The sequence below is a fragment of the Rhizobium sp. BK602 genome, assembly GCF_014195095.1.
In the GTDB taxonomy this organism is placed as follows: Bacteria; Pseudomonadota; Alphaproteobacteria; order Rhizobiales; family Rhizobiaceae; genus Rhizobium.
Genome location: NZ_JACIBC010000008.1, coordinates 111,126 through 168,103, shown reverse-complemented (window position 1 = coordinate 168,103; position 56,978 = coordinate 111,126). Strand labels below are relative to the sequence as shown.

The following is a 56,978-nucleotide window of genomic DNA, read 5'->3' as shown; positions in this document are numbered from 1 at the left end:
ATGGCTTCGCGCTCGATGGCGAATTGGCCGGGCGCTATATCGCCGGCTTCTTCCTGATGAGCCAATGGCATTGGCGCAGCTTCTTCCCCGTCGAGGGCGATGGGCCGCTCTGGTCGATCCCGTTCGAGACGACCTGCTATGTGCTGTTGCCGATCGGCTTTCTCCTGCTGTTCGGCCGGCCGATGCGGCGCCTCGGGCGTCTGCCCGGCCGCCTCCTCTGGATCGGCTTGATCGCCATAGCGCTTCTCGGCCATTGGCTGATCGTCACCTATATCCCCCTCGACAGTGCCGGGCGCGGCTGGATCTATGGTTTCCAGGGCGGCGCCAAGGAGTGGATGCCGCGCTACAATCCGATCGGCTTCTTCGCGATCTTCGCCATCGGCGGCCTGGCGGCGGGTATCCAGACCATGCTTCCCGAACGGCGCTCGCCGCTGTTCGACATCGCTGCAATCCTTGCGATGATCGTCGCCGCGATCGATATCCGCATGGCGGTGGGCGGAAGCGGGGAAGGCTACGCCTGGCTCGGCATTCCCTACGGCTTTCCGGTCTTTCCGATGGCGATCGCGGCAGCCCTCTGCCTGCTGCCGCAATCGGTCCTGCTGGGTCAAATACTCGACAACCGCCTGAGCCGCTATGTCGCCACCGTCTCCTTCGGCGTCTACATCTGGCAGGACATCGTGCTGGTGCTGATGAAGACACTGTTTCCCTGGAGCTTCGGCACAGGCTCCGCGGATGTGCTCGGCGGATGGATCGTCTCAAGCCTTGCCGCAACCGCCATCATCTTCGCCATCGGCACGATCAGCTATTTTTTCCTGGAATACCCCGTCATGCGCTGGGCCCGCGCCAAGGAGGAGGCGACACGGCGAACCACCCGCGTCGCCTGAAGGCAGATAGCCTGCGGCCAGACAACGAAAAAGCGGCCCGCAAAGGCCGCTCTCATTCGAAATCACAGTCTGAACCGACAGATCAATCCTTCTGGATCGTGCCGCTCAGATGGGTGAGTTCCATGATGAAATGCTCGAGGCGGGACTTGTGTTCGTGATGCTCGGCATCCTCAAGCTCGGCCTTGGCCGCATTGATGCGGCGCGTCAGTTCATCCTGGTTGAGATCTTCGACCGGGATCGCCGATTCGGCCAGCAGCGTGCAGCCGGTGGGCAGGATATCGGCGAAGCCGCCGAACACGACATAATCCTGCTTCTTGCCGGAAGCCGAATGCACCTTCACGACGCCCGGCTTGATCGTGGTCATGGTCGGCGCATGATTGGCCATGACGGTCATTTCGCCTTCGGTCGCGGGAATGACGACATCGATGACCTGCTCCGACAGGAGCAGACGCTCCGGAGACACCAGTTCGAAATTGAAATTGTCAGCCATGACCGGTCACTTCTCGATTGTCTTATTTCAAGGCAACGGCGCGCAGAGAACCGCACGCCGTTGGATTGGCCTTATCAGGCAGCCAGCTTCTTGGCCTTTTCGATCGCTTCTTCGATCGAGCCGACCATGTAGAAAGCAGCTTCCGGCAGATGATCGTATTCGCCGTTGACCAGGCCCTTGAAGCCCTTGATCGTGTCTTCGAGGGCGACGAGCTTGCCCGGCGAACCGGTGAAGACTTCGGCGACGAAGAACGGCTGCGACAGGAAGCGCTCGATCTTACGGGCGCGGGCAACGGCCAGCTTGTCCTCTTCGGACAGTTCGTCCATGCCCAGGATGGCGATGATGTCCTGGAGAGCCTTGTAGCGCTGCAGGGTCGACTGGACCTTACGAGCGACTTCATAGTGCTCTTCGCCGACGACCATCGGGTCGAGCATGCGCGAGGTGGAGTCGAGCGGATCGACGGCCGGATAGATGCCCTTTTCGGCGATCGAGCGCGACAGAACCGTCGTTGCGTCCAGGTGGGCGAACGAGGTGGCCGGCGCCGGGTCGGTCAAGTCGTCGGCCGGAACGTAAATGGCCTGAACCGAGGTGATCGAACCCTTGGTCGTCGTGGTAATGCGTTCCTGCATCTGGCCCATGTCGGTGGCGAGCGTCGGCTGATAGCCCACGGCCGAAGGAATACGGCCGAGCAGAGCTGACACTTCCGAACCAGCCTGGGTGAAGCGGAAGATGTTGTCGACGAAGAACAGAACGTCCTGGCCTTCATCGCGGAAGTTTTCGGCAACGGTCAGACCGGTCAGGGCGACGCGGGCGCGGGCGCCCGGCGGCTCGTTCATCTGGCCGTAAACGAGCGCAGCCTTGGAGCCTTCGCCGCCGCCATGCTTGTTGACGCCGGATTCGATCATTTCGTGGTAGAGGTCGTTGCCTTCGCGGGTACGTTCACCCACGCCGGCGAAGACCGAGTAACCACCGTGCGCCTTGGCGACGTTGTTGATCAGTTCCATGATGAGAACGGTCTTGCCAACGCCAGCGCCGCCGAACAGGCCGATCTTGCCGCCCTTTGCGTAAGGCGCCAGCAGGTCGACGACCTTGATGCCGGTGACCAGGATCTGGCCTTCGGTGGACTGCTCGACGTAAGACGGAGCGTCCTGGTGGATAGCGCGCTTGGTCGCGGTGACCAGCGGACCGGCTTCGTCGACGGGCTCGCCGATGACGTTCATGATGCGGCCGAGCGTTTCGGGACCGACCGGAACCGAGATCGGTGCGCCCGTGTCCTTGACCGGCTGTCCACGAACCAGACCTTCGGTCGAGTCCATGGCGATCGTACGGACGGAATTTTCGCCGAGGTGCTGTGCGACTTCGAGAACCAGACGATTGCCGTTGTTGTCGGTTTCAAGCGCGTTCAGGATCGCCGGGAGCTCGCCTTCGAAAGCAACGTCCACAACGGCGCCGATAACCTGCGTGACCTTACCGACAGAACCTGCGGGGGTAGCTGCGTCAGCCATATTCTTACCCTCTTTCCTAACCTCAGAGCGCTTCCGCGCCCGAAATGATTTCAATCAATTCCTTGGTGATCTGTGCCTGACGCTGACGGTTGTAGTTCAGCGTCAGCTTGTTGATCATCTCACCGGCGTTGCGCGTCGCATTGTCCATCGCGCTCATCTTCGCACCCATCTCGCCGGCGACGTTTTCGAGCAACGCGCGGAAGATCTGAACGGAAATGTTGCGCGGGATCAGGTCCGCGAGGATCGAAGCCGCATCCGGCTCGTATTCATAAACTGCGCCCTTGTGAGCCGCGTCTTCCTCGACAGCGGCCGGAGCCGAAGCCGGGACGAGCTGCAGCGCGGTGGGCACCTGGCTGATCACCGACTTGAATTCGGAATAGAACAGCGTGCAGACGTCGAATTCACCAGCCTCGAACATCTCGATGATGCGCTTGCCGATGGTATCCGCATTGTCGAAGCCGATGCGCTTGACGTCGCGCAGTTCCTTGCGCTCGACGATCAGCGACGCATACTCGCGACGCAGGATGTCGTAGCCCTTCTTGCCGACGGTGAAGATCTTCACGGTCTTGCCTTCGGCGATGAGCTTGCGAACGTGGTCGCGGGCGAAACGCGCGATCTGCGAATTGAAGCCGCCGCAAAGGCCGCGTTCGGCCGTGCAGACGACGAGCAGGTGCACGTCGCTCTTGCCGGTGCCGGTCATCAGCGGCGGAGCGCCGTCAGCGTCGCTGACGGCAGCCGTGATATTGGCAAGAACGGCGCCCATGCGCTGCGAATAAGGCCGCGCGGCCTCGGCCGCCTCCTGCGCACGCCGAAGCTTCGCCGCAGCGACCATCTTCATCGCCTTGGTGATCTTCTGCGTCGCCTTGACGGAGGCGATCCGGTTTTTCAGATCCTTAAGTGAAGGCATCCGGTATCCGTCCTAGAAGTGAGGTCCGATCAGGCGAAAGACTTGGCGTAGCTGTCGAGAGCAGCGATGAGCTTGCCCTTGGTCGCGTCGCTGATAGCCTTTTCGGTGCGGATCGCATCGAGGATATCCTTGCCTTCCGAGCGGAGGTAGGACAGCAGGCCCTGCTCGAACTTGCCGATCTGCGGAACCGCGATCTTGTCGAGGTAGCCGTTGACGCCGGCGAAGATCACCGCAACCTGCTCTTCCGTCTTCAGCGGCGAGAACTGCGGCTGCTTCAGGAGTTCGGTCAGACGGGCACCGCGGTTCAGGAGGCGCTGCGTTGCGGCATCGAGGTCGGAGCCGAACTGGGCGAAGGCGGCCATTTCGCGATACTGGGCGAGTTCGCCCTTGATCGAGCCGGCAACCTGCTTCATCGCCTTGATCTGCGCGGACGAACCGACGCGCGAAACCGACAGACCGACGTTAACAGCCGGGCGGATACCCTGATAGAACAGGTCGGTTTCGAGGAAGATCTGGCCGTCGGTGATCGAGATCACGTTGGTCGGAATGAAGGCCGAAACGTCGTTGCCCTGCGTTTCGATGACCGGCAGTGCGGTGAGCGAGCCGGCACCCAGTTCGTCGTTCATCTTGGCGGCCCGCTCGAGCAGGCGCGAATGCAGGTAGAAAACGTCGCCCGGATAGGCTTCGCGGCCCGGCGGGCGGCGCAGCAGCAGGGACATCTGGCGGTAAGCAACGGCCTGTTTGGACAGATCGTCATAGCCGATCAGCGCGTGCATGCCGTTGTCGCGGAAATATTCGCCCATGGCGCAGCCGGCAAACGGAGCCAGGAACTGCATCGGAGCCGGATCGGAAGCGGTTGCCGCAACGACGATCGAGTACTTCAGCGCGCCGCGCTCTTCGAGCACCTTGACGAACTGGGCAACAGTCGAACGCTTCTGGCCGACGGCGACGTAGACGCAGTAGAGCTTTTCGCTGTCCGGACCGTTATCCTGAATGGACTTCTGGTTCAGGATCGTGTCGAGGATGATGGCGGTCTTGCCGGTCTGGCGGTCGCCGATGACCAGCTCGCGCTGGCCGCGGCCGACGGGGATCAGCGCGTCGATGGCCTTGAGGCCGGTCGACATCGGCTCGTGAACCGACTTGCGCGGAATGATGCCAGGAGCCTTGACGTCGACGCGCGAACGGCGGGTCGCGTTGATCGGGCCCTTGCCGTCGATCGGATTGCCGAGCGCGTCGACAACGCGGCCGAGCAGCTCCGGACCGACCGGAACGTCAACGATCGCGCCGGTGCGCTTGACGGTGTCGCCTTCCTTGATGTCGCGGTCGGAACCAAAGATAACCACGCCGACATTGTCGGATTCGAGGTTCAGCGCCATGCCGCGGATACCGCCGGGGAATTCGACCATTTCGCCGGCCTGAACATTGTCCAGACCGTAGACGCGGGCGATACCGTCACCGACGGAAAGAACCTGGCCGACTTCGGAGACTTCGGCTTCCTTGCCGAAATTTTTGATCTGATCTTTCAGAATTGCGGAAATTTCCGCGGCGCGGATATCCATCAGCCGACCTCTTTCAATGCAAGCTTAAGGGTGGAGAGTTTGGTGCGAAGGGACGTATCGATCTGACGCGAGCCGACCTTGACGATCAGGCCGCCGAGGATCGACGGATCGACGGTGACGTTAATCGCCACGTCCTTGCCGGTGACGCCCTTCAGCGCCGCCTTCAGTTCATCTTCCTGCGCCTTGGTCAGCGCATGCGCCGAGGTAACCTCGGCGGAAACTTCGCCGCGATGGCGCGCGGCGATGATCCGGAAAGCCTTGATCATGCCCGGCAGCGCAAAAAGGCGCCGATTGCCCGCCACGACCTTGAGGAAATTGCCGACGAGGACGCCAAAGCCGGCCTTGGCCGCCAGCGCCTGAACGGCACCGACTTGTTCTTCCGCCGAAAAGACCGGGCTGGAGACGAAGCGCTTGAGATCGGCGCTTTCGTCCAACATGGCTTGAAACCGATCGAGATCGGCGGTCACTGCCGGGACGGCGCCCTCTTCAAGGGCCAGTTCGAACAATGACGAGGCATATCGCTCTGCAACACCAGAAGTATGCTGGGATGTGTCTGCCACGGGCACAAAATTCCCTGATTACAACCCAAGAATTCGGCTTCCGGGGCGCGGAAGCCATATGCTCTTGAATTCGTTTTGATTTCCCCCAGAAATCAGCAGGAGCGCGCTCCCGCCTCATCCGAAATTCGGGGTTCGTCTAACATAGGATATTCAGACTCGCAACACGCGTATTCGCCGAATACGCCATTCGAGTGAATTTATGATGGCAAAAATTCAGAAGCATGGGGATAGCCGGGGCATTTGGAGCCCCGAACCGCCCATTTTCGTCTCAAATGTAACCAGATCCATATAGAAGTGGTAGAGCCGCAAGGACCAGTTGCACAACCAGAAGAAGCAGATTCAACCAGACACTTCCACGGTCGGACATGAGGGAGAGAATCCGGCCGAAAGCGGCGATCGCGAAGGAGGCGCCGAGCGCCAGATAAATCATCGGCTGCGCAAGCAATATGGAGGCGAGCCCGAAACCGACCATGAAGCCACCGGCTGAACGCGCCTCCGCGTAAGCTTCCGAGCGTCCCTCCCGGACCTGCAGTCGCAGGAGGCGATAGGTGTAGCCGGGCGCGAACATCACGATCAGACCGATGAGCGCCGTGAAAGCCGCCGAGCAAAAAGCAAGCCGCTCGCCGAATTCGGTCGGAAAATAGAACTCCATCGATCGTCCCCAAATCAACCCAAATCAGTCACGCGAGCCGACTTATGGCACGATCCGGCGGAACAGGGGAAGACAGACCCGCGACCACCAGCCCCGAATTACAAAAAGCTCTGTGGATCGATATCGAGCTGGACATGCACGGAGCCACGCTCCTTCGGCGCCTGCGCCAGCATGGCCCGCAGGAACCCCTGCATGTCGGAATTGCGCCGCCCATGCACCAGCAGGCGGAAGCGATGGCGGCCGCGCACCAGGGCAAGCGGCGCCTCCGCCGGCCCGAGGATGGAGATGCCCTGCACCTGCGGCGCGGCGTTGCGCATGCCGCGCGCATGGGTCTCGGCGTCCTGGCGCGTCTCCGCCGAAACGATGATCGAGGCCAGCCGGCCGAACGGCGGCAGCACCGCCCTCTCCCGCTCGGTGATCTCGCGTTCGTAAAAGGCGCCGGCATCGCCGGAGACGATCGCCTGCATCACCGGATGCTGCGGCTGGTAGGTCTGCAGCAACCCGTGGCTCTTGAGACCGGTTCGCCCGGCGCGTCCCGTCACCTGCGACAGCAGCTGGAAGGTACGCTCGGCGGCGCGCGGATCGCCATTGGCAAGGCCGAGATCGGCATCGATGATGCCGACCAGCGTCATCAGCGGGAAATTATGGCCCTTGGCGACGAGCTGCGTGCCGATGACGATATCCGCCTCGCCCTTGGCGATGGCCTCGAGCTCCAGGCGCAGCCGCTTGACGCCGCCCATGATGTCGGAGGAGAGCACGATCGTCCGCGCCTCGGGAAAATGCCGCTCGACCTCTTCGGCGATGCGCTCGACGCCCGGCCCGCAGGCGACGAGATGGTCGAGCGTGCCGCATTCCGGGCATGCCTCGGGCGTGCGCTCGGCATAGCCGCATTGATGGCACTGGAGCTGGCCGCGAAACCGGTGCTCCACCAGCCAGCTCGAACATTGCGGGCATTGGAAGCGGTGGCCGCAGACCCGGCAGAGCGTCAACGGCGCATAGCCGCGCCGGTTGAGGAACAGCAGCGACTGCTGGCCCTTCTCCACCGTCTTGCCGATGGCGCGGATGAGCAGCGGCGACAGGAAACCGCCGCGTTCTGGCGCATGCCGGCGCATGTCGATCAGATGCAGATCCGGCAGGGCGGCGTCGCCGAAGCGCGTCGGCAGATGGATGGTGGTGTAGCGCCCACTCTGGCCGTTGACCTGGCTTTCGACGGAAGGCGTCGCCGACACCAGCACGACCGGGAACTCGCCGATACGGCCGCGCACCACGGCCATGTCGCGCGCATTATAATAGACGCGATCCTCCTGCTTGTAAGCGGGATCGTGTTCCTCGTCGACGATGATGAGGCCGAGATCCTCGAAGGGCAGGAACAGGGCCGAACGCGCGCCTGCAACCACGCGCACCTCGCCGGTCACCGCCTGCCGCCAGACCTTTTCGCGCGTGCGCGGCGCGAGATCGGAATGCCATTCGGCTGGCTTGGCGCCGAAGCGGTCCTGAAACCGCTCGAGAAAGCTTGCCGTCAGCGCGATTTCCGGCAGCAGGATCAGCACCTGCTTGCCACGCCGCAGCGTTTCGGCAATGGCCTCGAAATAGACTTCCGTCTTGCCGGAGCCGGTGACGCCGTCGATCAGCGATACCGAAAAGCCGCCCTTGCGCATCTCGGACAGGATCTCGTCGGCCGCCTCGCGCTGCGGGCCCTCCAGCCGTGAGACGGCATAATCGGGGTCCGGCCTGGCGACGATCGGTGGCGGCGGCAGGAATATGGTCTCGAAAATGCCCTGCGTGACCAGCCCGTCGATGACGCTCGTGGAAACGCCCGCCGCATGCGCCAGGCCGCTGCGGGTCCAGGAAAGACCGTCCTTTGCGGTTTCCATCACCCGCGTACGCGCCGGCGTCAGCCGCTCCGGCGTGCCGCCGATGAAACGCAGCCCCTCGACCATCGGCTCGGGATCGAAAGCGGCCGGTGCCCTCAGCGCCATGCGGGCGACGAGACCGGGGGGCGACAGCGTGTAGGCCGCGACCCAATCGACGAAATCGCGCATGTCCTTGGAAAGCGGCGGGCAATCGAAGACATGGCTGATCGGCCGCAACTTCTTCGGATCGACACCGCCCTCGTCGCCGCCGTCCCAGACGACACCGATCACCTGCCTCGGCCCGAGCGGCACCTGCACGACCGAACCCGGCTCCACCGCCATGCCTTCCGGCACCGCATAGGAATAGGGCCCCGGCGCCGGCAAGGGCACGAGAACCGGAACCGTGCGGCTCATCACGGGCTTGGCGGGCGCGGCCTCGAAAAGCGCACCAAACAGATCGGACGAATCTTTGCTCATTGCGCCAGACCATGCCCCGAGCGGGCGCAAAAGAAAACCCGGCTTTGCCGAACCACGCACCAAGGCCTCAAGCGGGCTGTTCCGCAACGCTGTCGGCGCTATCCCGCACGGCAACAGCGGCGCCCATCGGCGCAAACGTCGCATCACCATCACGAGCCAGATCGAACACCGTATGCCGCTCCAGCGCCTTCGTGACCTCATTGACATCCCCGTCCAGATGCTCGACCGGGATGAGGTTGCCGACGAGGAAGTCGAAGCGGTCGCCGCGCTTGTTCAGAAGCTCGTGGAACACCGTCATGTCGCGCAGCTCCGTCGACCATTTGGCGAACCAGTAGAACAGGCCGGAATTACGCGCCGTCAGGTGCACGGGCAGGATCGGCAGATTGTATTTGCGCGCAAGCCCGACGGCCGAAGTCTTCCAGGGGCGCTCGTTCAGCTTGCCGTTGGCCCAATAGGCGATGCGGCCGGACGGGAAGAGCACCGTCACCTTGCCCTCCGCCACGGCGCGGTTGGTCAGCTGCAGGGTCTCGCGCGTCTTCGGCTTGCTCTTGTACTCCTCGCGCCACTCGACCGGGATGATCATCTCGGCGAATCGCGGATTGACACGCACCGCATCGCGGTTGGCGAAAATCATCATGTCAGGCCGGCGCGACTTCAGAAGGTCGAAGACGGCCACACCGTCGGCAATGCCCGTCGGATGATTGCTGACGAGAATGAAACCGCCGGAGGCCGGAATGCGCTCGGCATGCGTCACCCCGATATCGAGCTTCAGCAGGTCGCTCATATATTCGAAGCACTGGAAACCCGAGAGCTTGGCAATATCATCGGCGAATTCGATCGCCTTGTTGTAGCGCAGCAGCGTGTAGAGAAAGGGGCGCATCAGCGGCCAAAGCGGATTGCGAACGATCTTCTGGCCACGCTCGGCGATCAACGTATCGACGATGTGGCCGGGCTGGCCCTGCGACACCAAAGCGATCGTCTCTGCAAGCTGACCCAGTGCAGTTATCGAACCGCGGCGTGCCATGAAATATCCTGGATGGTTGAGGTATAGTCTATCGCAATCGAATATGATCGAAGCATGACACGCGCCTCGCATATGACCGCTTAAATCGTGCACGATTCGAGGTACGGCCCATGCGCAAATGAAAAAAGACCGCGCCGCTCATGCACCGACAAGGCAAACGCGACGCCACCGGAATGTTAGTGATTCCATAACCTTCCTTCCTTCAAAGTGGCAGAATGATTTTGGAATTCAAGGGGTTTTCCACTGAACGAGTTGCTGATCATCGCCGATCCCAGGCTGCTGGAGGAGCGCAGCCGCTGGTTGGACGCGCTTGGCCAGGAGCGGCGGCTTTCCGCCCATACGCTCGACGCCTATGAGCGCGACACCCGACAATTCCTCGCCTTTCTGACCGGACATCTCGGCGGCCCGGCCACCGTCGAGGATATCCATGCGCTGCGGCCGGCCGATTTCCGCGCCTTTCTCGCCGCCCGCCGCAAGGATGGCGCCGGCGCACGCTCGCTCGGCCGCAATCTCGCCGGCCTTCGCTCGCTGCTGCGCTATCTCGAAAAGAAAGGTCTGGTGAATGCCGCCGGCGTCGGCGCGGTGCGTTCGCCGAAACAGCCGAAGTCGCTGCCCAAGCCGCTCTCGGACACCCAGGCGATCACCGTCGTCAGCGACGAGGCGCAACTGCACGAAGAGCCCTGGATCGCGGCGCGCGACGCGGCCGTGCTGACGCTGCTCTATGGCTGCGGCCTGCGCATCTCCGAGGCGCTGGACCTGACGCCGGAAGACATCCGCCCCGGCGCCACGGCGCTACGCATCACCGGCAAAGGCAACAAGACCCGGCTGGTGCCGCTTTTGCCCATCGTCATCGAGGCGGTCGAACGATACCGCGCCCTCTGCCCCTATCATCTGGAAGCCGGCTCTCCCCTCTTTCGCGGCGCGCGCGGCGGCAAGCTGCAGCCGGGCATCATCCAGCGCGGCATGCAGAAGCTGCGCGGCGCCTTCGGCCTGCCGGACACGGCGACGCCGCATGCGCTGCGCCATTCTTTCGCCACGCATCTGCTGGCAGGTGGGGGCGATCTGCGCACGATCCAGGAATTGCTCGGCCATGCCAGCCTTTCGACGACGCAGGTCTATACCGGCGTCGATTCGTCGCGGCTGCTCGAAGTCTACGATCGCGCCCATCCGCGGGCATAAGAAAGCGTTAACCCCGCGCGTTAAGGGAAAATCCGCTTCGGACGGATAGAGCAGGAACTATTCGGCACGATCCCGTCCGCGTGTCGCGGGACGGTTGCTCGGGATCGTGCCCTCTGCTTTCGGAAGGTTGGGATGACATCTGCTCTGGGATTGAAGACGACGCGGCTGACGGCGCCGAAATTCGGCGGCCTTCTCCTCTGGCTGGCGACGGCCTTTCCGCTGCTGCTCGTCATCGCGCTGATCGTCACGGTTCTCGCCTCCTCGCCGGCTCGTGCCGAGGACGCCGCCGACAGCTGCGGCGGCAAGAACCTCATGGCCGAGCTGCAGAAGACCGATGCCGCCAAATATGCCGCCGTCATGGCCGAAGGCGACAAGGTGGCCAATGGCAAGGGTATTTTCTGGAAGATCGAAAAGCCCGGCCTGCAACCCTCCTGGCTGCTCGGCACCATGCATGTCAGCGACACCCGCGTCACGACCATGCCGAAAGGTGCTGCCGAGGCCAGTGCCGCCGCCGATACGATCGTCGTCGAATCCGATGAAATCCTCGACGACAAGAAAGCGGCGGCCGCCCTCTTCGTCAATCCGTCCCTGACCATGCTGAGCGATGGCTCGACCATCAGCCAGCATCTGTCGCCGCAAGACAATGCGCGGCTGGAAGCGGCGTTGGCGGCGCGCGGCATACCGCTCGCCGCCGTCTCGCGCATGCAGCCCTGGCTGATCTCGAGCTCCTTCCAGATGACCGGCTGCGAGGTTCGCCGCAAGACGGCCGGCGTCAAGTTCCTCGACCAGAAGCTCGCCGCCGATGCCGCAGCCGCCGGCAAGCAGGTCAAGGGCCTGGAAACGCTTGCCGAACAGGCCAAGGCGATGAGCGGTCTGCCGATCGAACTGCATCTGAAATCGCTGATGCAGACGCTGGAACTCGGCGACGGGATCAACGATATCAACGAGACCATGACCGACCTCTATCTCGCCGGCAATATCGGCGCGATCATGCCGATGCTGAAGAACAACGAGCCGGACCAGAAACTGTCGGACGCGGATACCGCCGCCTTCGAACAGCGCATCATTCTCGACCGCAACAAGATTATGGCCGAGCGCTCCCTACCGATCCTCGCAAAAGGCAACGCCTTCATCGCCGTCGGCGCGCTGCATCTGGTCGGCGACGAGGGACTGGTGGCGCTGCTGCGCAAACAGGGCTTTACCGTGACGGCGGTGAACTGAGGCGCCTGCCGAAATTCGCAAGCATCGTCGCGACGATCAGCCGGTGAAACGGCGTTATCACGGCGATATAGATCTTGCCGAGCAAGATGTTCCGCTTCACCAGCGTCGTCGCATCGACGAACCGGCGTCCCTCATCGTCATCCCGCACATCGATCACCACGCGAAAATCGAGATGCTTGTCGTCAAAGCCGAGGACGACCTGATTGTCCGATCTGCTGACGACCGGGAAGAAACCGATCATTTCGGCCGCATCGGGGATACGATATTCGGTGGACCTCAGGCCGAAAATACCGGTCACGGCGTTGCGCAACCTCAAGAGCGACCGCACCCAGAATGGAAAATGGTCGAGCATCGCACGGGCGGCCGTGATCGCCGTGAAATCCGATGCCGGGACTTGCAACTCGTAGCAGTCGGCCCAGTCCGCACCCGGCAATGCGGGGTGCGGCATATGTGGTTCAACCATTATCGGCTTTGCCGGCATCGTCTCATCCGCATGTCTCGATTGCCGCAAGCTAGCACAATCGACAGCGAACGAGGTATGCAAATGATGGCTGCGGCAATTTGCCGGACGCAACCGGTGCCCTCCTTCCCGGAATGGCTCTAGCGCACTGCCGATCCATCGGCCGGCAGGATCTTCATCCGCCAGAAGGTCTCCGGCTTCAGATATGCCGTCGCGATGGCCCGGATATCTCCGGCCGCTATCGACTGGTAGCCGTCGATACTGCCGCGAATCCGATCTAGACGCCGGGGGTCGGTCTGGGCGCCGCGCAGGCTCTCGAGCCAATAGCCATTGGTCTGTTGTGAACGCTTGATCTCCTCGATGATCGGCGCCTTGGCCCGCGTCAGCTCGTCCGGCGAGACGTCGCTGTCGCGCAAATCGGCGGCGATCTTATTCACCAGATCGAAGAAATGGTCGACCTTGGCTGGCGTCGTTTCGACATAGACATAGGCAAAGCCATAACCCGGAATCGATCTGGACAGGTCGACATCGCCCTGCGGGCTGTAGGTCGCCCCCTCGGCGACGCGGAACTGATCGACCAGGCGATTCTGGAGGATCGCGCCCGTAACATTGGCGGCGGCGGCGCGCGGCAAATTCGAGAGGAAATCACCGATCGGCGCAGCAACGACCGCGGCGGCATTGTCGCTGCGCCCATCCTGGAAGCGCACGACCGGCTCCGCGGTCGGCGCCGGAAACCGCACATCGGAGCCATCGGCCGGCTCGCTCGCATCGGCGCGGACCGGCAGGGCGCCGAAGGTCTGCGCGGTCGCGCGGATCACATCATCCGCCTTGATATCGCCGACGACGGTGATTTCGATCTGCCCATTGGACAATAGCGGCCGCAGCAATGCCTCGAAATCCTCCGGCTTGGCGTCGAGCAATTGCGTCCGTTCGGGGAAAGTCCAGCGTGGGTCGCCGGAATGCAGAAGGCCGGAAAGATCGCGGCTGACGACCGCGCCGGGCGTCGCCTGCAATTGCGGGAGGCTGTTCAGATAGGCCTGCTGCACCCGCTTGAAGACATCGGGACGATAGGCCGGGTCCGAGACATAGGCCGTCAGGAGCTGCAACTGCGTCGTCAGATCAGCCGGACGCGTCGTTCCCTCCAAACGGAAGGCGTCGTCCTGGATGGAAAAATCATTGCCGACGATATTGCCCGCCAGGGCTTTCTGCATGTCGTCGTAGCCGATCGCCTTCAGGCCGGACAGCGCGAAGGCGGGCGCCGCCCAGACCGGCAGCGGGCGGTCATGCGGCAGATCCAGCCGACCGCGGCCGATATTGGCACGGACCAGCACCTCGTCGGTGCGGAACGTGGTCGGCTTGACGGTGAGACGGACGCCATTGGCAAAGCGCACCATGGTGACGCCAAGGTCGTCGATCGCATGCTGCTCGACGACGGTCCCCGGCGGCCCGAAATTCGTATAGGGCCAGACGGCCGACGCCGCATGTTCCGGCGCGGCGACAGGCACGGCGCGCGAGGAGGCATAGGCCTTTTCGATGGTCGCGATGCCGCCGTCGGGCATTTGCGGAATTTGCAGCACCAATTGCGGGCCATTGCCGGCAAACACGCTCTGCAAAGCCCGGTTGACCTCATCCGCGGTCAGGCCCTTCACCGCGGCGTCGAACAGCGACAGATCTTCCGCCGGCGAGGTGAACACCAGGTTTTCGCCCGTGCTCCAGGCCAGCGTCGTGGCGATGTCGGGGCTCGTGCGCGTCGCCGCACCGCCGGCGGCGGCCTGCAGCATCGACCGATATTCGGTAATTTCACGATCAAGTTCGCTTTGCTCGACGCCGAACCGGGCGATGCGGCGCTGCTCCTGATCGATGGCGGCGAGTGCCGCCTGCCACTTGTCCGGATCGGTATCGGCGGCGACCATCGCCACATGAGCGGACTTCAACAGGTTCTGCGAGCCGGCCTGCGCACTGACGAAAGGCGGGTTCGGCTGTTGCGCCAAGACGGACATGCGCCGGTTGAGGACGGCAAGACCGAGATCCTCGATTATATCCGCCCGACGCTTGGCAACGCTGTCCGGGGAGGCATCGTAGGGACGCGTCCAGGCGATCTGCACGCGGGTGGCGCCGCCCGGCACGACGACGGCTCCCACGCGTTCGCCATGTTTTTCAAGGACGCCGAGATCGGTCTCCGGCCGCGCGGGAGCATTCGACGTCCAATTGCCGAAGCGGCTGCGAATATCGGCTTCGATCGCCGCCGCATCGATATCGCCAACCACGATCAGGGTGGCGCGATCCGGGCGGTAATTGGCGCGGTAATAATCCCGGACCAGATCGACGGGCGCAGTGCGGATGATATCGGTCTTGCCGATCGGCGGCCGCTGAGGCACGCGCTGGCCGGGCAGCAGCAGGTTCATGAGGCCGATGCCGCCGCGATATTGCGGCGTGTCGCGCAGCTTCTCCTCCGAGAGGATGACACCGCGCTCGCGGTCGAAGGCGCCGGCATCCAGCGTCAGCTCGCTCGCTGTCTCGCGCATCAGCATCAGGCCGGTGGACACAGTATCGGCCTTGGCCTCGGGGAGATCGAGCGCGTAGACGGTCTCGTTATAGCTGGTGGACGCATTGGTATCCGGACCGAAGGCCAGGCCGAGGCGCTGGAGGATGCGGATCATCTCGCCCTCGGGCACATGGGTCGAGCCCTTGAAGGCCATATGCTCAAGAAAATGCGCCAGCCCCTGCTGATCGTCGTTTTCCTGAAGGGAACCGGTGCCGATGCGAAACCGGATCGCCACCTGCCCCGCAGGCGTCGCATTGTGCATGATGGCGAAGCGCATGCCGTTGGGCATTGTGCCGAAGCGAATACCGGATTCGGCCGGCAGGTCGCTGACGGCCTGTGGCCAGCCGGGAGCGGAGGATTCGGCGCGAACCGGGAGCGCACCGGTCGCAAGGACCGTGAGCGCCGTAGCCATCAGGAATTTCAGGAATGCGGCAACGACTGGGGTTTGGCGTGACATGCTTGCTTCGGTTGTGAGGGGAGCTGCGATGATGCGATGCACGAGAATATCCCGTTCATCGCATCATCATGTCTGCATTGCAATCCCAGCTCCCGACCGAGAGAGGAAGTCGATTCTTACATATGAATCGGCTTGAAGAAGGTCGCGAGTGCTGCTTCCTTCACGGCTTCCGACATTGTCGGATGCGCATGGCAGGTGCGGCCGAGGTCTTCCGACGAACCGCCGAATTCCATCAGCACCGCAATCTCGTGGATCATCTCGCCGGCGCCGAAACCGACGATATGGCCGCCGAGAACCCGGTCGGTCTCCTTGTCGGCCAGGATCTTGACGAAGCCGTCCGTCGCCAGCATGGCGCGAGCGCGGCCATTGGCGGTGAACGGGAACTTGCCGACCTTGTAGGCGATGCCCGCGGCCTTCAGCTCTTCCTCGGTCTTGCCGACGGAGGCGACTTCCGGCTGCGTGTAGACCACGCCCGGAATGACGTCGTAATTCACATGGCCTGCCTGGCCGGCGAGGATTTCGGCGAGCGCCACGCCCTCGTCTTCCGCCTTGTGCGCCAGCATCGGGCCCTTCACCACGTCGCCGATGGCATAGATGCCGGCGACGTTGGTCTTGAAATGACCATCGATCTCGACGCGGCCGCGATTGTCGAGCGCCACACCGGCTTCTTCCAGGCCAAGGCCGGCCGTGTAGGGCTTGCGGCCGGTGGCGACGAGGACGACATCGGCATCGAGCACGACCTTGTCGCCGCCCTTGACCGGCTCGAAGGTGACCTTGGCGCCATTGCCGGTTTTTTCCACGCCGACAACCTTGGCGCCGAGATGGAATTCGATGCCCTGCTTGGCAAGCATGCGCTGGAACTGCTTGGAGACTTCGCCGTCCATGCCGCCGAGGATGGTGTCGAGATATTCGACGACCGTGACCTTGGCGCCGAGGCGCGACCAGACCGAACCGAGCTCGAGGCCGATGACGCCGCCGCCGACCACGATCAGCTTGCCCGGCACCTTGTCGAGCGCGATGCCGCCGGTCGAGGAGATGATGACCTTCTCGTCGATCTCGAGCGGCACGCCCGGAATGCCGGCAACGTCGGAGCCGGTGGCAATGACGATGTTCTTGGCCTCGATCTCGGTCACCTTGCCGTCGTCGGCGGTAACGGAGACCTTGCCGGCGGAGACGATCTTGCCGGTGCCCTGGAACGTGTCGATCTTGTTCTTCTTGAACAGGAAGGAAACGCCATCGACGTTCGACTTCACCGTCGCATCCTTGTGCGCCATCATCTTTTCAAGATTGAGCTTCGGCGCGGCGACTTCGACGCCGAGCGTATCGATGCCATGGCCGGTGTGATGGAACACCTCGGATGCATGCAGCAGCGCCTTGGAGGGGATGCAGCCGACATTGAGGCAGGTGCCGCCGAAGGTGGTGCGCTTCTCGACGACCGCGACCTTCAGGCCGAGCTGTGCTGCCTTGATGGCGCAGACATAACCGCCGGGGCCGGTTCCGATAATGATCACATCGTAGGACATGGTATGATTTCCTTGTTTATATCCCTAGAGCGTCATGACGCTCTAATTATTTGATTAAGCATGATCTTATCCGAAAACCGCAGCGCACTTTTCGGGATCATGCTCCAGTTAGTCGGCCGCCCGCGCAAGCGCGAGGCGGATGCCGAAGCCGACGAGCGCCGCTCCGGTGATGCGGTTGAACCATTTGCCTGACGCGATGAAACGATCGCGGATCGGCTTGACGGTGAAGAAGGTGGAGACGCCGGCAAACCAGGCGACCAGCGCCGTCGCCATGCCGATGCCGTAGCAAAACTGGATCAGCGCCGGCGTGTCGTGATGGACGAGCGTCGAAAACAGCGACAGGAAGAACAATACCGGCTTCGGATTGAGCGCATTGGTAATGAAGCCCGTCGACAGGCAGCGCCAGATGGAAACCGGCTTGCGGTCCTCCTCGGTGATCTCGATTTCGTTGACCTTGAAACCCGGCTCGCGGAACGACTTGATGCCGAGATAGACGAGATAGAGCACGCCGGCCCACTTGATGATGCTGAACAGCATCAAGGATTGCGAGATGATCAGCCCGAGGCCGAGGATGGTGTAGCTGATGTGGAACAGCAGCGAGAAGCCCATGCCGAGGCCGGTCATGATCGCGGCGCGACGGCCATGCACGATGCTCTGGCGCAGGATCACGGCGAAGTCGGCGCCGGGGACAACGATGAAGATCGAAAACACGGCCATCAGACCGAGGAATTCCAGAACATATTGCATGTCGAACATCCTTTCCGGTCAGCGACCGCCGCTTACATTGAGGATCGAACCCGTCACATAGGTTGCCGAGGGGCCGAGAAGATAGAGGATGGCATCCGCCACCTCGTCCGCCGTACCCGGCCGCTGCATCGGGATCAGCGGGGTCAGGTCCCGCGCCCGATCCGGCAAGCCGCCGGAGGCATGGATATCGGTGTCGATGATGCCGGGACGCACCGCATTGACGCGGATGCCCTCGGTCGCGACTTCCCGCGCCAGGCCGAGCGTAAAGGTGTCGATGGCACCCTTGGAAGCGGCATAATCGACATACTGTCCGGCCGAACCGAGGATCGCCGCCATGGAGGAGACATTGACGATCGCCCCGCCCTGGCCGCCGTGCCGCGTCGACATCCGGCGCACGGCCTGTCCGGCGCAAAGGATCGAGCCGGTGACGTTGATGCGGAACATGCGGTCGAGCCGCTGCGGCGTCATTTCGTCGATGCGCTCCGGCACATCGACGACCCCCGCATTGTTGACGAGACCGTCGAGCCGCCCGAAATGCCGGTCCACCGCGGCAAAGATCGACTCGATATCGCCGGCTGAGCCGACATCGCCAGCAACCGCGATCGCCTCGCCGCCGGCATCGCGGATCGCGGCCACCACGGTTTCGGCGGCATCCTTGCTGGACACGTAGTTGACGGCCACGGCCCAGCCCTGCCGGGCAGCGCCAAGCGAGACCGCCGCGCCGATGCCACGGCTGCCGCCTGTCACCAGAAGAACGGGAGATGTTCCGGTCATGGGCCGCATCCTTTCAAGCTCAGAACGTCCCAGGGAGCGACGGTCGCCTTGCCCGCGCCCCAGAGAACCGATTGCCGGATCGAGGGTCCGAGCGCCGGTAGGAACAGCCGCGCCGCCGCCCCGGCACCGGCCGCCGGCAACGCGCTGATATGGCCCTTCACGTCCGAGGCATAGATCATGCCCTGCCAGACGGTGCAGGCGCGCAGATCCGCCCCCGTCACATCGCCTTCCGGACAATTGAACATGATCGTGCCGCCGGCATGCGACCCATCCTCCATGTGCATGACCACGCCATCCGCCACGATCGCGGTATTGAGCACGGCCAGCTTGAACTTGTTGCTGACGGCAACCGCCCCGCCCGCCGGCTCGAAACGCAGCTCATAGGCATTGTCCATATCGCCGTAGACGGCCTTTTCCTGCACGCACACATCCGCGAAGGCCGATGCGGGACCTGAGATGCAAACCGCCATCGCCCCGAGGACGAGGATCGATCGTGCTGTCATGCGCCTGTCCGGCATCGTCACTCTCCCCCCGGTTCGTGCCGGCCATCGGCATTTTCGGTCACCCCGAAATCCGTGAACAGCACCAGCGGACGGCCATTCGCATCGAGACCCCAGAAGACCGGATAGGAACCATCGCCCCAGCCGCTCCAGAAGATCGCGACATTGCCGCGCTTGCCCGATATCGGCCGATGCATGACGTAATTGTCGTTGTTCGCGCTCAGTTCGCGCTCCAGCACATCGTCGTAATAATTGATGTCCGCGGAGGCTTTTTCGATCCGAACCTGCTGCTCCCGCTCCTGGATCAGGCCATAAGTATCGGCGTCCATGTAGGAACCAAGGCCGGCATCGACCGGATAGCCGAAGAACTCGTCGCCCTTCAGCGCATTGATATCCTGGCCTGGAATCACCGCGAGTTCCCAACGCACCGGCTTGCCCTCGGCAACGCGCAGGCTGGCGGCGGCGATGCGACCGAAAGCCTGGTAGAGCGCCACCGGATAGTCGCCCGGCACGACGGTCCGCATGAGGGCCGGTCGATCCGGCCCGACCAGCGGGTCCGTTGCGACGATGCGCCCGGAGGTCAGTTCGACCTTGCCCATGTGGAAGACGGTGATCGACCGAGCCGCAAGATCGGCGTCGCTGAGCGACGCCAGATCGAGATTGCTGCTGAGCTTGGAAATATCGAGCCCGGCCGCACCTGCGGAGACCGGCATCCATGCGGCGACGGCGCACAATAATCCGCGCAGCGTCCGCATGGGCCAGGTCCGCATGAGCCGTTGCTCCCTTAGAGATCGAGAACGAGACGTTCCGGATCTTCCAGGCTCTCCTTGACGCGCACCAGGAAGGTGACGGCTTCCTTGCCGTCGACGATGCGGTGGTCATAGGACAGAGCCAGATACATCATCGGACGGATGACGACCTGACCGCCGATGGCGACGGGACGCTCCTGGATCTTGTGCATGCCGAGAATGCCCGACTGCGGCGCGTTCAGGATCGGCGAGGACATCAGCGAACCGTAGACACCGCCGTTCGAGATGGTGAAGGTGCCGCCCTGCATGTCGGCCATCGAGAGCTGACCGTCACGGGCTGCCTTGCCGAGGCGACCGATTTCCTTCTCGATCTCGGCGATCGACATCTGGTCGGCATCGCGCACGATCGGAACCACCAGGCCCTTGTCCGTGCCGACGGCGACGCCGATGTGGCAGTAGTTCTTGTAGATGATGTCGGTGCCGTCGATCTCGGCGTTGACGGCCGGCAGTTCCTTCAGCGCATGCGTGACGGCCTTGGTGAAGAAGCCCATGAAGCCGAGCTTCACGCCATGCTTCTTCTCGAAGATGTCCTTGTAGCGGTTGCGCAGGTCCATGACGGCCTTCATGTCCACCTCGTTATAGGTGGTGAGCATGGCGGCGGTGTTCTGCGCATCCTTGAGACGCTTGGCGATCGTCTGGCGCAGGCGGGTCATCTTCACGCGCTCTTCGCGGCCAGCATCCTCGACGGCAGTCGGGGCGCGGGCTGCGACCGGAGCAGCCGGAACGGCTGCGGGCGCGGCAGCGGCCTTGGCGACGGCGGCGATGACATCGCCCTTCAGGACCTGGCCGCGCTTGCCGCTGCCTTCGACCTGATCGGCGGAAAGATTGTTTTCGGCAAGCAGCTTGCCCGCGGCCGGTGCCGGCGGCATGGACGAGGCCGGCGCGGAAACGACAGGGGCCGCAACCGGAGCGGCAGCGGCCGGAGCGGGCGCGGCTGCGGCAGCAGGGGCAGCCGCCTGGGCCGGAGCAACGGCAGCGCCATTGCCGGCGGAGATCTGGCCGAGCAGCGCGCCGAGACCGACGGTTTCGCCGGCCTGGGCAACGATTTCGGAGAGCGTGCCGGAAGCCGGCGCGGGAACTTCGATCGTCACCTTGTCGGTTTCCAGCTCGACGATCGGCTCATCGGCCTTGATGGCGTCGCCGACCTTCTTGAACCAGGTGCCGACGGTCGCCTCGCTGACGGATTCGCCGAGGGTAGGAACGCGGATTTCAGTGGCCATTGTTCAGATCCTGATTTTCATCAATATGAGTTAGATTGAATGTCCGGCGACAGATGGCCGGGAACGATCGAAAGTGTCGGCATTTCGCAGACCAATGGCGGCCCTGCCGGAGGCGCCGCCGAGCGCGAATGCCAGCACGGCGGCATTCGCATCTTCATGGCGATCGGCGGCATTGTACGGCATGGCAGCCATCTCCTCCTCCAAGGCGCTATCGGGCAGGCTGGGGCGCGATGGCACAAGTTTCGGATGAAACCGGGCCATCGCGCAACCCCTTAACCGCCGAGCGCATCCTCGAGGAACGCCGCGAGCTGCGACAGGTGCTTGGACATCAGGCCCGTCGCCGGAGAGGCGGCGGCCGGACGGCCGGTGTAGCGAACCCGCTGGTACTTGGCATCGATATGGGCGAGGACCCATTCCAGATAGGGATCGATGAAGGACCATGCGCCCATGTTCTTCGGCTCTTCCTGGCACCAGACCATCTCCGCATTGCGGAAGCGGCTGAGCTCGTTGATCAGCGCCTTGGCCGGGAACGGGTAGAGCTGCTCGATGCGCAGCAGGTAGATATCGTCGATGCCGCGCTTCTCGCGCTCTTCCAGAAGGTCGTAATAGACCTTGCCCGAGCAGATGACGACACGGCGGATCTTGTTGTCCTTCTGCAGCTTGATCGGGCCATCCTTGATCACTTCCGCATCGTCCCACAGCAGGCGGTGGAAGGAGGTATCCCCCGCCATTTCCGCCAGGCTCGACACGGCGCGCTTGTGGCGCAGCAGCGACTTCGGCGTCATCAGGATCAGCGGCTTGCGGAAATCGCGCTTCAGCTGACGGCGCAGGATGTGGAAGTAGTTCGCCGGCGTCGTGACGTTGGCGACCTGCATGTTGTCTTCGGCACAGAGCTGCAGATAACGCTCGAGGCGGGCCGAGGAGTGTTCCGGACCCTGGCCCTCATAGCCATGCGGCAGCAGGCAGACGAGACCGGACATGCGCAGCCACTTGCGCTCGCCCGACGAGATGAACTGGTCGAAGACGACCTGTGCACCGTTGGCGAAGTCGCCGAACTGGGCTTCCCAGAGGGTCAGCGCGTTCGGACGGGCCAGCGAATAGCCGTATTCGAAGCCGAGGACAGCCTCTTCCGAGAGCATCGAGTTGATGACTTCGTAGCGGGCCTGCGTCGGCGACAGGTTGGCGAGCGGAATGTAGCGCTCTTCGGTCTCCTGATCGTAGAGAACCGAATGACGCTGCGAGAAGGTGCCGCGTTCGCAGTCCTGGCCGGACAAGCGGATCTTGTGGCCTTCGACGACCAGTGAGCCGAAAGCGAGCGCTTCCGCCATGGCCCAGTCGATGCCTTCGCCCGTCTGCACCATGTTGGCGCGGTTTTCCATGAAACGCTGGATGGTGCGGTGCGCGTGGAAGCCGGCGGGGATTTCCGACAGCTTGCGGCCGATCTCCTTCAGCGACTTCATCGGTACGCCGGTCTTGCCGCGGCGCTGTTCGTCGGCATTGTCGGCCGTGTGCAGACCGGACCACTCGCCGTCCAGCCAGTCGGCCTTGTTCGGCTTGTAGGATTGGCCGGCCTCGAACTCCTGCTCGAGATGCGCGCGCCAGTCGGCCTTCATCTTCTCGACTTCGCCTTCGGTCAGCACGCCTTCACCGATCAGCCGCTGCGAATAGATCTGCAGCACCGTCTGGTGAGCGCGGATGACCTTGTACATGTTCGGCTGGGTGAAGGAGGGTTCGTCGCCTTCATTGTGGCCGTAGCGGCGGTAGCAGAACAGGTCGAGGACCACAGGCTTGTGGAACTTCATGCGGAATTCGGTTGCGATCTTCGCCGCATAGACCACGGCTTCCGGATCGTCGCCGTTGACGTGGAAGATCGGCGCTTCGATCATCTTGGCGACGTCGGACGGATAGGGCGACGAACGCGAGAAGGCCGGATTGGTGGTGAAGCCGATCTGGTTGTTGATGATGACGTGCATCGTGCCGGCGACGCGATGGCCGCGCAGGCCCGAAAGGCCGAGGATTTCGGCAACCACGCCCTGGCCGGCGAAAGCCGCGTCGCCGTGGATCAGGAGCGGCACGACCTTGGCGCGCTCGGACAGCGGAATGATGTCGCCATCCCATTGGGTGGCGCCCATGTCCTGCTTGGCGCGGGCCTTGCCCATGACCACCGGATTGACGATTTCCAGATGCGACGGGTTGGCCGTCAGCGAGACGTGCACCTTGGCGCCATCGAAATCGCGGTCCGAGGACGCGCCGAGATGGTACTTCACGTCACCCGAACCTTCGACTTCGTCGGGCGCATAGGAGCCGCCCTTGAATTCGTGGAAGATGGCGCGGTGCGGCTTGCCCATGACCTGGGACAGCACGTTCAGGCGGCCGCGATGGGCCATGCCGAACACAGCTTCCCTGAGGCCGAGCTGGCTGCCGCTCTTGAGGATCTGCTCGAGCGCCGGGATCAGCGATTCGCCGCCATCGAGGCCGAAACGCTTGGTGCCCTTGAACTTGACGTCGAGGAACTGCTCGTAGCCTTCGGCTTCGATGACCTTCTGCAGGATGGCCTTCTTGCGCTCCGGATTGAAGGCGATGCCCTTGTCCGGCCCTTCGATGCGCTCCTGAATCCAGGCCTTCTCCTCGGGATTGGAGATATGCATGAATTCGACGCCCAGCGTCGAACAATAGGTGCGCTCGAGGATCTCGATCATTTCGCGCACGCTCGCATATTCGAGGCCGAGCACGTTGTCGATGAAGATCTTGCGGTCGAAATCCGCCTCGGTGAAGCCGTAAGCTTCCGGCGACAGTTCCTTGTAGTCCTCGACGGGAGCGGCAATGCCGAGCGGGTCGAGCTTCGCATGCAGGTGGCCGCGCATGCGGTAGGCGCGGATCATCATGATGGCGCGGACGGAATCGCGCGTTGCCTGCAGGACGTCCGTGGCATCGGCCGGCGCACCGGCGGTTTCGGCCTTGGCCTTCAACTTGGTTTCGATGACCTTTTCGACAACGCCCCAGTCGCCATCGAGCGCGGAGACCAGATCGCCCTTCGGCTGGATCGGCCAGTTCTTGCGCCGCCAGGAGGCGCCCTTGGCCGCCTTCTTCACGTCGTCGGGGCTGTCCTCCAGCGCCTTGAAGAACGACCGCCATTCGTCGGAGACCGACGAAGGATCGTCCTCATAGCGCGCGTAAAGCTGCTCGATATAGGCAGCATTGGCGCCGTCCAGGAACGACGTGATCTGAAATTGCTCGTTGGCTTCTTGCCTTGCCATGGTGATATGCGGACGCCTTCGTCCGCCTCCCGACTTGTTGCTTTGCCGGATTCATGGATTCCGGCGACCGTAATTCGTCCGTGGCCTCTTGAGGCCACACATCTGCATTTTGAATTCGAAGGCCGGACGGGACCGGCGGCTGCCGCGCCCCGTCCGGGTCTTGCTATAGGTAGGTTCAGCCCTTCAGGACTTCCACCAGCGTCTTGCCGAGACGCGCCGGCGACGGCGACACGCGAATGCCTGCCGCTTCCATCGCCGCGATCTTGTCTTCCGCGCCGCCCTTGCCGCCGGAAATCACGGCGCCGGCATGGCCCATGGTGCGGCCGGGAGGTGCCGTGCGGCCGGCGATGAAGCCGACCATCGGCTTCTTGCGGCCCTTCTTGGCTTCGTCCTTGAGGAACTGTGCTGCTTCCTCTTCGGCCGAACCGCCGATTTCGCCGATCATGATGATCGACTTGGTTTCGTCGTCGGCGAGGAACATTTCCAGGATATCGATGAATTCCGTGCCCTTGACCGGGTCGCCACCGATGCCGACGGCCGTCGTCTGGCCGAGGCCTTCGTTGGAGGTCTGGAACACGGCTTCATAGGTCAGCGTGCCCGAACGCGAGAGAACGCCGACCGAGCCCTTCTTGAAGATGGAGCCCGGCATGATGCCGATCTTGCATTCGTTCGGCGTCAGGACGCCGGGGCAGTTCGGGCCGATCAGGCGCGACTTCGACTTGACGAGGCGATCCTTGACCTTGACCATGTCGGCAACCGGAATGCCTTCCGTGATGCAGACGATCAGCGGGATTTCCGCGTCGATCGCCTCGAGGATCGCAGCCGCGGCACCTGCCGGCGGCACGTAGATGACCGAGGCGTTGGCGCCGGTCACGTCCTTGCCTTCGGCGACCGACTTGAAGATCGGCAGCTTTTCACCCTTGGAACCGGTCCAGGTTTCGCCACCCTTGGAAGGATGGATACCACCGACCATCTGCGTGCCGTGATAGGCCAGCGCCTGCTCGGTGTGGAAGGTGCCGGTCTTGCCGGTCAGGCCCTGAACGAGAACCTTGGTGTCTTTGTTGATGAGGATAGACATCTTGGCTCAGGCTCCCTTGACTGCCTTGACGATCTTCTGGGCGGCATCGTCCAGGTCATCGGCCGAGATGACGTTGAGACCGGATTCGTTGATGATCTTCTTGCCGAGTTCGACATTGGTGCCTTCGAGGCGCACGACGAGCGGAACCTTCAGACCGACTTCCTTGACGGCTGCGAGCACGCCTTCGGCGATGACGTCGCACTTCATGATGCCACCGAAGATGTTGACCAGGATGCCTTCGACAGCCGGGTCGGCGGTGATGATCTTGAAGGCCGCGGTGACCTTTTCCTTGGTGGCGCCGCCGCCGACATCGAGGAAGTTCGCCGGCTCGGCGCCGTAGAGCTTGATGATGTCCATGGTCGCCATGGCGAGACCGGCGCCGTTGACCATGCAGCCGATGTTGCCGTCGAGGGCGACATAGGCGAGGTCATACTTGTGCGCTTCGATTTCCTTGGCGTCTTCCTCGGTCGTGTCGCGCAGCGCGACGATGTCCTCGTGGCGGAACAGCGCGTTGCCGTCGAAGGAGACCTTGGCGTCGAGGACGCGCAGGCGGCCGTTGGTCATGACGATCAGCGGATTGACCTCGAGCAGGGCCATGTCCTTCTCGACGAAGGCCTTGTAGAGGATCGGGAACAGCTTGGCGCCGTCCTCGCGGGCGGCACCCGCGAGCTTCAGCGCGTCGGACAGGGCGGCCGAGTCGGCAGCCGTCACACCGGCGGCCGGATCGATGGCGACGGTGATGATCTTTTCCGGCGTGTCGTGCGCGACGGTCTCGATGTCCATGCCACCTTCGGTCGATACGACGAAGGCGACCTTGCCAACCGAGCGGTCGACCAGGATCGAGAGATAGAGTTCGCGGTCGATGTCAGCGCCGTCTTCGATGTAGAGGCGGTTGACCTGCTTGCCGGCCGGGCCGGTCTGCTTGGTCACCAGCGTGTTGCCGAGCATTTCCTTGGCGTTGGCGACGACATCGTCGACCGACTTGGCGAGACGGACGCCGCCCTTGGCGTCGGCGCTCAGCTCCTTGAACTTGCCCTTGCCGCGACCGCCGGCATGGATCTGGCTCTTGACGACGTAAAGCGGGCCCGGAAGCTGCTTGGCGGCTGCGGCGGCTTCGTCGGCGGAGAAGATGGCAACGCCGTCCGCGACGGGTGCGCCATAGGTCTTCAGCAGAGCCTTGGCCTGATATTCATGAATGTTCATGGGTCTATCCCTGTTATAACGGCTAGATTATTTCAGCGACGGCGCGATGGTGGCGCAGGCTTCGCAAAGGCCGGCAACAGCACCGACCGACTTGTCGAAGGCTTCCTTTTCCGCCTTGTTCAGATCGATTTCGATGATGCGCTCGACGCCGCCGGCGCCGATGATGGTGGGAACGCCGACATACATGTCCTTGACGCCGTACTGGCCGTCGAGATGCGCGGCGCAGGGCAGAACGCGCTTCTTGTCCTTGAGGTAGGATTCGGCCATCACGATGGCGGAAGCGGCCGGAGCGTAATAGGCCGAGCCGGTCTTGAGCAGGCCGACGATCTCGGCGCCGCCGTCACGGGTGCGCTGGATGATCTCTTCGAGGCGCTCCTTGGTGAGCCAGCCCATGGTGACGAGGTCGGTCAGCGGAATGCCGGCAACGGTGGAGTAGCGAGCGAGCGGCACCATCGTGTCGCCGTGGCCGCCGAGAACGAAGGCGGTGACGTCTTCGACCGAAACGTTGAATTCCTTGGCGAGGAAGAGGCGGAAGCGCGAGCTATCAAGCACGCCGGCCATGCCGACGACCTTGTTGGCCGGGAGACCCGAGAACTTCTGCAGCGCCCAGACCATGGCGTCGAGCGGGTTGGTGATGCAGATCACGAAAGCGTTCGGGGCATATTTCTTGATGCCGGCGCCGACCTGCTCCATGACCTTGAGGTTGATGCCGAGAAGATCGTCGCGGCTCATGCCCGGCTTGCGGGGAACGCCTGCGGTGACGATGCAGACGTCGGCGCCTTCGATCGCGGAATAGTCGCTGGCGCCGGTCAGGTTGGCGTCGAAGCCGTCAACCGGCGAGGACTGGGCGATGTCGAGGCCCTTGCCCTGGGGAATGCCGTCCGCGATGTCGAACAGGACGATGTCGCCCAGTTCTTTCAGGCCGGCGAGATGCGCCAGCGTGCCACCAATCATGCCAGAACCAATGAGAGCGATCTTGTTGCGCGCCATTTCGGTGTATCCTTTGCGATCAAAATCCGTGGCGGGACGCCTGCAAGGCATCCTCCGTTGCCGCCATTCGCATAGCCCCAAAGGTCGAAATTGGCAATTGATTATTTTGAGATCAGGATTTTCAATCGGTTAGATCGAAAATGTCTTACGTAAACGTAAGACATTTTGTCACCAATTTGTTATTCGGCCGCCCGCCGGGCCGGAGTCTGGGCGAGATATTCGGCGCTGCGCATCTCGAAAAGCCGCGATGCGGTGCGGTCAAACTCGAAGCCTTCGGTGCCGCGCCGGGCGGTCAGGAGATCCTCCGGCATCGCCGCCGCCGTCACGTAAAGCCGGATGGCATGATCGTAGAGCGTGTCGATGAGAATGATGAAGCGCTTGGTCTGGTTGCGCTTTTCCGGACCGAGCATCGGCACGTGATCGAGAAAGATCGTATCGAAGCGCTCGGCGATCGCCAGGAAATCGGCCGCACCGAGCGGTGCCTCGCAGAGATCGGCGAAGGAAAAGCGCGCCATCCGATCGACCGCGAGCGGAACATGGATGGAGCGGCCCTTCCTCGGGATCTCCATCGGCTGAGGCTTGCGCCCATGCAGCGCCTGCACCCAGGAGGCGTCCATCGCCATGTCGGTGCGCTCGTCGACCGGCGTCAGGTAGACCGGCTGGCTGTTGAGCTTCTCCATGCGGTAGTCGGTTGGCGAATCCAGCGTCACGACATCGACATGGCGCTTCAGGAGATCGATGAAGGGCAGGAACAGGCCACGATTGAGGCCGTCGCGATAGAGATTGTCAGGCTCGACATTCGAGGTGGCGATCAGCACGCAGCCGAACGAGAACAGCTCGGAAAACAGCCGCGACAGGATCATCGCATCGGCGATATCGGTCACGGTGAATTCGTCGAAGCAAAGGAGCTCGGCCTCGTCGTAGAGATCGGCGGCGACCGGCAGCACGGGATCGGCCTGCTTGGTCTCGCCATTCTTGAATTTCAGCCGATGGGCGGCGATGCGATTGTGCACGTCCGCCATGAATTCGTGAAAATGCGCCCGGCGCTTCTTCTTGGCAGGCGCCATGGCGAAAAACATGTCCATGAGCATGGTCTTGCCACGCCCGACGCTGCCATGGATGTAGAGGCCGCGAACGATCTCGACCGGCTTCTTGCGGGCGAACATCCAGCCGAGCGCGCTCGATTTCGTCGCCGGCCGCTTCTGCTTGAGGTTGGCGAGCACCCGGTCTAGGGATTTCGCCACATCCATCTGTGCCGAATCCACCTGAAGCGATCCGGAAACCGTCAGCGCCTTCAGCTGTTCGCAGACGCTGATGGAATAATCGGGCATGGGCTGCATGGGGAAATATCCACCTGTGCAAGAAAGGAAGCGGCCGGAAAACGTTTCGAAGGAACGGGCCGGCCCTTCGAAAGCTTTATCGGCTAAGGCTGAGCGGCTGACCGGAAGCGGTCGATCCGTCGTAACGCGAATCGGCCGTCTTGTAGAGCGAGCCGATCTGGGTGCCGTCGCGGTTCTTCAGGATGACCTGTTTGCCGGACACTTCCCACGACCCCATCGAGGTCAGCTCGCCGGCGCAGCCACGCGTGCCGCCGCGCGATCCGCTGCCGAGATTGGTGAGCGTCAGGAACATGTCGCAGCTCGCGCCGCCATTGCTGACTTTCCAGCTCCCGACCATGGATTCCTTGGTCACGTCCTGCGCCGAGGCGGCCATCGCCTGCTGTTGCTGCTGATTGGCAGCGCTCGGCGCATTCGTCGGCGCCGCCGGAAACTGTGAGGCACTGGCGTTCGTGGGAGGAAGCGCGCTGGACTGGACGGAGGGGACGGGCTGGGCCTGCAGCGGCGCTGGCCGCGAATAGGACGTATCGTCGTTGTCGTATGCCGTGCGCTGGCAACCGGCAAGCGACAGACCTATCGCCGCAGCCGTCACTGCATATCTCAAATGCATCATCACACTCCTAATTGTCCACCACCGACATTTACACGCCAAAATGTCCCGCCGCCGGGTGATATCACCAGAGGCGGACAAGACACTCCAGATTCAAAACCGGAGCAATCCTAGCGCCTTCCTGTGAAAGCACCGCACTCCAGCGCCTGATTAATTTGGAATTATCGTATTTCACTTTGGTTAATCAAGTCGCTACGGCCATAAATCATGAGCGGCCATAGCTCCGCAGAAATCCGGTCATTTCAAGGCTCGCCCCGGTAAACTTCATGCGGAAGCATCCCATGGGCCGTTTCCCTAGCCTCGCGATCGCTTCCGATCATGACAATATCGAGCGAGGCCGTGAAAACCATAAGAGCCGCAACCATTTCCGGCAGCGGCCCTCATCATCGCAATTCTCGCCCACCAGTCGCCGGCGGGTCAGACCCGCCGCTCGACCATCATCTTCTTGATTTCGGCGATCGCCTTGGCCGGGTTCAGACCCTTCGGGCAGGTCTGGGCGCAGTTCATGATCGTGTGGCAGCGATAGAGGCGGAAGGGATCCTCGAGATTGTCGAGACGCTCGCCCTTGGCCTCGTCGCGGCTATCGATCAGCCAGCGATAGGCCTGCAGCAGGACGGCCGGGCCGAGATAGCGGTCGCCATTCCACCAATAGCTCGGACAGGAGGTCGAGCAGCAGGCGCAGAGGATGCATTCGTAGAGGCCGTCGAGCTTCAGGCGATCCTCATGGCTCTGCTTCCATTCCTTGGCCGGCGGCGGCGACACCGTCTTCAGCCAGGGCTCGATCGAACGATGCTGGGCGTAGAAATGCGTCAGATCCGGCACGAGGTCCTTGATGACGGGCATATGCGGCAGCGGATAGATCTTCACCGTGCCGTTGATTTCATCGAGACCCTTGGTGCAGGCGAGCGTATTGGTGCCGTCGATGTTCATGGCGCAGGAGCCGCAGATGCCTTCGCGACAGGAACGGCGCAGCGTCAGCGTCGGGTCGATCTTGTTCTTGATATAGAGCAAGCCGTCGAGCACCATCGGGCCGCAATCGTCGATATCGACGTAGTAGGTGTCGATGCTCGGGTTCTGGCCGTCGTCCGGGCTCCAGCGATAGACGCGGAATTCGCGCGTATTCGTAGCACCCGCCGGCTTCGGCCAGACCTTGCCTTCGCGCATCTGAGAGTTCTTGGGGAGAGCGAGTTCAACCATGGTCAGTTCCTCTCAGATCAATAGACGCGCGCCTTCGGCTCGATCTTGTGCGGATCGATGCCTTCGGCGATCAGGTCGGTGTGAACGGGACGATAGTCGAGCTTCACGTCGCCGGCTTCGTTGACCCATGCGAGCGTATGCTTGCGCCAGTTCTCGTCGTCGCGGCCGGCGAACTTGCCCTCGGTGTAGTCCTCGCGGGCATGCGAGCCACGGCTTTCCTTGCGGGCCTCGGCGCCGTAGATGGTCGCGATGGCATTGGCCATGAGGTTATGAAGTTCCAGCGTCTCGACCAGATCGGAATTCCAGATCAGCGAACGGTCGGTGACCTTGATGTCGGGCAGCTCCTTCCAGATCTCCGAAAGGCGGCGGCAACCGGACTCCAGCGATTCCTGCGTGCGGAACACGGCGGCGTCCTCCTGCATGGCGCGCTGCATCTTCTCGCGCAGCACCGCCGTCGGTATCGAGCCGCTGGCGTGGCGCAGCTTGTCGAAGCGATCCATGATCTTGTCGCAGGCTGCGATGTTGAGCGCCGGAACCGGGCTGTCGCGGTCGATGACCTGACCGGCGCGGATGGCGGCGGCACGGCCGAAGACCACGAGATCGATCAGCGAATTGGAGCCGAGGCGGTTGGCGCCGTGCACCGAGGCGCAGCCGGCTTCGCCGACAGCCATCAGGCCGGGCAGGATACGCTCCGGATTGTTGCTGTCGGCATTCAGCACCTCGCCCCAGTAGTTGGTGGGGATGCCGCCCATATTGTAATGGACGGTCGGCAGGACCGGGATCGGTTCGCGGGTCACGTCGACGCCGGCGAAGATGCGCGCGCTCTCGGAAATGCCGGGCAGGCGCTCATGCAGAACGGCCGGATCGAGATGGTCGAGATGCAGGAAGATGTGATCCTTGTTCTTGCCGACACCGCGGCCCTCGCGGATCTCGATGGTCATGCAGCGTGACACGACGTCGCGCGAGGCAAGGTCCTTGGCCGACGGCGCGTAACGCTCCATGAAGCGCTCACCCTCGGAGTTGACGAGATAGCCGCCTTCCCCGCGTGCGCCTTCGGTGATCAGGCAGCCGGAGCCGTAGATGCCGGTCGGATGGAACTGCACGAATTCCATGTCCTGCAGCGGCAGGCCGGCGCGGGCCACCATGCCGCCGCCGTCGCCGGTGCAGGTATGGGCCGAGGTTGCCGAGAAATAGGCGCGGCCGTAGCCGCCGGTCGCCAGCACCACCATCTTGGCGGCAAAACGATGGATCGTACCGTCATCGAGGCACCAGGCGACGACGCCGGTGCAGCGGCTGCCGTCATCCGACATGATGAGGTCGAGCGCGAAATACTCGATGAAGAATTCGGCGTTGTTGCGCAGCGACTGGCCATAGAGCGTATGCAGGATGGCATGGCCGGTACGGTCGGCGGCGGCACAGGTGCGCTGCACCGGCGGTCCCTCGCCGTAATTCTGCATGTGGCCGCCGAACGGGCGCTGATAGATCTTGCCTTCCTCATTGCGCGAGAAGGGCACGCCGTAATGCTCGAGCTCATAGACCGCCTTCGGCGCTTCCATGGCGAGATACTGCATGGCGTCGACGTCGCCGAGCCAGTCGGAGCCCTTGACGGTGTCGTAGAGATGCCACTGCCAGCTGTCCGGCGTCATGTTCTGCAGCGAGGCGGCAATGCCGCCCTGGGCTGCGACCGTGTGCGACCGGGTCGGGAACACCTTGGTGATGCAGGCGGTGCGGAAGCCCTGTTCGGCCATGCCGAGGGTGGCGCGCAGGCCGGCGCCGCCGGCGCCGACGACGATCACGTCATAGGAGTGATCGACATATTTATAGGCCTTGCCATTCTGAGCGGGTGAGTTCGGTGCCATGATGCAATTATCCTACGAACGCAATCTTCAGAATGGCGAAGAGACAGAGCCCCGCCATGACGATCGCGAAGAATGTGTTGAGCATGAGAAGGACGATCTTGCCGAATTCGGCGTGGACATAGTCCTCGATGATGACCTGCATGCCGAGCCTCATGTGAATGACGCCGGAGATCACCATCAGCCCCATGATGACGGCGACGAAGGGATTCGACAGCGCGTGCACAACGTCCGCATAGGGGGCGCCGGCATGGATGATCAGGAAAACGATGAAGAAGATGAAGAGCGGGACGTTGGCGACGGCGGTCACGCGCTGGCGCCAGAAATGATCGGTGCCTTCCTTGGCGGAACCGAGACCGCGGACTTTACCCAGAGGGGTGCGCATATCCATGAGAAATATCCTTTAGAGCATGATCGGACCGAAGAAGCGCGAGCGGCTTCCCGAGGGATCACGCCAATCAAACCAGCCGGATGACGATGCCGACGATCCAGACCAGCGCGGTCAGACAGATCGAGCCGGCGAGCGTCGCCTTGGCCATCTTCGTTGAGACGGCGGGGTCGAAACCATGTCCGAGATCCCAGACGAAATGGCGGAAGCCGCCGAGCATGTGGTGCAGCAGCGCCCAGGTATAGCCGATCAGGACGAGCCGGCCGATGATCGAGCCCATGATCCAGTTGACCAGATCGAAATAGGCCTGGCCGGTCGCGGCCGCGATCAGCCACCAGGCGACCAGGATCGTGCCGAAATAGAGCGCGCCGCCGGTGATACGGTGGACGATCGACATGACCATGGTGGGAATGAGTTTGTAGACTTGCAGATGCGGCGACAAAGGCCGGTTTTGTGTGACGTTCGCCATCAGAACCTCGCGGCGTTACGATACGCTTCGAACCCGGATATTTCCGGGGCAACGCAGGCACGCGGAAATCCAGTGTGCGTTGCATCAATTGCGACCAATAATCACGGAACGCGGCGGCGACAAGCACAATTGCGGCCTGCCTCGAATTTAATCGATTCGGATTGCCCGCATCTTGGGCGAGTACACCGCAATCGCCTCCCTGGATCAGCCCCCGAATGCGATTTTTCCGCCGCTCGCGTGGACTTAGCCTGGAACTTGCGGCACTGTATCTTCATATTTCATTAAACATTTGGAACGCGAGGCGGTGAGATGGGGCAGTTTGATTTGAAGGCAGCGGCGCTTGTTTTGGCGGCAGCCGCGATTTTCTCCGCCACCTCCGTCACGGCGGGAGACTATTATCGGAAACATCGCCCCCACCATGATTCCGGCCTCTTCCGGTTGCATGAAATCTCCACGCCGCAAGATCCGGCTCGGCCGCAAACAGCCGGAATTGCCTTCACCGCGCGACAGCACGGGAGCGATTTCAGCACCGCCGACGGCTTTGAGGCAAACGGCGGCACCTACGTCTTCGGCTACAGCGACTATGATCCATATGCGGATGCGCGCCTGCCGCCGCGCCGCCCGCGCGCCAAGATCATCGATGTCAGGCTCGCCGGCAGCGCCTGCTCGTATGAAGCCGGCGTCTGCGTGATTCGCCCCTAGAGCGATGCAGCGTTTCACGGGATCGCTGAGCTGCCCTAGCCTATTGCTTTGACGCATTCCGGACGAAAAGCGGCTCACGCACTTTTCCTGGAGTTGCTCTAACGCCGTCAACCGGCAAGAAAGCGCCAGACTGTCGTCTTCTTGACCTCGCTGTCCTCCAGCGCCCGCGTCACCGGCACCTGATAGGTGGCCTCGGCCCGCAGGCGATCCTTGGGCAGATAGGCCCGGCCGGGATCGCCAACGAGAACAAGGCGGCCCTGTGCTGCCAAATGCCGGAACCAGGGCACCAGACGGGCCGCGAAATCGCGATCGTAGAAGACGTCGCCGGCGAGGATCACGTCGGCATCCACGCCTTGACCGACCAGATCGTCGCCGGTGAAACCGAGCGCGACGCCATTCGCGGCCGCGTTCAGCCGCACCGCCGTCTTGGCCCAGGGGTCGATGTCGGCGGCGAGTGCATGGCTCGCTCCGGCCAGCATGGCGGCAATCGCCACCAACCCCGAACCGCTGGCGAAATCGAGCACCCGCTTGCCGGCAACCGTTTCCGGATGATCGAGGACATAGCGGGCAAGCCCCTGCCCGCCGGCCCAGGCGAAAGCCCAGAAGGGTGGAGGCAGGCCGATCTCTTCCAGCTCTTCCTCCGTCTTCAGCCAGAGTTCATGCGCTTCGCTGGCCAGATGCAGCCGGATTTCCGGCACATGCGGCGGCGCCATGAGGCCGGTATTCGCACGGATGAAGCTTTCGGGATCGGTCTTCAAGTGGCCCTCGGATCAGCCGCGTCACACAGGCGGATTGTCGAGACCGCCCATGCGGCAGACTTCGAGCCATTCCTCGTCCGTGACCGGCTGCACCGAAAGCCGCATCGAGGTCACCAGCGACATCTGCGACAGCTTCGGATTGGCCTTGATATCCTTCAGCGACACCGGCTTCGGCATGTCCCGCACGGCGCGGATATCGACGCAATCCCAGCGCGGATCGTCCTTGGCGGTGAAATCGGGATGCGACAGCGCGCAGACCTCGACGATGCCGACGATCTCCAGTCCGTCATTGGAATGATAGAAGAAACCCTTGTCGCCGATCTGCATCGCCCGCATGTTGTTGCGGGCGAGGTAGTTGCGAACACCGGTCCATTCCGTGCCTTTCTCGCCAGCATCCTTCTGCTGCTGCCAGGACCAGGAGGACGGCTCGGATTTATAAAGCCAATGTGCCACGGCTCATGCCTCCGGATTGTTGAAGACCCAGTTGTATGGCTTGACGTCGACGTTCTCGAACAGGCCGGCCTTGGCATAGGGATCGGCATCCGCAATCGCCCTCGCCGCCTCGATGGTCTCGGCGCTGACGATCACCAGGCTGCCATTCGGCTTGCCGTCGGCATCGAGGAAAGGACCCGCGATCTTCAGCGTCCCCTCGGCATTGAGCTTGTTCAGATGCTCGAGATGGGCGGGACGCGTCTCCATCCGGACATTCAGGTGACCGGGCTTGTCCTTGCAGACAAAGGCAAACAGCATGATTCGTGCTCCTTTTGAGATCCAGAAACTATTCCGTCGTGATCGGCCGCGTCATCAATTGCTCGATGGCGGTCGGGATATCCAGCTTGCCGTCAATGATGGCGGAAACGGCTTCGGTGATCGGCATATCGACCCTGAGTTTCCGCGCCAGCTTCGCCGCGATCGAGGCGGCATAGGCGCCCTCGACCAGATCGCCGCGCGACGGGTCGGCCGCCTCGCCGCGGCCGAGCGCGATGCCGAAGCGCAGGTTGCGGGACTGGTGGCTGGTGGCTGTCAGCACGAGATCGCCGAGACCCGAAAGCCCGCGCACCGTCTCGGCCTTGCCGCCCTTGGCGGCGACGAAACGCGACATCTCGGCAAGCCCCCGGCTGATCAACGCGGCGCGCGCCGAATCGCCGATGCCGCGCCCTTCGACGATGCCGCAGGCGATCGCCAGCACATTCTTCAGCGCCCCGCCGAGTTGCACGCCGATGCGATCGTCCGATGCATAGAGCCGGAAGGTCGGGCCGGAAATCGCCTGCGCCAGCCTTTCGGCGACCGCCATGTCGGAGGCGGCGATCGCCATGGCCGTCGGCAAGCCTTTGGCGATATCGGCGGCAAAGCCGGGTCCGGACAGAACGGCGACGGCATGCTGCGGCAATTCCCGCTCCAGCATGTCGGTCAGGAGATCGCCGGAAACCTTGTCGATGCCCTTGGCGCAGGTGACGACGACGGCATCCGCCGCCAGATAGGGTCCATAATGGCGGGCGGCATCCGCCTGCGCCTGCGACGGCATGGCGAAGAGGACGATGCCGGCATCGGAAATGGAATCCGGTTCGGCGGAGAACAGAAGAGAGTCTGGCAGCTCGATCCCAGGCAATGCGGAATCATGCACGCGATCGGCGGCGATGTCGGCCATCAGCGCGGCCTTGCGCCCGACCAGCGTCACCTCGCTGCGGCCGGTCAGCGCGATGACGGCGGCGAGCGCCGTGCCGAAGGCACCGGCACCGATCACCGCGATCTTTTCCCTGCCGCTCATGCCTTCGCTCCACGTTTGCCATGTCCCAGCAGCGTCTCGGCCTTCTGATCGAGCGGCCAGCGCGAACGCGGCTGCACGTCGAGATCGTCAGGCGAAGCACCGGTCGCCATCCGCTCCAGCCCGGCCCAGGCAATCATCACCGCATTGTCGGTGCAGAGGTTCAGGGGCGGCGCAATGAAGCGGAAGCCATTGGCGTCGCAGAGCTCCTGCAGCGTCCGGCGCAATTCGAGATTGGCGGCGACACCGCCGGCCACCACCAGCGCCGGCTTGTCCGCCGTCTTTGGGAATTCCGTCTTGAAGCGCTGCAGCCCGCGGCCGATCCGGTCCTTCAGCGTGCGCGAGATCGCCTTCTGGAACGAGGCGCAGATATCGGCGATATCCTGCTGGCTCACCGGTGCGATCGCGGTCGCAGCCTGCCGCACCGCCGTCTTCAGACCGGAAAAGGAAAAGTCCAGCCGCGTCTCGCCGACCAGCGGCCGCGGAAAATCGAAGCGGTCTGGATTGCCGTTCTTCGCGGCCGCCTCGACGGCCGGGCCGCCGGGATAGGGCAGGCCGAGCAGCTTGGCCGTCTTGTCGAAGGCCTCGCCCAGCGCGTCGTCGATCGTGGTGCCCCAGCGCTCATAGTCGCCGACGCCGCGCACCAGGATGAGCTGTGTGTGGCCGCCGGAGACCAGCAGCATCAGATAGGGAAAGCTAAGGCCATCCGTCAGCCTTGCCGTCAGTGCGTGGCCCTCCAGGTGGTTGATGGCATAGAGCGGCTTGCCGGTCGCCCGCGAAATCGCCTTGCCGGTCATCAACCCCACAAGCAGGCCGCCGATCAGGCCAGGTCCCGACGTGGCGGCAATCGCATCGACATCGGACAGCGACACATTGGCACGCTTCAGGGCTTCGTCGATCAGCGTGTCCAGCGCCTCGACATGGGCGCGCGCGGCAATTTCTGGCACCACGCCGCCATAGGCGCTATGCTCGTCCAACTGGCTCAAAACCACGTCGGAAACGACTTTGGCGCTGCCGTCGTCACGGCGCTCGACGATGGCCGCGGCGGTTTCGTCGCAACTTGTTTCGATGCCGAGAATACGAAGAATGGACGCCATGGAAGTCGTTCGATGCCTGTTGGTCGATTGCGATGAAGCGGAAATATGGTTACGGGAACTGTCGGTAACAACGGATCAAAGCGGATGCAAACAAAACCTTTCCGGATCGGCACGCGCGGCAGCCCGCTCGCACTGGCGCAGGCGCACGAGGCGCGCGATCGCCTGATGGCGGCGCATGGCCTGCCGGCGGAAATGTTCGAGATCGTCGTCATGAGCACCAAGGGCGACCGCATCACCGACCGTTCGCTGGCGGCGATCGGCGGCAAGGGCCTGTTCACCGAGGAGTTGGAGGAGAAACTGACCTCGGGCGAGCTCGATTTCGCCGTCCATTCCGCCAAGGACATGGCGACGAAGCTGCCGGAAGGCTTGGCGCTGACCGCCTACCTGCCGCGCGAGGACATCCGCGATTCCTTCATTGGCCGCACCGCGCCGAGGCTGATCGAGCTGCCGCATGGCGCGACTGTCGGCTCGGCCTCGCTGCGGCGCCAGGCGCTGATCCGCCGCCTGCGTCCGGACATCAACGTCATCACCTTCCGCGGCCTGGTCGAAACCCGTCTGCGCAAGCTGGAAGAGGGACAGGCGGATGCGACGCTATTGGCGCTTGCCGGGCTGAAGCGGCTCGGCAAGGTCGATGTCATCACCGAGATCCTCGATCCCGACGAATTCCCGCCGGCGCCGGCCCAGGGCGCCATCGCCATCGAGAGCCGCATCGCCGACGCCCGGACGAACGACCTGCTCGCCGCCATCAATGACGGGCCGACCTTCGACACGGTCTCCTGCGAACGCGGTTTCCTGGCCGCACTCGACGGCTCCTGCCGCACCCCGATCGCCGGCTATGCCGTCTGCGAAGGCGACCATATCCGCTTCTTCGGCATGATCCTGACGCCCGACGGCCAGCAGGTGCACACCACCACCATCGAAGGCCATCGCCGCGATGCCGAGGCGCTCGGCACCAATGCCGGCCAGGCGATCCGTGCCGAGGCCGGCAGCACCTTCTTCGAAGACTGGACCTGACCGAAGATGCGCGTCGTCGTCACCCGCCCACGGCATTCGGGTGAACGCACCGCCCGGCGGCTCGCGGACATGGGGCACGAAGCCGTGCCGCTGCCGTTATCGGCGCCGGTTCACGATGCCCAGGCGGCCGGCCACGCGCTCTCCGAGACGCAAGGCGCCATCGCCGTCACCAGCGCCGAGGCGATCCACGCCCTTGCGGCGCTCAAAGAGGCCATCCGGCCCCATCTCCACCGCCCGCTCTTCGCCGTCGGCAAGGCAACGGCGAAGGAAGCAACGGCTCTTGGCTTCACGCGGGTTTTGACCTCGGAAGGCAGCGGCATCGAGCTTGCGGAGCTGGTTGCGCAGGATGCGGCCGGCGTCGCCCCGTCTCCCCTGCTCTATCTCGCCGGCTCCCCGCGCGCCGCCGGTTTTGAAACGAGGCTGGCGGAATTGAAGATCCCGCTCAGGATCGCCGAATGCTACCATATGCGCGATGTCGAACCCGACGATGCCACGCTTCGCGCGCTTTTTGTCGACGCCCGCGCCGAGGCCGTTCTGCTCTATTCGCGCCAGACGGCCTTGCGTTTCTTCGGCCTGCCCCTTCTGCGGCAGCAGCCGGAAATTATGGCGGAAACACGGTTCCTCTGCCTCAGCGAAGCGATTGCCGAGGCTGTTCCGGCCGCATTCGCCGCCCGGACGCAAATTGCGGCCATGCCGGACGAAGACAGTCTTCTGGCGCTTCTGACGATGGCGTGAGGCCGCAATTTTGATCTAAGCTCTTTTCATATTCGACTTGTCTGTCTAACCTCGCTGCAGCGCAAGAAAAGAGGACCTCATGGTATCGCGAAAAACGCCAAACCATTCGAAGCCCAACGACGAGCCGATCACGATCGACCTGAAAGCCGAGGAAGCCGCGCAGGCCGCAACCTCCGAGGATTTGACCGAGCGCAACCCGAGCGAACCCGGCAGCTCCTCCGCCGACGAGGTGGAAATGCCGCTGGAAACCGAGAAGGAAACCTTGCGCGACGAGGCCGACGAGCTTGCCGCGGAAGCATCGGAGCAAAAGCTCAAGGACGAACTCGACAGGCAGGCGGAACCCAGTTCTTACCGCCCGGAGCAGCCGGCAGCGCCGCAACGGCAGCAGGGCGCCACGTCCGGACTGATCGCCGCCGGCATCGTCGGCGGCTTGATTGCCCTTGTCTGTGCCGGTGCCATTCAATATGCCGGCCTCCTGCCCGGCGGACGCGCGGCGAAGGATACGTCCGGCGACATCGCCGCGCTCGGCGCCGAAATCGACGGGCTGAAGCAGACCATTGCCAATCTCGCCGCCGCCCCGGTCGCGGCTCCCGATGCCACCCTTGCCGCGCGCGTCGCGGCACTCGAGACCTCGGCGACCGGCAACACGGCTGGTGGCGGAGCATCCGCAACGGGCAATGGCGATGCCGATCAGAAGATCGCCGCCCTCAGCACCGAAGTGGCACAGCTCAAGGCGAGCCTCGATCAGGCGGCCCAAAATCAGGCTTCGGCCGATGCCAGCGTCAGCAAGCGCCTGGAGGATGCCGAGAAGAAGCTCAGCGAGCCGAGCCAGGAAAACGCCGTCGCCCGCGCCATCGCGGCCGCGGCCCTGAAGGCGGCGATCGATCGTGGCGGCCCCTTCCAGCCGGAACTCGACACCTTTGCCAATGTCGCCGCCGACGACCCCGCCGTCGCCGCGCTCAGGGCCTTCGCCCAGACGGGCATTCCGTCCCGCGCCGATCTGATCCGGCAGGTTTCCGCGGTTACGACAGCGATCGTCGCCTCCACGCAGCAGGACGACCCGAACCAGAGCTGGAGCGACCGGCTGCTGACGGGCGCCAAATCGCTGGTGCAGGTGCGGCCGGTCGGCGATGTCGCCGGCGACAGCATCGATGCCATCGCCGCCAGGTTCGAGGACAAGGTGAAGAACGGCGACCTGCCCGGCGCCGTCACCGAATGGAACAGCCTGCCGGATGCCGCCAAATCGGCCTCCGCCGCCTTCAAGCAGTCGCTGGAAGCCCGAATCCATGTAGAAGATCTGGTCGGCGATGCGCTGTCGAAGGCGATCGCCAACACCGGAAAACAGAGCTGAGGACGGAGCGCGAGAATGATCAGACTGCTTATCTTCGCCCTCCTCGTCGTGGCGCTCGGCTATGGCTTTTCCTGGCTTGCGGATCGGCCCGGCGATCTGTCGCTGGTCTGGGAAGGCCAGCTTTACCAGACCAAGCTGATCGTTGCCGCCGGCATCCTGATCGCGCTGGTCGCCGCCATCATGATCGTCTGGTGGCTCCTCCGGCTGATCTGGAATTCGCCGCATTCCGTCACCCGTTATTTCCGCGCCCGCAAACGCGATCGCGGCTATCAGGCGCTGTCGACCGGGCTGATCGCTGCCGGTGCCGGCAATGCGCTGCTCGCCCGCAAGATGGCGGCACGCACGCGCGGCCTGATCCGCGCCGACCAGGAGCCGCTGATCAACCTGCTCGAGGCCCAGGCCGCGCTGATCGAAGGCAAGCATGACGAGGCGCGCCAGAAGTTCGAGCTGATGGCCAACGATCCGGAAACCCGCGAACTCGGCCTGCGCGGCCTCTATCTGGAAGCCAAGCGCCTCGGCGCCAATGAGGCGGCGCGGCAATATGCCGAAAAGGCCGCCGATCAGGCGCCCTACCTGCCCTGGGCGGCGCAGGCGACGCTGGAATATCGCAGCCAGGCCGGCAACTGGGACGACGCCATCAAGCTGCTCGACCAGCAGAAGGTTGCCCATGTCGTCGACAGGGAGACCGCCAACCGCCAGCGCGCCGTGCTGCTGACCGCCCGCGCCAACGACAGGCTGGAAAGCGACCCCACTGGTGCCCGCGACGATGCGCTGGCCGCCCTGAAGCTCGTCGCCGATTTCGTCCCTGCCGCGCTGACTGCCGCCAAGGCGCTGTTCCGCGAGGACAAGGTGCGCAAGGCCGCATCCATGCTCGAACAGGTCTGGAAGGCCAAGCCGCATCCCGAGATCGGCAAGGCCTATGTCCGCGCCCGCAGCGGCGACAGCGTCACCGACCGGCTGAAGCGCGCCGAGCGGCTGGAAGCGCTGCGCCCGAACAATGTCGAGGCGCTGCTGGTCACCGCGAAAGCCGCCCTCGATGCCCGTGATTTCGCCAAGGCCCGCGCCAAGGCCGAGGCGGCGGCCCGCATCGATGCGCGCGAGGGCGCCTTCCTGCTGCTTGCCGATATCGAGGAGGCCGAAACCGGCGACCAGGGTCGCGTCCGCCACTGGATGGCGCAGGCGCTGCGCGCGCCGCGCGATCCCGCCTGGGTGGCCGACGGCTTCGTTTCCGACAAATGGCTGCCGCTGTCGCCCATCACCGGCCGGCTCGATGCCTTCGAATGGAAGGCGCCGTTCGGTCAGATCGAAGGTCCGGTGGAGGAAGGCTCCGCGGTCTCGGTCGACGCGGCGCTGAAGTCCTTGCCGCCGATGCGGGAGCCCGCGCCCGCAACCGCAGCGGAAAAGCCGGCTTCACCGATAGTTGCATCGCCGGCTGCCGGCAGCTCTGTTATAGAACTGGAACCGATCGTGGCGAAGCCGGCGACAACCGCCGCCACGACCGAACCGGCCGGCGAAGCGGAAACAAGGCCCTTTTTCGGCGGTGCGCCGGACGATCCGGGCGTGAAAAATCGAGAACTTGAACCGGAACCCAAGACACGGCTCAAGTTGTTCTAGGGCCTGATCCGCCGGAAGCGCGCTTACGCTTCTGGAGGACCGCGCCCGAGTTGCTGTAAGAATGGAATCGGATGTTTGAACGCTTTCAGGAATTTTTCCAGAATCTGACCAAGGATCACCCCAAATCCGGTTTTGCTCCCGATGACCCTCGCATAGCGGTGGCGGCTCTCTGCTTCCAGGTGATGGAAGCGGACGGCAAGATCGAGGACAGCGAAAAGAAGCGGCTGCGCAAACTCCTGAAGAGCCAGTACGGCCTCGACGGCCGCCAGCTCGATGCCTTGATCGCCGCCGGCCAGGAGGCCGAGAGCGAGGCGGTGGACTACTACCGCTTCACCTCCGACCTGAAGCGTCATCTGAACAGCGAGCAGCGCGTCGAGCTCCTCGGCATTCTCTGGGACATCGTCTATGCGGATGGCGAGCGCAGCGAGATGGAAGACCATGCCATCTGGCGCATCGCCGATCTCATGGGTGTCTCCGACCGCGAGCGGATCATCAAGCGTCAGGAAGCGGCTGCCCGCGCGTCGAGCGCGCTGGTGGAGACCGGCGACGATGATTGAGCCGGAACCGCCGCGGAGCCGCCGGCAGGGACCGGTGCTGATCGTCCTGCATCAGGAACGCTCCAGCCCCGGCCGCGTCGGACAGATGCTTCTGGAAAAAGGCTACGACCTCGACATCCGCCGCCCGGTGCTGGGCGACAAATTGCCGGCGACGCTGGAAGGGCATGCCGGCGCGGTGATCTTCGGCGGGCCGATGAGCGCCAACGATCCCGACGATTTCGTCAAGGCCGAGATCGACTGGCTCAAGGTTCCCCTCAAGGAAAACCGCCCCTATCTCGGCATCTGTCTCGGCGCCCAGATGCTCGCCCGCCATCTCGGCGCCAAGGTGAAGCCGCGCGACGACGGCAAGACCGAAATCGGCTGGTACCCGCTGCAGCCCACCGAAAAGGGCCGGCTGCTGATGCGCTGGCCGCAAATGGTCTATCACTTCCACCGCGAAGGCTTCGACCTGCCGCACGGCGCAGACCTGCTGGCGACGGGCGACACCTACCCCAACCAGGCCTATCGCTACGGCGCCAATGCCTGGGGCCTGCAGTTCCACGCCGAACTCACCCGCGCCATGATGCAGCGCTGGGTCGTGCATGGCGAACACCGCTTCTGCATGCCGAACGCCCAGCAGGGCCGCGAGCATCTGGAAGGCCGCATGATCTTCGATGCCGCCCTGAAAGCCTGGCTCTCCGATTTCCTCGACATGGTATTCGAGGGCAAGCACACGATGGCGGCTTGAGGCGGCGAAAACGAACCGTATCGAGCCTGCAGCTTCTCCATCCTCCTGCCCTCACGCCACCTGCGGCTCGCCATCCCGGTCTGGCGCGTTGAGACTGTCGATCCTGCGCAATTGCGGGAAGCCGGTGGCCCAGATGATCGCCACTGCCAGCGTGCCGATGCCGCCGATGACGACGGCGGGGATGGCGCCGAAATAATGCGCCATGGTGCCGGCCCGGAATTCGCCGAGTTCGTTCGAGGCGCCGACGAAGACCATATTGACGGCGTTGACGCGGCCGCGGACATGGTCGGGCGTCCAGAGCGTGATCAGGGTTTCGCGCACATAGACCGAGATCAGGTCGGACGCGCCCATGACGGCAAGAGCGGCGATCGACAGCCACGGCGTCTGCGAGATGCCGAAGATCAGCGTTCCCAGGCCGAACAGGCCGACGCCGACGAACATGCAAAGCCCGGCGCGATGCCGGATCGGATAGGTCGCCAGGAACAGGCCCATGGCGATAGCGCCGAAACTGGGGGCGGCGCGCAACAGGCCGAGGCCCCAGGGTCCGAGCGTCAGCACGTCGCGCGCAAAGACCGGCATCAGCGCGACGGCGCCGCCGAGCAGCACGGCGAAGAGATCGAGCGAGACCGCGCCGAGCACGACTTTTTCCGACCAGATGAAGCGGAAGCCGGCAAGCATTTCGGTGAGGCTTTTCGCTTCATGCGCCACGCGCTGCGGTGGCTTCGGGATCAGGAAGGTCAGCGTCGAGCCGGCGGCGAAGAAGAGGACGGCCACCGTATAGGCGACGTGAGGCCCGACACCATAGAGCAGGCCGCCGGCCACAGGACCGAGAATGGCCGCGGCATCCCAGGACATCGAGTTCCAGGTGATGGCGTTCGACAGATCCGCCGGCGGGATGAGATTGGGCGCCAGCGATTGCATCGCCGGCGACATGAAGGCGCGCTCGATGCCGAAGACGGCGAGGATTGCGAAGACCGCCAGCGGCACGAAACTGCCGGTCACGGTCAGGAACAGCAGCGCGGCCGTGCAGAGGGTGGCGACGAAAATGCAGATGGCGGCAATCATGCGCCGGTTGTAACGGTCGGCGACGGTGCCGGTTACCAGGATGAGCAGCAGCGACGGAGCGAACTGCACCAGGCCGATCAGGCCGAGATAGAGCGGTTGGCCGGTGTGCTCGTACATCTGCCAACCGACCGAGACGCTGACGACCTGCGTGGCGAAAGCGGTCAGGAAACGGGCGAAGAAGAAATAGGTGTAGGCGATATGCCGGAAGGCGGCAAATCGATCTCCGCTGGCAGCGAACGACATGGGGCGAGACTTTCCGACGCGGCAGCCAGCGCAACGGCGCTCGCCTGCCTTTTAAACATGTTTCAGCACGCTTCGGAGCATGGGGCTTGCCCGTTAAGTCGCCAATGTCTACATGTCTGTCAACCGCGAAATGGAGACGGACATGCTCGCCTTATTTCAAACCATTGATCTGGCTTTGAATCTTTATACCTGGGTGCTGATCGCCAGTGCCATTTTCTCCTGGCTCTACGCCTTCAACGTCATCAATTCGAGCAATCAGTTCGTCAATTCGGTCGGAAGCTTCCTCTATGCGGTCACCGAGCCGGTGTTGCGCCCGATCCGCCGCATCCTTCCCGATCTCGGCGGCATCGACATCTCGCCGATCATCCTGCTGCTGATCATCTTCTTCATCCGCTCGCTGATGTGGAATTCGCTCTACCCGATCTTCGTGCGGTGAGCTGCGCCTGGCAGGCCCTGCCGGATCATCTCCGGCTGTTCGTCCGGCTCACGCCCAATGGCGGGCGTGATGCCATAGACGGGGTCGAGACCGGCGCCGATGGCGAAGCCTATCTGAAAGCCCGCGTGTCCGCCGTACCGGAAAAGGGCAAGGCCAACAAGGCGCTGATCGCCTTGCTGGCCAAGAGCCTCGACATCCCCAAATCTTCCCTCAGCCTGATCTCCGGCGATACCGCGCGTAAAAAAATCCTCCGGATCGAGGGCGACCCGGAGGATTTGATAGTCAGGCTGAACGCTCTATCGAAAAGCTGATCACTTCGCCTTCTTGGCGCGCTCGATGGCTTCGACGATGAGCTCGCCGGCCTCCTTGGAGCCGCCCCAGCCATAGATCTTCACCCACTTGCCGGGCTCCAGATCCTTGTAGTGCGCGAAGAAATGCTCGATCTGCTTCAGCGTGATCTCCGGCAGGTCGGTATGTTCCTTGACCTTCTCGTAACGCAGCGTCAGCTTCGGCGAGGGAACGGCAATGATCTTTTCGTCCTTGCCGGAATTGTCTTCCATTTTCAGCACGCCGATCGGGCGGACATTGATGACGCAGCCAGGCACCAGCGGACGCGTGCTGGCAATCAGCACGTCGATCGGGTCGCCGTCTTCGGAAAGCGTATGGGGAACGAAGCCGTAATTGCCCGGATAGGTCATCGGCGTGTAGAGGAAACGGTCGACGACCAGCGTGCCGGCGTCCTTGTCCATTTCATACTTGATCGGGTGACCGCCGACCGGAACTTCAACGATAACGTTAACGTCTTCGGGCGGGTTCTTACCAATGGAAATCGCGTCGATGCGCATGCGTGTCCCCTAAATAATCAGGATGGTTGCCGCAAGCCAAATAATCGGAATCATTCTGCAACGCAACAATGCATTGGTAGAGTTCGGGATTTTAATCGGGGATCGCAGCCGTTGCGGCGCGGCCCGCTCAGGGCCAGACGAAACCGATCTTCTTGATCTGCTTGCGGTCGAAGGTCTCGATGCCCTCGCAGAAATCCGCGCCGCCCTGGTTGCGGTAGAAGCGATCGGCGTTCTCGTTTTCCTCAAGGCACCAGACCACGAGACCCTTGCAGCCAAGCGACTTCAACAGCCGCCGCGCCTCGCCGAATAGCAGCCGGCCAAGGCCGATACCCTGATATTCCGGGCGCAGATAAAGCTCGTAGATTTCGCCTTCCTGCGGCAGCGCGCGGGCGCGATTGAGGCCCAGTGTCGCATAGCCGGCAATCTCACCGGCGACGTCGAGGACCAGAAGCGTTGCCGGGCCGCTGGTCGCCTTGCGCCACCAGGCCTCGCCGCGGCGCTCGATCATCTGGCTGAGAGCACGATGCGGAATGATGCCGGCATAGGCGTACTGCCACGACTGGCGGTGCACCTCCGATATGGCTCGGGCATCATGCGGCTCTGCCCGCCGAACATCGATCGATAACGTCTTCATAACGTTTACTCTGGCCTCGCCCGCCAAAATTAACCATCCTCATTTACTTAGATGGCCGACTTGCCCACAGGCTTTATCCGTGGACGATCTCTGAAAATTAACGCCTTTTTAACCTTTGCCACAAGGGTCCAAAAATCGAACACACAAAATAAAACCCCGGCACAATGGCCGGGGTTATCGGTTCGAAGCGATGCAGGCTGGCCGTTATGCGTAACGGGCCTTTTCCATGCGCTTGCGCTCGTTCGGGTCGAGATACATCTTACGCAGGCGAATCGACTTCGGCGTCACTTCGACCAGCTCGTCGTCCTGAATCCAGGACAGCGCGCGGTCGAGCGTCATGCGGATCGGCGGGGTCAGCTTCACGGCTTCGTCCTTGCCGGCGGCGCGGATGTTGGTGAGCTTCTTGCCCTTCAGCACGTTCACTTCGAGGTCGTTGTCGCGCGAGTGGATGCCGATGATCATGCCGGCATAAACCTTCTCGCCGGCGTCGATGATCATCGGGCCGCGGTCTTCGAGGTTGAACAGCGCATAGGCCACGGCTTCGCCGGCTTCGTTGGCGAGCAGCACGCCGTTGACGCGACCGCCGATCTCGCCCTTGTACGGCTGGTAGTCATGGAACAGACGGTTCATGACGGCGGTGCCGCGCGTGTCGGTCAAAAGTTCCGACTGATAGCCGATCAGGCCGCGGGTCGGCGCGAAGAAGACGAGGCGGACGCGATTGCCGCCGGACGGACGCAGCTCGGCCATTTCAGCCTTACGCTCGGACATCTTCTGCACGACGATACCGGAATGCTCTTCATCGACGTCGATGACGACTTCTTCGATCGGCTCGAGAAGCTCACCGTTTTCGTCCTTGTGCATGACGACGCGCGGGCGCGACACGGCAAGCTCGAAGCCTTCGCGGCGCATGGTTTCGATCAGGACGGCGAGCTGCAATTCGCCGCGGCCGGAGACGTAGAACGAGTCCTTGCCTTCGGCTTCCTCGATCTTCAGCGCGACATTGCCTTCGGCTTCCTTGAACAGGCGATCGCGGATGACGCGCGAGGTAACCTTGTCGCCTTCGGTGCCGGCATAGGGGCTGTCGTTGACGATGAAGGACATGGTGACGGTCGGCGGGTCGATCGGCTGGGCGACCAGCGGCTCGCTGACCTGCGGATCGCAGAACGTGTCGGCGACGGTGCCCTTGGAAAGGCCGGCAATGGCGACGATGTCGCCCGCCTGCGCTTCCTCGATCGGCTGGCGCTCGATGCCGCGGAAGGCGAGGATCTTGGAGATACGGCCGGTTTCGATGAGGTTGCCGTCAGCACCCAGAACCTTGACGGCCTGGTTCGGCTTGATCGAGCCGGAATGGATGCGGCCGGTGATGATACGGCCGAGGAAGGGGTTGGCTTCCAGGATCGTGCCGATCATGCGGAACGGGCCTTCGCCGACGGTCGGCTCCGGAACATGCTTGACGACGAGGTCGAGCAGCGGCGCCAGGCCTTCGTCCTTCGGTCCCTCGGGCGAATAGTTCATCCAGCCGTTACGGCCGGAACCGTAGAGGATCGGGAAATCGAGCTGCTCGTCGGTGGCGTCGAGATTGGCGAAGAGGTCGAAGACCTCGTTGATGACTTCGTCGGCGCGGGCGTCCGGACGGTCGATCTTGTTGATCGCGACGATCGGGCGCAGACCAACCTTCAGTGCCTTGCCGACGACGAACTTGGTCTGCGGCATCGGGCCTTCGGCGGCATCGACGAGAACGATCGCGCCGTCCACCATCGAGAGAATACGCTCGACTTCACCGCCGAAATCGGCGTGGCCGGGGGTGTCGACGATGTTGATGCGGGTATCCTTCCAGACGACCGAGGTCGCCTTGGCGAGAATGGTGATACCGCGTTCCTTTTCCAGATCGTTGGAATCCATGACGCGTTCGGCAACGCGCTGGTTCTCGCGGAAGGAGCCGGACTGCTTCAGAAGCTCGTCGACGAGGGTGGTTTTCCCATGGTCAACGTGCGCGATGATCGCGATGTTGCGAAGTGCCATAATCTTGTATCTCTGGGGCTGAGGCGCGCAATAAAATGAACACGCCAATTACGTTTGGCGCGCTCATACCCTTTTTTTCGCGTTTGCGAAAGGGGGGGAGGACTCGCCCGTTTATGCAAGCGATTGATCCCAACTCATACGGAATGAAATTAAAATCAATTGATTGATCTTAATTTTACAACTAGACTCGGTAGATCAATCGATTGATCCAAAATCCAGAGCGATCGCGTCCATGCTAAATATCTCACCGCAAGAGGTCTACGACGGTTTGAGCTTGGAAAACCCGTGGTGGGAAAGCGGTCGCCCGCTCGATCGAATATCCGCTTTCCCAGAGCGATCCTACCTCGATAGCTTTCAAAAACTGGTGTTTCAGACCGAACCTCGGCGCTCCGTGATCCTGCTCGGACCACGACGGGTCGGAAAGACGGTGATGATCCACCAGACCATTGCTTCTCTGCTTCGAAACGGAGTAGCGGGAATGGACATCGTATACGCGTCGATTGACCGACCCCTTTACAATGGCCAAACGCTTGAAGCCTTTGTTCGCCAGCATCTCGATCATTCTGCTGGCCCACGCGATCGAAAACTTTGGTTTTTCTTTGACGAAGTCCAGTACATGCGCGATTGGGAGCGTGAACTAAAGAGCCTGACAGACCTCTACCCGAACATAAAATTCGTCGCCTCAGGTTCGGCGGCGGCGGCTCTCAAACAGAAATCGCAGGAATCCGGCGCAGGGCGCTTTACCGACTTCTTGCTACCGCCGCTGACATTCGATGAGTTCATCGCATTTCAAGGAGAGCGAAATCCGTCATTCGACAATCTCATGCGCTTTGCCGATGACGGCTTCAAGGAAGCAGGCCGCCTATCCCAGCTCGACATAGCGTTCCTGAATATCCTCTTCGAGCGCTACCTAACCTTTGGCGGCTACCCCGAAGCCGTCATTTCAACCGGCGTCCAAGGCGATCTCAATCGCTTCGTTCGTGAGGATATCGTCGATAAGGTTCTGCTGCGCGATTTACCCAGTCTCTACGGCATAAGCGACACGCGCGAGCTCAACAGCCTTTTCACGACCCTATGCTACAACACAGCCCAGGAAGTGTCGCTGGAAGGGCTCAGCAAGTCGAGTTCCGTCGCCAAGAACACCATCAAGCGATATCTTGAATATCTTGAAGCCGCATTCCTCATTCGGTCGATTACACGCATCGACCAAAATGCCCGTCGCTTTCAACGGCAAGCGACGTTCAAAACCTATCTCGCCAATCCCTCCTTGCGAGCCGCCCTCTTCAGGCCGATCACTCAGGATGACGAATATTTCGGGCATTTGGCGGAAACCGGCGTCCTGAGCCAGTGGATGCATCATCCCGATCTTAATGGCCTCCATTATGCTCGCTGGAACAACGGGGAAGTCGATCTCGTCTATCTCGATCCACCCACACAAAAGCCGGATTGGTTTGTCGAGGTAAAGTGGTCCGATAGATATCTAAACAATTTCAATGAGATGTCTGCATTGAGAGCATTTATGGATACGCACCGCGATACGATCACCAGCGGAATCGTGACAACAAGAACAAAATTCGGAACAAAGAATTACGCTGGCATTGAGATCAGGTTCCAGCCGACCGCCATTTACGCATGGACGGTCGGAAGGAACACGACGAGGAACAATGCCAAAGGTCAGATGGAACTGCTTTTGCTGCCATGATCGGCTAGATCAAGCCGCCAGCCCCTTCTTCCTCAGCATCGCGTCCGGGCTCGGCAGCTTGCCGCGGAAGGCCTTGTAGGTATCTTCCGGGTCGATCGAGCCGCCGACGGAATAGATGTTGGCCTTCAGCTTCGCGGCCATGTCCGCATTGAAGGCGTCGCCGGTTTCCTCGAAGGCGGAGAAGGCGTCGGCGTCGAGCACTTCCGACCACATGTAGGAATAATAGCCGGCCGAATAGCCGTCACCGGAGAACACATGCTGGAAGTGCGGCGTGGCGTGGCGCATGACGATCGATTTCGGCATGCCGATCTCCGAGAGCACCTCGGCCTGCACCGCCATCGGATCCTCGACGGCGCCGCGCGTGTGGAAGGCCATGTCGACCAGCGCCGAAGAGGTGAACTCCACCGTATTGAAGCCGGCATTGAAGGTGCGGGCCGCCAGCACCTTATCCAGCAGCGCCTGCGGAATCGGCGCGCCGGTCTCGTAATGCACGGCATATTCCTTGAGGATCGCCGGCACCGTCAGCCAATGCTCGTAGAGCTGCGACGGCAGCTCGACGAAATCGCGCGACACGCCGGTGCCCGACACCGATGGATAGGTGACGTTGGAGAGCATGCCGTGCAACGCATGGCCGAACTCGTGGAACAGGGTGCGGGCATCGTCGAGCGACAACAGTGCCGGCTTGCCTTCGGCCGGCTTGGCGAAATTGCAGACATTATAGATGATCGGTAGCTCGCCGACAGCGCCGTTCTTCAGCGGCAATTTATGCTGCGACTGGAAAGAACTCATCCATGCACCGGAGCGTTTCGAGCCGCGAGCGAAGTAATCGCCGAGGAACAGAGCCACCAGCTTGTCGGAACGGTCGCGGATCTCGAAGACGCGCACGTCGGGGTGGTAGGCGGGGATGCCCTTCTGCTCGACGGCGCGGATGCCGAAAAGACGGCCGGCGACATCGAAACAGGCGGCGATGATCTTTTCGAGCTGCAGATAGGGCTTCAGCTCCGTCTCGGAGAAATCGAACTTCCGCGTCCGGATCTTCTCGGCGTAATGCCGCCAGTCCCAGGGCATGACCTCGTGATTGCGCCCTTCCTCGGCGATCAGGCCGGCAATATCGCGCTCCTCTTCGCCCGCCCGCGCCGCGGCCTTCGCCCAGACCGCCTTGAGGAGATCGTTCACCGCGTCAGGCGTCTTCGCCATGGTATTGTCGAGCTTCAGCTCGGCGAAATTGGCGTAGCCAAGCAGCTTGGCCTTTTCGGCCCTCAGCGCCAGCGTCTCGCGGATGATTTCGCGATTGTCGGTCTCGCCGCCATTGGCGCCGCGTGCCACCCAGGCCTTGAAGGCCTGTTCGCGCAGATCCCGGCGCTCGGAGGCGGTGAGGAACGGCTCGATGATCGAACGCGACAGGGTGACGGCATATTTGCCTTCTTCGCCGCGCTCGCGCGCCGCCCCCGCCATCGCATCGCGCAGATAATCCGGAATGCCGGCCAGATCGGCCTCCTCGGACAACAGCAGCGCCCAGCTCTTTTCATCGGCCAGCACATTCTGGCCGAACTGCGCGCCGAGGCCGGCGAGCCTCTCGTTGATCGCGGAAAGCCGCTCCTGCTCGGGCTTCGGCAGCTTGGCGCCCGACTTGACGAAACCCTTCCAGTGCCGCTCCAGCACGCGGGTCTCCTCCAGCGTCAGGCCGAGGCCCTCGCGGCCCTCCCACAGCGCATCGATGCGGGCAAACAGCGCGGCATTGGTGCCGATCTTCGAATAATGCCTTGCCATCTTCGGCGCGATCTCGCGCTCCAGCGCCTGGATCACTTCATTGGTATGGGCGCCCGCCTTGTTCCAGAACAGCGCGGAAATGCGCGACAGCGCGTCACCGGCGATTTCAAGTGCCGTTACCGTATTGGCGAAGGTCGGCGCTTCGCCATTCTTGGCGATCGCGTCGATCTCCGCCTCGTGCGAGGCCAGCGCCGCATCGAAGGCGGGCGCGAAATCGGCGTCCTTCACCGCGTCGAAACGGGGCAGACCCTGGTGTCCGGTCCATTCGACGAGCGCGGGGTTGACGGCTTGGGAAGACATGCGGGGCATCCTTTCGGCAGACATCTGATCGAAGCACGATATAAGGTCCGGCCGGCGCGATTGGTATGGCCGGACGGATGAAATAATGAGGGAATGATCAGGCCTTGCGCCAGCCGAGCAGGCCTGGCGTCGCATGCCACAGCGCCTGCGCGGCAAAGCCCATGAACAGCACGCCGGAGCAGCGCACGATCAGCCGCTCATGCGCGCGATAGAAGCGCCGGACCGTGCCGGCGCCGATGACGCCGATCAGGATGAGGTCGGCCGTGATGAAACCCGCAAGCGAAACCGTCAATAGCAGCGGCAGCGCGCTGAAGGTGAGCGCGCCCGCCGAACCGGCCACCAAAGCTGTGAAGGTCGCCAGCGCCACGGGATAACCCTTGGGATTGGTGACGCCGAAGATCAGGCCGCGGCGAAACGGGCGGTCGACATTGAGAAGCGCCTTGCCGTCCTCCCTCGGTTTCGCGGTAAACGCGCTCCAGCCGATCCAGGCGAGATAGACGCCGCAGAGCAATCCCAAAAGGTCGAAGACGAAGGTGCCGATCGTTTTCGCACCGACGATGGCCACCAGTGCGAGCGAAGACCAGATGAGATCGCCGACCAGATGGCCGCTCATGAAAAACGCGCCCGCCTTGCGGCCCTGGCCCGCGCCGATACCGAGCAGCGCCAGGAAAGCGGGGCCGGGAATGAGCACATAGAACAGCGCGGCCAGGAACGCGCCGAGAATAAGAGATTGCGTCATATTGGAAGTTCCCGCTTGTAATTTTGACAGATTAGCGACGTGCCTATCCGGGTCAAGCCAACAAGTCTCTCGAAAGCCGATGAAGGCGTTGTGTTCGCGGGGTGAAACCAATAAGAATCCAGTGGGGCCTAAAAACAAAGCGTAAGTAGGGAAAACGCTTATGAACAGCAGGATAGATACGGATTCGCTTGCCTTTCTTTTGGCTGACTGTGCCCGGCTGATGCGCACCGCTTTCGAGCGTCGCATCCTGGTCGCCGGGCTCGGTCTGACGGCAGGCGAAGCACGCACGTTAATTCAGGTCGCCGCGGTCAACGGCAGCCGGCAGCTCGATATCGCCACTCGCATGGGACTGGAGCCGATGACGGTCAGCGCCTTTCTCGACAAATTGCAGGCGCGCGGTCTGATCGAGCGCCAGCCCGATCCTCTCGACCGCCGTGCCAAGCGCATCGTGCTGTCGGAAGCGGCGGACGCCAAGCTGAAGCAGATCGGCTGTGAGATCAGGGCGGTGGAGCGCGACGCGACACAGGGCTTCGAGCATAACCTGCAGGACGAGCTGCGCCATGCGCTCTGCACCTTCCGCCGCAATCTGCAGAATGCGGAGCAGCCGGCCGAGCTGGAGCGCGAGCTCAGGCCCGCCGAATAAGGCGAACTCCGTCGGCCACGAAAAAGCCCGCCTCCGGCGACCGGAAGCGGGCTGATTGCGGCTCTGCGGGCAGGCCTATTACTTCGAGAGATTGCGCTTGGCGAGCGTGCGCAGGCGCAGCGCGTTGAGCTTGATGAAGCCGGCCGCATCCTTCTGGTCGTAAGCGCCCTGATCGTCTTCGAAAGTAACCAGCTTGTCGGAGTAGAGAGACTTCGGGCTCTCGCGGCCGATGACCATGACGTTACCCTTGTAGAGCTTCAGCGTCACTTCGCCTTCGACATGCTCCTGGCTCTTGTCGATCAGCGCCTGCAGCATTTCGCGCTCCGGCGAGAACCAGAAGCCGTAATAGATGAGCTCGGCGTAACGCGGCATCAGTTCGTCCTTGAGGTGCGCGGCACCGCGGTCGAGCGTGATGGATTCGATGGCGCGGTGGGCGGCGAGCAGGATCGTGCCGCCGGGGGTCTCGTAGACGCCGCGCGACTTCATGCCGACGAACCGGTTTTCGACGAGGTCGAGACGACCGATACCGTTGTCGCGGCCGTAATCGTTGAGCTTCGCCAGCAACGTCGCCGGGCTCAGGCGCTCGCCGTTGATCGAGACGGCATCACCCTTCTCGAAGCCGATCTTGATGATCGTCGCCTTGTCGGGAGCGGCCTCCGGAGAGATCGTGCGCATGTGCACATATTCCGGCGCTTCCTGCGACGGATCTTCCAGAACCTTGCCCTCGGAGGAGGAGTGAAGCAAATTGGCATCGACGGAGAACGGCGCCTCGCCCTTCTTGTCCTTGGCAACCGGGATCTGATGCTTTTCGGCGAATTCGAGCAGGTCGGTGCGGCTCTTGAACGACCAGTCGCGCCAGGGCGCGATGATCTTGATATCCGGGTTCAGCGCATAGGCCGATAGTTCGAAACGAACCTGGTCATTGCCCTTGCCGGTCGCGCCATGCGCGATGGCGTCAGCGCCGGTCTTTCGGGCGATGTCGATGAGATGCTTGGAGATCAGCGGACGGGCGATCGAGGTGCCGAGCAGATAGACGCCTTCGTAGACGGCATTGGCGCGGAACATCGGGAAGACGAAATCGCGCACGAATTCCTCGCGCACGTCCTCGATGTAGATTTCCTTGATGCCGAGCAGTTCGGCCTTCTTACGCGCCGGCTCCAGCTCTTCGCCCTGGCCGAGATCGGCGGTGAAGGTGACGACTTCGGCGCCGAGCTCCGTCTGCAGCCACTTCAGGATAATCGAGGTGTCGAGACCGCCGGAATAGGCGAGAACGACTTTCTTCACGTCTTTATGTGATGCCATGGTGATTTCCGTTTCAAGGCGAGCCAGGGAAGAGGCCCGCAAACCCTGTATCGCGGCACTTTTAGCGAGATTATCGTGAGGTGCAAGGGGAAGTGCGGCGGGATACGCTGCCGATCGATATGCAAAGACGATGGTTTCAGAAACTATGTTCTATTTCGTCCGGCATCGGTGTGAGCCCCGTTCTGATCGTCTCAGCCTGCCACCACGTCGCGTCCTTCGGCATTCTCGCGCGGCGAAGAGGCTCCATTTCCGTAAAAATAAATCGCCTCCGATAAGCGCTGGGGCTCTCCACCAGATAGACCGGCTTCATCCTTTCCGAACCGAGAAACCATGGGCGCTTGAGAAAGCGTGCTGGATCTTCCGTCCATTCCGGCGCTCGACCCAATTCCCATCTTCGGCAAAGGTGCTCTGCGATAGCGCCCATAAGGGCATCGAACCTTTCGTCACCCGTCAACGGGGCCTCATCCTCGAGCCGTGCACGACGATCACTCGCGGTACGAGCACTATAGAAACTATCGAGAAAGCTTGCGAGATGAAACCGAAACGCGCTGCCCGTCTCAAGGTGCGAGCGGACCGCCTCTGCCAGCGTTCCATGTCGGCTGTTCTCGGCTTGTGGCATTGTAGTCATCCACGAGGCCCTGGATCTTGAGTTTCATCCGTGTCGAAACCAGCGGCGCGACGATACCGGGGATATTAGGGTAGCATTGCCTCATGAGATCGACAATCTTATCGAACGTATCGATGCCGGTGACGGCCATCAGCGACAGCGCATCGGAGCTGTCGGTCAGATTCTTCTCATCATCGTCGGCGCGATTGGCGAGAATCTTCATTGCGAGCAGATATTCCGGCGTCGGAGTAAAAATGCGCAGGCCGATGCCTGAGCCATCGCGTGGATAATCCCTGAACTGCAACAGATTTGGCGCGGGATTGCCGCGTGGCGGCGCGAATTGCTTTGCAGCCTGATTCAGCCATTCCGGCGGAAGTTGCCTTCGCCGCGTGACAGCTTCGACAACGTCTCGCGCTTTATCCTGCTGATTGAGATAGACGGCATCGACGTCTTCCGATGATTGCCGGATATCCGAGGCCAAAACCAGGCAGGAGCCACCATAGATGGCCATATCGAGAATGATTCCCCGCTCCGCTGCCAGATTGCCGATGGCGTCGAACGCATCCTCTATCGCCGCCCTATCGAGCTGTTTTTCGCCGGCCATACCTGTCTCCACATT

General features: G+C 62.7%; 54 protein-coding genes (2 of these 54 cut by a window edge). 14 read left to right on the top strand and 40 right to left on the bottom strand.

Going from position 1 to position 56,978, the window contains the following annotated elements:
• Positions 1-884, top strand: the 3' portion of a protein-coding gene (locus FHX11_RS24220) for an acyltransferase (protein WP_184362058.1). Its footprint begins 331 nt before the window's first position; 884 of the gene's 1,215 nt are visible here — the last part of the coding sequence; its start codon lies beyond the left edge, outside the window; the stop codon is at positions 882-884.
• An 82-nt stretch (positions 885-966) separates the two neighbouring features.
• Here the strand turns inward: FHX11_RS24220 and FHX11_RS24215 are convergent, their stop codons facing one another.
• The 8 genes from FHX11_RS24215 to FHX11_RS24180 form a co-directional block, all read right to left on the bottom strand.
• Complete coding sequence (locus FHX11_RS24215) at positions 967-1,374, bottom strand: F0F1 ATP synthase subunit epsilon (protein WP_184362056.1); 408 nt, start codon at positions 1,372-1,374, stop codon at positions 967-969.
• A gap of 74 nt (positions 1,375-1,448) precedes the next feature.
• Positions 1,449-2,879, bottom strand: coding sequence for a F0F1 ATP synthase subunit beta (atpD, locus tag FHX11_RS24210; protein ID WP_184362053.1), 1,431 nt, complete (start codon positions 2,877-2,879; stop codon positions 1,449-1,451).
• Between the two features lie 22 nt (positions 2,880-2,901).
• On the bottom strand, positions 2,902-3,786 hold the full coding sequence (locus tag FHX11_RS24205) for a F0F1 ATP synthase subunit gamma (RefSeq protein WP_184362050.1): 885 nt from the start codon (positions 3,784-3,786) through the stop codon (positions 2,902-2,904).
• A gap of 29 nt (positions 3,787-3,815) precedes the next feature.
• Positions 3,816-5,345, bottom strand: a complete 1,530-nt coding sequence (gene atpA, locus FHX11_RS24200) for a F0F1 ATP synthase subunit alpha (protein ID WP_184362047.1) — start codon at positions 5,343-5,345, stop codon at positions 3,816-3,818.
• Positions 5,345-5,911: a F0F1 ATP synthase subunit delta gene (locus FHX11_RS24195; RefSeq protein ID WP_184362044.1), complete on the bottom strand. Its 567-nt coding sequence runs from the start codon at positions 5,909-5,911 to the stop codon at positions 5,345-5,347. The genes atpA and FHX11_RS24195 overlap by 1 nt, the downstream gene beginning before the upstream one ends.
• Positions 5,912-6,173: 262 nt before the next feature.
• Positions 6,174-6,557 (bottom strand): DUF4345 family protein, encoded by a 384-nt coding sequence (locus tag FHX11_RS24190; RefSeq protein WP_184362041.1) that lies wholly within the window; start codon positions 6,555-6,557, stop codon positions 6,174-6,176.
• Positions 6,558-6,655: 98 nt separating this feature from the next.
• Positions 6,656-8,887, bottom strand: a complete 2,232-nt coding sequence (locus FHX11_RS24185) for a primosomal protein N' (RefSeq protein ID WP_184362039.1) — start codon at positions 8,885-8,887, stop codon at positions 6,656-6,658.
• Positions 8,888-8,954: 67 nt separating this feature from the next.
• On the bottom strand, positions 8,955-9,911 hold the full coding sequence (locus FHX11_RS24180) for a 1-acyl-sn-glycerol-3-phosphate acyltransferase (protein WP_184362036.1): 957 nt from the start codon (positions 9,909-9,911) through the stop codon (positions 8,955-8,957).
• A gap of 243 nt (positions 9,912-10,154) precedes the next feature.
• Here FHX11_RS24180 and FHX11_RS24175 point away from each other — a divergent pair, with 243 nt between their 5' ends.
• Positions 10,155-11,090 (top strand): tyrosine recombinase XerC, encoded by a 936-nt coding sequence (locus FHX11_RS24175; RefSeq protein WP_184362385.1) that lies wholly within the window; start codon positions 10,155-10,157, stop codon positions 11,088-11,090.
• 132 nt (positions 11,091-11,222) lie between these two features.
• Positions 11,223-12,311, top strand: coding sequence for a TraB/GumN family protein (locus FHX11_RS24170; RefSeq protein ID WP_184362031.1), 1,089 nt, complete (start codon positions 11,223-11,225; stop codon positions 12,309-12,311).
• Here FHX11_RS24170 and FHX11_RS24165 read toward each other — a convergent pair.
• The 19 genes from FHX11_RS24165 to sdhC form a co-directional block, all read right to left on the bottom strand.
• Positions 12,289-12,792, bottom strand: coding sequence for a DUF2867 domain-containing protein (locus FHX11_RS24165; protein ID WP_184362029.1), 504 nt, complete (start codon positions 12,790-12,792; stop codon positions 12,289-12,291). The two genes, FHX11_RS24170 and FHX11_RS24165, sit on opposite strands and share 23 nt — an antisense overlap.
• Before the next feature lie 119 nt (positions 12,793-12,911).
• Positions 12,912-15,773, bottom strand: a complete 2,862-nt coding sequence (locus FHX11_RS24160) for an insulinase family protein (RefSeq protein ID WP_184362025.1) — start codon at positions 15,771-15,773, stop codon at positions 12,912-12,914.
• A 116-nt stretch (positions 15,774-15,889) separates the two neighbouring features.
• Positions 15,890-17,296 carry a dihydrolipoyl dehydrogenase gene (gene lpdA / locus FHX11_RS24155; RefSeq protein ID WP_184362022.1) on the bottom strand — a complete coding sequence of 469 codons (1,407 nt, stop codon included), beginning with the start codon at positions 17,294-17,296 and terminating at the stop codon, positions 15,890-15,892.
• Between the two features lie 108 nt (positions 17,297-17,404).
• Positions 17,405-18,043 carry a LysE family transporter gene (locus FHX11_RS24150; protein WP_184362019.1) on the bottom strand — a complete coding sequence of 213 codons (639 nt, stop codon included), beginning with the start codon at positions 18,041-18,043 and terminating at the stop codon, positions 17,405-17,407.
• Positions 18,044-18,061: 18 nt separating this feature from the next.
• Complete coding sequence (locus FHX11_RS24145; protein ID WP_184362015.1) at positions 18,062-18,817, bottom strand: SDR family oxidoreductase; 756 nt, start codon at positions 18,815-18,817, stop codon at positions 18,062-18,064.
• Positions 18,814-19,320 (bottom strand): hypothetical protein, encoded by a 507-nt coding sequence (locus FHX11_RS24140; protein WP_246781134.1) that lies wholly within the window; start codon positions 19,318-19,320, stop codon positions 18,814-18,816. The genes FHX11_RS24145 and FHX11_RS24140 overlap by 4 nt, the downstream gene beginning before the upstream one ends.
• A gap of 17 nt (positions 19,321-19,337) precedes the next feature.
• Complete coding sequence (locus tag FHX11_RS24135; protein ID WP_184362012.1) at positions 19,338-20,087, bottom strand: DUF4241 domain-containing protein; 750 nt, start codon at positions 20,085-20,087, stop codon at positions 19,338-19,340.
• A 14-nt stretch (positions 20,088-20,101) separates the two neighbouring features.
• Entirely contained in the window at positions 20,102-21,346 is a 1,245-nt protein-coding gene (gene odhB, locus FHX11_RS24130) for a 2-oxoglutarate dehydrogenase complex dihydrolipoyllysine-residue succinyltransferase (RefSeq protein WP_184362009.1), read from the bottom strand.
• Between the two features lie 30 nt (positions 21,347-21,376).
• On the bottom strand, positions 21,377-21,538 hold the full coding sequence (locus FHX11_RS29995; protein WP_246781133.1) for a hypothetical protein: 162 nt from the start codon (positions 21,536-21,538) through the stop codon (positions 21,377-21,379).
• Positions 21,539-21,618: 80 nt separating this feature from the next.
• Positions 21,619-24,603 carry a 2-oxoglutarate dehydrogenase E1 component gene (locus FHX11_RS24120; RefSeq protein WP_184362006.1) on the bottom strand — a complete coding sequence of 995 codons (2,985 nt, stop codon included), beginning with the start codon at positions 24,601-24,603 and terminating at the stop codon, positions 21,619-21,621.
• Positions 24,604-24,778: 175 nt separating this feature from the next.
• Positions 24,779-25,681 (bottom strand): succinate--CoA ligase subunit alpha, encoded by a 903-nt coding sequence (sucD, locus tag FHX11_RS24115; protein ID WP_184362003.1) that lies wholly within the window; start codon positions 25,679-25,681, stop codon positions 24,779-24,781.
• A gap of 6 nt (positions 25,682-25,687) precedes the next feature.
• Complete coding sequence (gene sucC / locus FHX11_RS24110; protein ID WP_184362000.1) at positions 25,688-26,884, bottom strand: ADP-forming succinate--CoA ligase subunit beta; 1,197 nt, start codon at positions 26,882-26,884, stop codon at positions 25,688-25,690.
• Between the two features lie 27 nt (positions 26,885-26,911).
• Positions 26,912-27,874 carry a malate dehydrogenase gene (mdh, locus tag FHX11_RS24105; RefSeq protein WP_184361997.1) on the bottom strand — a complete coding sequence of 321 codons (963 nt, stop codon included), beginning with the start codon at positions 27,872-27,874 and terminating at the stop codon, positions 26,912-26,914.
• A gap of 179 nt (positions 27,875-28,053) precedes the next feature.
• Positions 28,054-29,214, bottom strand: a complete 1,161-nt coding sequence (gene zapE, locus FHX11_RS24100; protein WP_184361994.1) for a cell division protein ZapE — start codon at positions 29,212-29,214, stop codon at positions 28,054-28,056.
• Between the two features lie 76 nt (positions 29,215-29,290).
• The gene (locus FHX11_RS24095) at positions 29,291-29,821 is read right to left on the bottom strand and encodes a protease inhibitor Inh/omp19 family protein (protein WP_184362380.1); all 531 of its coding nucleotides are present in this window, start codon (positions 29,819-29,821) and stop codon (positions 29,291-29,293) included.
• Positions 29,822-30,238: 417 nt separating this feature from the next.
• Positions 30,239-31,018 (bottom strand): succinate dehydrogenase iron-sulfur subunit, encoded by a 780-nt coding sequence (locus FHX11_RS24090; RefSeq protein ID WP_184361991.1) that lies wholly within the window; start codon positions 31,016-31,018, stop codon positions 30,239-30,241.
• A 17-nt stretch (positions 31,019-31,035) separates the two neighbouring features.
• Complete coding sequence (gene sdhA / locus FHX11_RS24085) at positions 31,036-32,877, bottom strand: succinate dehydrogenase flavoprotein subunit (protein WP_184361988.1); 1,842 nt, start codon at positions 32,875-32,877, stop codon at positions 31,036-31,038.
• Between the two features lie 7 nt (positions 32,878-32,884).
• Complete coding sequence (gene sdhD, locus FHX11_RS24080; RefSeq protein ID WP_184361985.1) at positions 32,885-33,265, bottom strand: succinate dehydrogenase, hydrophobic membrane anchor protein; 381 nt, start codon at positions 33,263-33,265, stop codon at positions 32,885-32,887.
• 67 nt (positions 33,266-33,332) lie between these two features.
• Positions 33,333-33,731 carry a succinate dehydrogenase, cytochrome b556 subunit gene (sdhC, locus tag FHX11_RS24075; protein ID WP_184361982.1) on the bottom strand — a complete coding sequence of 133 codons (399 nt, stop codon included), beginning with the start codon at positions 33,729-33,731 and terminating at the stop codon, positions 33,333-33,335.
• A 309-nt stretch (positions 33,732-34,040) separates the two neighbouring features.
• Between sdhC and FHX11_RS24070 the strand changes: the two genes are divergently transcribed.
• Positions 34,041-34,433 (top strand): hypothetical protein, encoded by a 393-nt coding sequence (locus tag FHX11_RS24070; protein WP_184361979.1) that lies wholly within the window; start codon positions 34,041-34,043, stop codon positions 34,431-34,433.
• Between the two features lie 107 nt (positions 34,434-34,540).
• Here the strand turns inward: FHX11_RS24070 and FHX11_RS24065 are convergent, their stop codons facing one another.
• The 5 genes from FHX11_RS24065 to tsaD are packed head-to-tail and all read right to left on the bottom strand — an operon-like array spanning position 34,541 to position 38,053.
• Positions 34,541-35,191, bottom strand: a complete 651-nt coding sequence (locus FHX11_RS24065) for a methyltransferase (RefSeq protein ID WP_184361975.1) — start codon at positions 35,189-35,191, stop codon at positions 34,541-34,543.
• A gap of 21 nt (positions 35,192-35,212) precedes the next feature.
• Positions 35,213-35,644, bottom strand: a complete 432-nt coding sequence (locus FHX11_RS24060; protein WP_184361973.1) for an EVE domain-containing protein — start codon at positions 35,642-35,644, stop codon at positions 35,213-35,215.
• Between the two features lie 3 nt (positions 35,645-35,647).
• Positions 35,648-35,941 (bottom strand): YciI-like protein, encoded by a 294-nt coding sequence (locus tag FHX11_RS24055; protein WP_184361970.1) that lies wholly within the window; start codon positions 35,939-35,941, stop codon positions 35,648-35,650.
• 28 nt (positions 35,942-35,969) lie between these two features.
• Positions 35,970-36,959: an NAD(P)H-dependent glycerol-3-phosphate dehydrogenase gene (locus FHX11_RS24050; RefSeq protein ID WP_184361967.1), complete on the bottom strand. Its 990-nt coding sequence runs from the start codon at positions 36,957-36,959 to the stop codon at positions 35,970-35,972.
• Positions 36,956-38,053 carry a tRNA (adenosine(37)-N6)-threonylcarbamoyltransferase complex transferase subunit TsaD gene (gene tsaD / locus FHX11_RS24045; protein WP_184361964.1) on the bottom strand — a complete coding sequence of 366 codons (1,098 nt, stop codon included), beginning with the start codon at positions 38,051-38,053 and terminating at the stop codon, positions 36,956-36,958. Before tsaD ends, FHX11_RS24050 begins: the two co-directional genes overlap by 4 nt.
• A gap of 84 nt (positions 38,054-38,137) precedes the next feature.
• Between tsaD and hemC the strand changes: the two genes are divergently transcribed.
• From hemC to FHX11_RS24015, 6 genes are all read left to right on the top strand, one after another.
• Entirely contained in the window at positions 38,138-39,067 is a 930-nt protein-coding gene (hemC, locus tag FHX11_RS24040; protein WP_184361961.1) for a hydroxymethylbilane synthase, read from the top strand.
• A 6-nt stretch (positions 39,068-39,073) separates the two neighbouring features.
• Positions 39,074-39,802 (top strand): uroporphyrinogen-III synthase, encoded by a 729-nt coding sequence (locus tag FHX11_RS24035; RefSeq protein WP_184361959.1) that lies wholly within the window; start codon positions 39,074-39,076, stop codon positions 39,800-39,802.
• A 79-nt stretch (positions 39,803-39,881) separates the two neighbouring features.
• Entirely contained in the window at positions 39,882-41,153 is a 1,272-nt protein-coding gene (locus tag FHX11_RS24030; RefSeq protein WP_184361957.1) for a COG4223 family protein, read from the top strand.
• Positions 41,154-41,168: 15 nt separating this feature from the next.
• The gene (locus tag FHX11_RS24025) at positions 41,169-42,767 is read left to right on the top strand and encodes a heme biosynthesis protein HemY (protein WP_184361955.1); all 1,599 of its coding nucleotides are present in this window, start codon (positions 41,169-41,171) and stop codon (positions 42,765-42,767) included.
• A gap of 71 nt (positions 42,768-42,838) precedes the next feature.
• Positions 42,839-43,324 (top strand): TerB family tellurite resistance protein, encoded by a 486-nt coding sequence (locus FHX11_RS24020; RefSeq protein ID WP_184361953.1) that lies wholly within the window; start codon positions 42,839-42,841, stop codon positions 43,322-43,324.
• Entirely contained in the window at positions 43,317-44,051 is a 735-nt protein-coding gene (locus FHX11_RS24015; RefSeq protein WP_184361951.1) for a glutamine amidotransferase, read from the top strand. The genes FHX11_RS24020 and FHX11_RS24015 overlap by 8 nt, the downstream gene beginning before the upstream one ends.
• A gap of 51 nt (positions 44,052-44,102) precedes the next feature.
• Here the strand turns inward: FHX11_RS24015 and FHX11_RS24010 are convergent, their stop codons facing one another.
• Complete coding sequence (locus FHX11_RS24010; RefSeq protein WP_184361949.1) at positions 44,103-45,359, bottom strand: MFS transporter; 1,257 nt, start codon at positions 45,357-45,359, stop codon at positions 44,103-44,105.
• A 112-nt stretch (positions 45,360-45,471) separates the two neighbouring features.
• Between FHX11_RS24010 and FHX11_RS24005 the strand changes: the two genes are divergently transcribed.
• Together FHX11_RS24005 and FHX11_RS24000 are read left to right on the top strand one after the other, a co-directional pair.
• The gene (locus FHX11_RS24005) at positions 45,472-45,795 is read left to right on the top strand and encodes a YggT family protein (protein ID WP_184361947.1); all 324 of its coding nucleotides are present in this window, start codon (positions 45,472-45,474) and stop codon (positions 45,793-45,795) included.
• Positions 45,792-46,106, top strand: a complete 315-nt coding sequence (locus FHX11_RS24000; protein ID WP_184362377.1) for a DUF167 domain-containing protein — start codon at positions 45,792-45,794, stop codon at positions 46,104-46,106. Before FHX11_RS24005 ends, FHX11_RS24000 begins: the two co-directional genes overlap by 4 nt.
• On the opposite strand, the gene ppa is transcribed toward FHX11_RS24000, so the two are convergent.
• From ppa to typA, 3 genes are all read right to left on the bottom strand, one after another.
• Positions 46,107-46,640 (bottom strand): inorganic diphosphatase, encoded by a 534-nt coding sequence (gene ppa / locus FHX11_RS23995; protein ID WP_184361945.1) that lies wholly within the window; start codon positions 46,638-46,640, stop codon positions 46,107-46,109. It lies immediately after the preceding gene.
• A gap of 127 nt (positions 46,641-46,767) precedes the next feature.
• Positions 46,768-47,274 carry a GNAT family N-acetyltransferase gene (locus tag FHX11_RS23990; RefSeq protein WP_184361943.1) on the bottom strand — a complete coding sequence of 169 codons (507 nt, stop codon included), beginning with the start codon at positions 47,272-47,274 and terminating at the stop codon, positions 46,768-46,770.
• Positions 47,275-47,478: 204 nt separating this feature from the next.
• Positions 47,479-49,296 carry a translational GTPase TypA gene (gene typA, locus FHX11_RS23985; protein WP_184361940.1) on the bottom strand — a complete coding sequence of 606 codons (1,818 nt, stop codon included), beginning with the start codon at positions 49,294-49,296 and terminating at the stop codon, positions 47,479-47,481.
• Positions 49,297-49,528: 232 nt separating this feature from the next.
• Between typA and FHX11_RS23980 the strand changes: the two genes are divergently transcribed.
• Positions 49,529-50,998 (top strand): ATP-binding protein, encoded by a 1,470-nt coding sequence (locus FHX11_RS23980; RefSeq protein WP_184361937.1) that lies wholly within the window; start codon positions 49,529-49,531, stop codon positions 50,996-50,998.
• Between the two features lie 9 nt (positions 50,999-51,007).
• On the opposite strand, the gene FHX11_RS23975 is transcribed toward FHX11_RS23980, so the two are convergent.
• Positions 51,008-53,077, bottom strand: a complete 2,070-nt coding sequence (locus FHX11_RS23975; protein WP_184362374.1) for a M3 family metallopeptidase — start codon at positions 53,075-53,077, stop codon at positions 51,008-51,010.
• An 88-nt stretch (positions 53,078-53,165) separates the two neighbouring features.
• The gene (locus FHX11_RS23970; protein ID WP_184361934.1) at positions 53,166-53,807 is read right to left on the bottom strand and encodes a LysE family translocator; all 642 of its coding nucleotides are present in this window, start codon (positions 53,805-53,807) and stop codon (positions 53,166-53,168) included.
• Positions 53,808-53,967: 160 nt separating this feature from the next.
• Here FHX11_RS23970 and FHX11_RS23965 point away from each other — a divergent pair, with 160 nt between their 5' ends.
• Positions 53,968-54,450 carry a MarR family winged helix-turn-helix transcriptional regulator gene (locus FHX11_RS23965; RefSeq protein WP_184361932.1) on the top strand — a complete coding sequence of 161 codons (483 nt, stop codon included), beginning with the start codon at positions 53,968-53,970 and terminating at the stop codon, positions 54,448-54,450.
• Between the two features lie 78 nt (positions 54,451-54,528).
• Here FHX11_RS23965 and FHX11_RS23960 read toward each other — a convergent pair whose 3' ends face one another.
• Positions 54,529-55,752 carry an argininosuccinate synthase gene (locus tag FHX11_RS23960; protein ID WP_184361929.1) on the bottom strand — a complete coding sequence of 408 codons (1,224 nt, stop codon included), beginning with the start codon at positions 55,750-55,752 and terminating at the stop codon, positions 54,529-54,531.
• Between the two features lie 557 nt (positions 55,753-56,309).
• A protein-coding gene (locus FHX11_RS23955) for a hypothetical protein (RefSeq protein ID WP_184361926.1) crosses the window boundary here: on the bottom strand, positions 56,310-56,978 show its 3' portion. Its footprint extends 30 nt past the window's final position; the window shows 669 of its 699 coding nt (coding positions 31-699); its start codon lies off the right edge, out of view; its stop codon occupies positions 56,310-56,312.

Coding starts and splice junctions, on each gene's coding strand:
- FHX11_RS24215 (WP_184362056.1), bottom strand. CDS start 1,374: ATGGCTGACAATTTCAATTTCGAACTGGTGTCTCCGGAGCGTCTGCTC.
- atpD (WP_184362053.1), bottom strand. CDS start 2,879: ATGGCTGACGCAGCTACCCCCGCAGGTTCTGTCGGTAAGGTCACGCAG.
- FHX11_RS24205 (WP_184362050.1), bottom strand. CDS start 3,786: ATGCCTTCACTTAAGGATCTGAAAAACCGGATCGCCTCCGTCAAGGCG.
- atpA (WP_184362047.1), bottom strand. CDS start 5,345: ATGGATATCCGCGCCGCGGAAATTTCCGCAATTCTGAAAGATCAGATC.
- FHX11_RS24190 (WP_184362041.1), bottom strand. CDS start 6,557: ATGGAGTTCTATTTTCCGACCGAATTCGGCGAGCGGCTTGCTTTTTGC.
- FHX11_RS24185 (WP_184362039.1), bottom strand. CDS start 8,887: ATGAGCAAAGATTCGTCCGATCTGTTTGGTGCGCTTTTCGAGGCCGCG.
- FHX11_RS24180 (WP_184362036.1), bottom strand. CDS start 9,911: ATGGCACGCCGCGGTTCGATAACTGCACTGGGTCAGCTTGCAGAGACG.
- FHX11_RS24170 (WP_184362031.1), top strand. CDS start 11,223: ATGACATCTGCTCTGGGATTGAAGACGACGCGGCTGACGGCGCCGAAA.
- FHX11_RS24165 (WP_184362029.1), bottom strand. CDS start 12,792: ATGCCGGCAAAGCCGATAATGGTTGAACCACATATGCCGCACCCCGCA.
- FHX11_RS24160 (WP_184362025.1), bottom strand. CDS start 15,773: ATGTCACGCCAAACCCCAGTCGTTGCCGCATTCCTGAAATTCCTGATG.
- lpdA (WP_184362022.1), bottom strand. CDS start 17,296: ATGTCCTACGATGTGATCATTATCGGAACCGGCCCCGGCGGTTATGTC.
- FHX11_RS24150 (WP_184362019.1), bottom strand. CDS start 18,043: ATGCAATATGTTCTGGAATTCCTCGGTCTGATGGCCGTGTTTTCGATC.
- FHX11_RS24145 (WP_184362015.1), bottom strand. CDS start 18,817: ATGACCGGAACATCTCCCGTTCTTCTGGTGACAGGCGGCAGCCGTGGC.
- FHX11_RS24140 (WP_246781134.1), bottom strand. CDS start 19,320: ATGACAGCACGATCGATCCTCGTCCTCGGGGCGATGGCGGTTTGCATC.
- FHX11_RS24135 (WP_184362012.1), bottom strand. CDS start 20,087: ATGCGGACCTGGCCCATGCGGACGCTGCGCGGATTATTGTGCGCCGTC.
- odhB (WP_184362009.1), bottom strand. CDS start 21,346: ATGGCCACTGAAATCCGCGTTCCTACCCTCGGCGAATCCGTCAGCGAG.
- FHX11_RS29995 (WP_246781133.1), bottom strand. CDS start 21,538: ATGGCTGCCATGCCGTACAATGCCGCCGATCGCCATGAAGATGCGAAT.
- FHX11_RS24120 (WP_184362006.1), bottom strand. CDS start 24,603: ATGGCAAGGCAAGAAGCCAACGAGCAATTTCAGATCACGTCGTTCCTG.
- sucD (WP_184362003.1), bottom strand. CDS start 25,681: ATGTCTATCCTCATCAACAAAGACACCAAGGTTCTCGTTCAGGGCCTG.
- sucC (WP_184362000.1), bottom strand. CDS start 26,884: ATGAACATTCATGAATATCAGGCCAAGGCTCTGCTGAAGACCTATGGC.
- mdh (WP_184361997.1), bottom strand. CDS start 27,874: ATGGCGCGCAACAAGATCGCTCTCATTGGTTCTGGCATGATTGGTGGC.
- zapE (WP_184361994.1), bottom strand. CDS start 29,214: ATGCAGCCCATGCCCGATTATTCCATCAGCGTCTGCGAACAGCTGAAG.
- FHX11_RS24095 (WP_184362380.1), bottom strand. CDS start 29,821: ATGCATTTGAGATATGCAGTGACGGCTGCGGCGATAGGTCTGTCGCTT.
- FHX11_RS24090 (WP_184361991.1), bottom strand. CDS start 31,018: ATGGTTGAACTCGCTCTCCCCAAGAACTCTCAGATGCGCGAAGGCAAG.
- sdhA (WP_184361988.1), bottom strand. CDS start 32,877: ATGGCACCGAACTCACCCGCTCAGAATGGCAAGGCCTATAAATATGTC.
- sdhD (WP_184361985.1), bottom strand. CDS start 33,265: ATGGATATGCGCACCCCTCTGGGTAAAGTCCGCGGTCTCGGTTCCGCC.
- sdhC (WP_184361982.1), bottom strand. CDS start 33,731: ATGGCGAACGTCACACAAAACCGGCCTTTGTCGCCGCATCTGCAAGTC.
- FHX11_RS24070 (WP_184361979.1), top strand. CDS start 34,041: ATGGGGCAGTTTGATTTGAAGGCAGCGGCGCTTGTTTTGGCGGCAGCC.
- FHX11_RS24055 (WP_184361970.1), bottom strand. CDS start 35,941: ATGCTGTTTGCCTTTGTCTGCAAGGACAAGCCCGGTCACCTGAATGTC.
- FHX11_RS24050 (WP_184361967.1), bottom strand. CDS start 36,959: ATGAGCGGCAGGGAAAAGATCGCGGTGATCGGTGCCGGTGCCTTCGGC.
- tsaD (WP_184361964.1), bottom strand. CDS start 38,053: ATGGCGTCCATTCTTCGTATTCTCGGCATCGAAACAAGTTGCGACGAA.
- hemC (WP_184361961.1), top strand. CDS start 38,138: ATGCAAACAAAACCTTTCCGGATCGGCACGCGCGGCAGCCCGCTCGCA.
- FHX11_RS24035 (WP_184361959.1), top strand. CDS start 39,074: ATGCGCGTCGTCGTCACCCGCCCACGGCATTCGGGTGAACGCACCGCC.
- FHX11_RS24030 (WP_184361957.1), top strand. CDS start 39,882: ATGGTATCGCGAAAAACGCCAAACCATTCGAAGCCCAACGACGAGCCG.
- FHX11_RS24025 (WP_184361955.1), top strand. CDS start 41,169: ATGATCAGACTGCTTATCTTCGCCCTCCTCGTCGTGGCGCTCGGCTAT.
- FHX11_RS24020 (WP_184361953.1), top strand. CDS start 42,839: ATGTTTGAACGCTTTCAGGAATTTTTCCAGAATCTGACCAAGGATCAC.
- FHX11_RS24015 (WP_184361951.1), top strand. CDS start 43,317: ATGATTGAGCCGGAACCGCCGCGGAGCCGCCGGCAGGGACCGGTGCTG.
- FHX11_RS24010 (WP_184361949.1), bottom strand. CDS start 45,359: ATGTCGTTCGCTGCCAGCGGAGATCGATTTGCCGCCTTCCGGCATATC.
- FHX11_RS24005 (WP_184361947.1), top strand. CDS start 45,472: ATGTCTGTCAACCGCGAAATGGAGACGGACATGCTCGCCTTATTTCAA.
- ppa (WP_184361945.1), bottom strand. CDS start 46,640: ATGCGCATCGACGCGATTTCCATTGGTAAGAACCCGCCCGAAGACGTT.
- FHX11_RS23990 (WP_184361943.1), bottom strand. CDS start 47,274: ATGAAGACGTTATCGATCGATGTTCGGCGGGCAGAGCCGCATGATGCC.
- typA (WP_184361940.1), bottom strand. CDS start 49,296: ATGGCACTTCGCAACATCGCGATCATCGCGCACGTTGACCATGGGAAA.
- FHX11_RS23980 (WP_184361937.1), top strand. CDS start 49,529: ATGCTAAATATCTCACCGCAAGAGGTCTACGACGGTTTGAGCTTGGAA.
- FHX11_RS23975 (WP_184362374.1), bottom strand. CDS start 53,077: ATGCCCCGCATGTCTTCCCAAGCCGTCAACCCCGCGCTCGTCGAATGG.
- FHX11_RS23970 (WP_184361934.1), bottom strand. CDS start 53,807: ATGACGCAATCTCTTATTCTCGGCGCGTTCCTGGCCGCGCTGTTCTAT.
- FHX11_RS23965 (WP_184361932.1), top strand. CDS start 53,968: ATGAACAGCAGGATAGATACGGATTCGCTTGCCTTTCTTTTGGCTGAC.
- FHX11_RS23960 (WP_184361929.1), bottom strand. CDS start 55,752: ATGGCATCACATAAAGACGTGAAGAAAGTCGTTCTCGCCTATTCCGGC.